This window comes from Streptomyces novaecaesareae (assembly GCF_000716875.1).
GTDB classification, from domain to species: domain Bacteria; phylum Actinomycetota; class Actinomycetes; order Streptomycetales; family Streptomycetaceae; genus Kitasatospora; species Kitasatospora novaecaesareae.
Map to the genome: position 1 here is coordinate 1 of NZ_JNWQ01000052.1, position 50,765 is coordinate 50,765.

General features: G+C 73.8%; 38 protein-coding genes and 2 pseudogenes. 14 read left to right on the forward strand and 26 right to left on the reverse strand.

Going from position 1 to position 50,765, the window contains the following annotated elements; genetic code table 11:
• A pseudogene (locus tag OP86_RS20295) lies at window positions 1-265 on the forward strand (hypothetical protein); the annotation flags it as partial.
• A gap of 186 nt (window positions 266-451) precedes the next feature.
• On the opposite strand, the gene OP86_RS20300 reads toward OP86_RS20295, so the two are convergent.
• Window positions 452-1,063: a ScbR family autoregulator-binding transcription factor gene (locus tag OP86_RS20300; RefSeq protein WP_033332678.1), complete on the reverse strand. Its 612-nt coding sequence runs from the start codon at window positions 1,061-1,063 to the stop codon at window positions 452-454.
• A 205-nt stretch (window positions 1,064-1,268) separates the two neighbouring features.
• Here OP86_RS20300 and OP86_RS20305 point away from each other — a divergent pair, with 205 nt between their 5' ends.
• A complete protein-coding gene (locus tag OP86_RS20305; RefSeq protein WP_078588748.1) occupies window positions 1,269-2,381 on the forward strand; it encodes a ScbA/BarX family gamma-butyrolactone biosynthesis protein in 1,113 nt (370 codons plus the stop codon).
• A gap of 92 nt (window positions 2,382-2,473) precedes the next feature.
• Here the strand turns inward: OP86_RS20305 and OP86_RS33710 are convergent, their stop codons facing one another.
• A complete protein-coding gene (locus tag OP86_RS33710) occupies window positions 2,474-3,034 on the reverse strand; it encodes a TetR/AcrR family transcriptional regulator (protein WP_078588750.1) in 561 nt (186 codons plus the stop codon).
• 120 nt (window positions 3,035-3,154) lie between these two features.
• On the opposite strand from OP86_RS33710, the gene OP86_RS20315 reads away from it, so the two are divergent.
• Both OP86_RS20315 and OP86_RS20320 read left to right on the forward strand, forming a co-directional pair.
• Window positions 3,155-4,357 carry an acyl-CoA dehydrogenase family protein gene (locus tag OP86_RS20315; protein WP_063832421.1) on the forward strand — a complete coding sequence of 401 codons (1,203 nt, stop codon included), beginning with the start codon at window positions 3,155-3,157 and terminating at the stop codon, window positions 4,355-4,357.
• Window positions 4,354-5,055 carry an HAD family hydrolase gene (locus tag OP86_RS20320; protein WP_030059284.1) on the forward strand — a complete coding sequence of 234 codons (702 nt, stop codon included), beginning with the start codon at window positions 4,354-4,356 and terminating at the stop codon, window positions 5,053-5,055. Before OP86_RS20315 ends, OP86_RS20320 begins: the two co-directional genes overlap by 4 nt.
• Window positions 5,056-5,188: 133 nt before the next feature.
• Here the strand turns inward: OP86_RS20320 and OP86_RS20325 are convergent, their stop codons facing one another.
• From OP86_RS20325 to OP86_RS20340, 4 genes are all read right to left on the reverse strand, one after another.
• On the reverse strand, window positions 5,189-6,481 hold the full coding sequence (locus OP86_RS20325; protein ID WP_051830320.1) for an MFS transporter: 1,293 nt from the start codon (window positions 6,479-6,481) through the stop codon (window positions 5,189-5,191).
• Window positions 6,466-7,791 (reverse strand): hypothetical protein, encoded by a 1,326-nt coding sequence (locus OP86_RS20330; protein WP_051830321.1) that lies wholly within the window; start codon window positions 7,789-7,791, stop codon window positions 6,466-6,468. Before OP86_RS20330 ends, OP86_RS20325 begins: the two co-directional genes overlap by 16 nt.
• Window positions 7,792-7,885: 94 nt before the next feature.
• The gene (locus OP86_RS20335; protein ID WP_030059280.1) at window positions 7,886-8,197 is read right to left on the reverse strand and encodes a hypothetical protein; all 312 of its coding nucleotides are present in this window, start codon (window positions 8,195-8,197) and stop codon (window positions 7,886-7,888) included.
• 28 nt (window positions 8,198-8,225) lie between these two features.
• On the reverse strand, window positions 8,226-8,441 hold the full coding sequence (locus OP86_RS20340; RefSeq protein ID WP_030257573.1) for a hypothetical protein: 216 nt from the start codon (window positions 8,439-8,441) through the stop codon (window positions 8,226-8,228).
• Window positions 8,442-8,678: 237 nt separating this feature from the next.
• Between OP86_RS20340 and OP86_RS20345 the strand changes: the two genes are divergently transcribed.
• Complete coding sequence (locus OP86_RS20345; protein WP_234434943.1) at window positions 8,679-9,686, forward strand: hypothetical protein; 1,008 nt, start codon at window positions 8,679-8,681, stop codon at window positions 9,684-9,686.
• A gap of 247 nt (window positions 9,687-9,933) precedes the next feature.
• Here OP86_RS20345 and OP86_RS20350 read toward each other — a convergent pair whose 3' ends face one another.
• The 3 genes from OP86_RS20350 to lat form a co-directional block, all read right to left on the reverse strand.
• A complete protein-coding gene (locus tag OP86_RS20350; RefSeq protein ID WP_051830322.1) occupies window positions 9,934-10,842 on the reverse strand; it encodes a phosphotransferase in 909 nt (302 codons plus the stop codon).
• A 91-nt stretch (window positions 10,843-10,933) separates the two neighbouring features.
• Window positions 10,934-12,493, reverse strand: coding sequence for an aldehyde dehydrogenase family protein (locus OP86_RS20355; protein WP_030257578.1), 1,560 nt, complete (start codon window positions 12,491-12,493; stop codon window positions 10,934-10,936).
• On the reverse strand, window positions 12,490-13,869 hold the full coding sequence (gene lat / locus OP86_RS20360; RefSeq protein ID WP_051830323.1) for an L-lysine 6-transaminase: 1,380 nt from the start codon (window positions 13,867-13,869) through the stop codon (window positions 12,490-12,492). The genes OP86_RS20355 and lat overlap by 4 nt, the downstream gene beginning before the upstream one ends.
• A 524-nt stretch (window positions 13,870-14,393) precedes the next feature.
• On the opposite strand from lat, the gene OP86_RS20365 reads away from it, so the two are divergent.
• The 6 genes from OP86_RS20365 to OP86_RS20390 all read left to right on the forward strand — a co-directional run bounded on the left by OP86_RS20365 (window position 14,394) and on the right by OP86_RS20390 (window position 31,708).
• Window positions 14,394-15,701 carry a hypothetical protein gene (locus OP86_RS20365; protein ID WP_030059274.1) on the forward strand — a complete coding sequence of 436 codons (1,308 nt, stop codon included), beginning with the start codon at window positions 14,394-14,396 and terminating at the stop codon, window positions 15,699-15,701.
• 91 nt (window positions 15,702-15,792) lie between these two features.
• Window positions 15,793-16,818 (forward strand): TauD/TfdA family dioxygenase, encoded by a 1,026-nt coding sequence (locus tag OP86_RS20370; RefSeq protein WP_051830324.1) that lies wholly within the window; start codon window positions 15,793-15,795, stop codon window positions 16,816-16,818.
• Window positions 16,815-19,784 (forward strand): AMP-binding protein, encoded by a 2,970-nt coding sequence (locus tag OP86_RS20375; RefSeq protein ID WP_030059273.1) that lies wholly within the window; start codon window positions 16,815-16,817, stop codon window positions 19,782-19,784. Before OP86_RS20370 ends, OP86_RS20375 begins: the two co-directional genes overlap by 4 nt.
• Before the next feature lie 71 nt (window positions 19,785-19,855).
• On the forward strand, window positions 19,856-20,656 hold the full coding sequence (locus OP86_RS20380) for a thioesterase domain-containing protein (protein ID WP_030059272.1): 801 nt from the start codon (window positions 19,856-19,858) through the stop codon (window positions 20,654-20,656).
• Window positions 20,657-20,705: 49 nt separating this feature from the next.
• Window positions 20,706-26,570 carry a type I polyketide synthase gene (locus OP86_RS20385; RefSeq protein ID WP_030257588.1) on the forward strand — a complete coding sequence of 1,955 codons (5,865 nt, stop codon included), beginning with the start codon at window positions 20,706-20,708 and terminating at the stop codon, window positions 26,568-26,570.
• Window positions 26,571-26,578: 8 nt separating this feature from the next.
• Entirely contained in the window at window positions 26,579-31,708 is a 5,130-nt protein-coding gene (locus OP86_RS20390) for a non-ribosomal peptide synthetase (protein ID WP_030257591.1), read from the forward strand.
• Between the two features lie 78 nt (window positions 31,709-31,786).
• Here the strand turns inward: OP86_RS20390 and OP86_RS20395 are convergent, their stop codons facing one another.
• The 15 genes from OP86_RS20395 to OP86_RS20465 all read right to left on the reverse strand — a co-directional run bounded on the left by OP86_RS20395 (window position 31,787) and on the right by OP86_RS20465 (window position 44,367).
• A complete protein-coding gene (locus OP86_RS20395) occupies window positions 31,787-32,170 on the reverse strand; it encodes a winged helix-turn-helix domain-containing protein (RefSeq protein ID WP_078588755.1) in 384 nt (127 codons plus the stop codon).
• Entirely contained in the window at window positions 32,167-32,601 is a 435-nt protein-coding gene (locus OP86_RS33715) for a hypothetical protein (protein ID WP_051830325.1), read from the reverse strand. Before OP86_RS33715 ends, OP86_RS20395 begins: the two co-directional genes overlap by 4 nt.
• Window positions 32,602-32,660: 59 nt before the next feature.
• Window positions 32,661-33,422 carry an ABC transporter permease gene (locus OP86_RS20405; protein ID WP_030059263.1) on the reverse strand — a complete coding sequence of 254 codons (762 nt, stop codon included), beginning with the start codon at window positions 33,420-33,422 and terminating at the stop codon, window positions 32,661-32,663.
• A complete protein-coding gene (locus OP86_RS20410; RefSeq protein WP_051830326.1) occupies window positions 33,419-34,396 on the reverse strand; it encodes an ABC transporter ATP-binding protein in 978 nt (325 codons plus the stop codon). The genes OP86_RS20405 and OP86_RS20410 overlap by 4 nt, the downstream gene beginning before the upstream one ends.
• A gap of 107 nt (window positions 34,397-34,503) precedes the next feature.
• Window positions 34,504-35,334, reverse strand: coding sequence for a thiopeptide-type bacteriocin biosynthesis protein (locus OP86_RS36720; RefSeq protein ID WP_030257599.1), 831 nt, complete (start codon window positions 35,332-35,334; stop codon window positions 34,504-34,506).
• 2 nt (window positions 35,335-35,336) lie between these two features.
• Window positions 35,337-37,757 (reverse strand): lantibiotic dehydratase family protein, encoded by a 2,421-nt coding sequence (locus OP86_RS36725; RefSeq protein WP_030257601.1) that lies wholly within the window; start codon window positions 37,755-37,757, stop codon window positions 35,337-35,339.
• On the reverse strand, window positions 37,754-38,857 hold the full coding sequence (locus tag OP86_RS20425; protein ID WP_157849792.1) for a zinc metalloprotease: 1,104 nt from the start codon (window positions 38,855-38,857) through the stop codon (window positions 37,754-37,756). The genes OP86_RS36725 and OP86_RS20425 overlap by 4 nt, the downstream gene beginning before the upstream one ends.
• 215 nt (window positions 38,858-39,072) lie before the next feature.
• Window positions 39,073-39,252: a thiocillin family RiPP gene (locus OP86_RS20430; protein ID WP_030059257.1), complete on the reverse strand. Its 180-nt coding sequence runs from the start codon at window positions 39,250-39,252 to the stop codon at window positions 39,073-39,075.
• Window positions 39,253-39,295: 43 nt separating this feature from the next.
• Window positions 39,296-39,475, reverse strand: coding sequence for a thiocillin family RiPP (locus OP86_RS20435; RefSeq protein ID WP_030059256.1), 180 nt, complete (start codon window positions 39,473-39,475; stop codon window positions 39,296-39,298).
• Window positions 39,476-39,633: 158 nt separating this feature from the next.
• Complete coding sequence (locus tag OP86_RS20440; RefSeq protein WP_030059255.1) at window positions 39,634-39,813, reverse strand: thiocillin family RiPP; 180 nt, start codon at window positions 39,811-39,813, stop codon at window positions 39,634-39,636.
• Between the two features lie 26 nt (window positions 39,814-39,839).
• Window positions 39,840-40,025, reverse strand: a complete 186-nt coding sequence (locus OP86_RS20445; RefSeq protein WP_030059254.1) for a thiocillin family RiPP — start codon at window positions 40,023-40,025, stop codon at window positions 39,840-39,842.
• Window positions 40,026-40,029: 4 nt separating this feature from the next.
• Window positions 40,030-40,785, reverse strand: coding sequence for a nitroreductase family protein (locus OP86_RS36730; RefSeq protein WP_051830327.1), 756 nt, complete (start codon window positions 40,783-40,785; stop codon window positions 40,030-40,032).
• Window positions 40,782-42,458: a hypothetical protein gene (locus OP86_RS36735; protein ID WP_051830328.1), complete on the reverse strand. Its 1,677-nt coding sequence runs from the start codon at window positions 42,456-42,458 to the stop codon at window positions 40,782-40,784. Before OP86_RS36735 ends, OP86_RS36730 begins: the two co-directional genes overlap by 4 nt.
• Window positions 42,455-43,069, reverse strand: coding sequence for a TOMM precursor leader peptide-binding protein (locus OP86_RS33725; protein ID WP_051830329.1), 615 nt, complete (start codon window positions 43,067-43,069; stop codon window positions 42,455-42,457). The genes OP86_RS36735 and OP86_RS33725 overlap by 4 nt, the downstream gene beginning before the upstream one ends.
• An 11-nt stretch (window positions 43,070-43,080) precedes the next feature.
• Entirely contained in the window at window positions 43,081-44,367 is a 1,287-nt protein-coding gene (locus OP86_RS20465) for a YcaO-like family protein (RefSeq protein ID WP_234434944.1), read from the reverse strand.
• 409 nt (window positions 44,368-44,776) lie between these two features.
• Between OP86_RS20465 and OP86_RS20470 the strand changes: the two genes are divergently transcribed.
• The 3 genes from OP86_RS20470 to OP86_RS20480 all read left to right on the forward strand — a co-directional run bounded on the left by OP86_RS20470 (window position 44,777) and on the right by OP86_RS20480 (window position 49,122).
• Window positions 44,777-45,298: a SigE family RNA polymerase sigma factor gene (locus OP86_RS20470; protein ID WP_051830331.1), complete on the forward strand. Its 522-nt coding sequence runs from the start codon at window positions 44,777-44,779 to the stop codon at window positions 45,296-45,298.
• A 704-nt stretch (window positions 45,299-46,002) separates the two neighbouring features.
• Window positions 46,003-47,421, forward strand: a complete 1,419-nt coding sequence (locus OP86_RS20475) for an APC family permease (protein WP_051830332.1) — start codon at window positions 46,003-46,005, stop codon at window positions 47,419-47,421.
• A 63-nt stretch (window positions 47,422-47,484) separates the two neighbouring features.
• A complete protein-coding gene (locus OP86_RS20480) occupies window positions 47,485-49,122 on the forward strand; it encodes an amidohydrolase (RefSeq protein WP_030059244.1) in 1,638 nt (545 codons plus the stop codon).
• Window positions 49,123-49,189: 67 nt separating this feature from the next.
• Here the strand turns inward: OP86_RS20480 and OP86_RS20485 are convergent, their stop codons facing one another.
• Both OP86_RS20485 and OP86_RS20490 read right to left on the reverse strand, forming a co-directional pair.
• Window positions 49,190-49,909, reverse strand: a complete 720-nt coding sequence (locus OP86_RS20485; RefSeq protein ID WP_030257615.1) for a TetR/AcrR family transcriptional regulator — start codon at window positions 49,907-49,909, stop codon at window positions 49,190-49,192.
• A gap of 203 nt (window positions 49,910-50,112) precedes the next feature.
• Window positions 50,113-50,765: pseudogene (locus OP86_RS20490) on the reverse strand (transcriptional regulator); the annotation flags it as partial.

Sequence of the window (50,765 nt, forward strand, 5' to 3'; positions counted from 1 at the left end):
TGACGCGTTCACCCTCCAGAACAGGCCGGGCCGCCACCAGATGGCCTTCGGCCGCGGCATCCACGCCTGCCTCGGCGCCTCCCTGGCCCGCCTCCAACTCCGTATCGCCATACCGCTGCTCTTCGACCGACTCCCCGGACTGCGCCTGGGGCCCGCCGACGCGCGTGTGCGCGAACGGCTGGTCATCGCCCGCGGATTCGAGGAACTCCGACTCCACTGGGACGTCGCGCAGACGCAGCCGACCGGCCCCTCCGGGGCCCTCTGAGCCACCCGGCCGCCCCACGCCCCGGTGGGGCGGCCGGGTTCACCCACCACACCGAGGAACAGCGGCACGGCGGAACGACGGCACGCGCAAGGGGAGCAGGCCCGGGACACCCGGGTCTGCTCCGTGCTGTCCGGCGGTCCGGACGGCAGTTCAGCCGGCAGTTCAGCCGGCGGTTCGGACGGCGGATCAGCCGGCCGGGGAGTGGCCGGGCAGGACGGCGTCGACGATCTCGGTGACGCGCTCCTTGAGGTCCTGGCGGTCGCTCTGCACCCAGGAGATGTGCTGGGCGCCGAAGAACGCCGAGATCAGGATGCGGGCGTAGGCCTCGGGTGACAGCCCGGACCGCAGCTCGCCGGCCTCGTCGGCCTGAGTGAGCAGGCGGGCGAGCAGGGCCTCGAAGTCGGCGTACGGCGTCGGCAGGGTGGCCCCGATGTAGGCGCGCTCGATCTGCAGCCGCGCGCCCGCCTGGATCACCCGGTCGTCCCGGAAGGCGTCGGCCGTCCGTTGCAGGGCCTCGACGACCGTCCTGAGCGGCGGGAGGCCGAGCTGGAGCGCCGGCTCGACGATGAGCGGCAGCCGGCGGTAGAACTCCTGCGCCACGGCCTCCGCCAGGGCCTCCTTGTTGGCGAAGTGGAAGTAGACGGCTCCCTTGGTCAGGCCGGCGTGCTCCGCGACGTCGAGGATCGTCACGCCGGGGAAGCCCTTGGCGGCGAAGACCGCGGCGGCGGACTCCAGCACGGACTGCTGGGTCTGGAGGGCCCTGTCCTGCTTGAGCCGTGCTCCCTTGGCATTCGTCACCGTGCGGTGCCTGTCTCTGCTTTCCTGATGTGTGGCCACTTGTGGACCTCTCCTTGCGCGTGCGGCTGAGCCCTCGGCCTGTGCCGGGCCACCTCGTGGCCGGACAGGCGTTGAGAATACCTTCCCGAAGGTTTATTCTAACTCGCGGAACAGACATCGCGTCGCAGCGGTTGCGGCGTGTGCTAGCTGACCCCGGGGGGAAGTTATGCGAGCAAGTCATGACCCGCTAGCCGGTGAGATCGACGGTTCCGCAAGCACCTCTGATGACCCCGACCTTCCGCTCAGTTACCAGCAGACGGTTCCTCGCCACCTCGTCCACCGCGCAGCCGTCTCCGAGGTCTTCCTCACCGACGCCCGACCGTTGGGCGACGGCCGGTTCCTGGTCGCCGCCCAGTGGCCCAGGGACCACGCGCTGTACTACCCGGACGGCGACGGTCACGCCGATCCGCTGCTCTTCGCCGAGACCATCCGCCAGTCGATGGTCTATCTGACGCACGCCTACTACGGCGTACCGTTCACGCACTGCTTCGTCGGCAGCGACTTCGACTTCGAGATCACCGAGCCCGAACTGCTCCGGGTCGGTGCCACGCCGCTCCAGCCGGTGCTGCACGCCCGCTGGACCGACCTGGGCAGCCAGCCGCCGCACCGGACCTCGCTGCGGGTGGACGTGGAGCTGTGGATCGCCGGGCGCGCCTGCGGCCGCGGTTCGATCTCCGTGATCGCGCTGGACGCGAAGCGCTACCGGGTGCTGCGCAACCGCGGGGCCGGAGTCGCCGTCGAGGCCGGGGCGCAGGCCCTGGCGAGGACGGGGAGCCGGCTGCCCGCCGCGCACGTGGGCCGCCTGCGGGGCAGGGACTGCGTGCTGGAGCGGGCCGAGGGCTGCGAGCGGGCCTGGCAGATGCGCGCGGCCCTGGACCACGCCGTGCTGTTCGACCACCCGACCGACCACATCCCGCTGATGGTGCTGCTGGAGGGCTTCCGCCAGCTCGGCCACCTGCTGATGCGGGAGCCGGCCGCGGGTGGCCGGCCGGAGGGGCCGGTGCCCGTCCTGACGGGCGTACAGGTCTCCTGCGTGGCCTTCGCCGAGCTGTACGCCCCGGTCGAGTTCCAGGTCCACGACGACTCCGGCCGCCCCGGGGAACTGCGGGTGGACGCCGTCCAGGCCGGTCGCCGGGTGGCGACCGCCACGATGACCTGGGCCCTTCCGGGGGCCGTGGACGCCGTGGACGCCGTGGCGGCCGTGGAAGCCGTGAAGGTGCTGGAGGCCCTGGAGGCCGTGGAGGAGCGGGTGCTGGTGCCCGGCGCCGCCACGGCCTGACCCGCCGGGTGCCCGGCGGGCGATCCGCCGGGCACCCCGGTCACGGCCCCGGGCCGGGCGCCCCGGTCAGGGCTCCGGGCCGGGCACCCCGGTCACCATTCGGGGCCGGACAGGACGGGAATCAGCTGCCGGATGTCGTCCACCCGGCGGACCAGGTGCGCCGCATCGGGCCAGCACGAGTTCACCCAGGCGCCCAGCAGCACCACCACCGCGAGATCCGCCGCAGGTTCGGGCTGGTCGGCTTGGACCGCGAGTTGCTTCGCGATCCCGCGGATGTTCTGCAGCACCTGGGGCGCCTCGCCGCTGTTCCAACCCTCCTCCAGCACCAGCCGGAGGCCGGCCCGTACGCGGGGATCGGCCTCGATCTGCTCGGCGATCGCGGTGACCAGCCCACTCAGCCGCACCGCGGTGCCGTCGGCCGTCTGGGTGGCCGCCGTCAGCACCTCGGCGAGCACCTCCTCCAGGTGCGCCACCAGTGCGTCGGCGAGCGCCTGTTTGGACCGGAAGTGTCCGTAGAGGGCGCCTTTGGTCAGGCCCGTCCGATCCGCCACCCGCTGCAGGTTGGCCAACGCGAACCCCCGCTGCAGGAATTCTGACGCGGCAGCGTCAACTATCAGGTCGTGCGTGCGCAGTGCGCGAGCCTGGCGGACCACTCTCTACCTCCGAACCGAGGAATCACGGTACAAAGATACCTCCATGAAGGAATTTTTACACCCGTTCCGGTTCTTCCTCCAGTTGCCGGCCGGGTTGTCGACCGAGAGGGGCACACGAGCATGACCGCTACCGAGGTCCAGGCGCCGCCGGCTCCGGCTCCGCCGGCCGGGCCGCCGCCCGTCCCACTGGCCCGGGTCACCGCCCTCGCCGCCACCGAGGCCGGCGCGGCGGACGAGGCCCGCCGGCTCTCCTCCGCCGTGACCGGGGCACTGACCGGCGCGGGCTTCCCGCGGCACTTCGTCCCCCGGCGCTGGGGCGGGACGGAGGGCACCTACCGCGAAGCCGTCGACCGGACGGCGGCGCTCGGCGCCGCCTGCGCCTCCGCCGCCTGGTGCGCCGGCCTGTACGCGGCCCACGGCCGCTTCGCCGCCTACCTGCCCGAGCCGGGCCAGCGCGACCTGTGGGGATCGGGCCCGGACACCCGGATCGCCGCCGGCCTCACGCCGCCCACCGGCACCGTCGTCCCCATGGACGGCGGCTGGCGGCTGGACGGCGAGTGGGCCTGCGTCAGCGGCGGCGAGCACGCCGACTGGGTGCTGCTCGCCGCCGTGGAACAGGCCCCCGATCCCGCCACCCGGCCGCGCGAGGCCGGCCGCCCCGCCCCGCCCGACGTCCGGGTGTGCGCGCTCCCCGTCCGGGACGTCACGATCCTCGACACCTGGGACTCCACCGGCCTGCGCGGAACCGGCAGCAACAGCGTGGTGGTGAACGGCGCCCGGGTGCCCGGCCACCGCACCCTCCCGCTCGCCGACCTGTTCGCGGGCCGGTCCGGACCGGGGCGCGCCCACTGCCACACCCTTCCGGCCATGCTCGGCGGCCCGCCGCTGCTCGCCGCGGCCGCCCTCGGCGCCGCCCGCCACGCCCTCGCGGCCTGGACCGACTGGGCCACCGGGCCCGCCCCGCACAGCGCGCCGCTGGAGACCGACGCCGCGGCCCGGTACGCGCTGGCCCGCTCCGCCGCCGAGACCGAAGCGGCCCGGCTGCTGCTGGAAGCCGCCGCGGACCGCGCCGACCGCACCGATCCCGCCGACGCCCCGGCCCTCGCCCTGGCCGTCGCCGCCAACCGCCGCGACTCCGCCGTGGCCGTCGACCTGCTGGTCACCGCCGTCGAGCGGCTGTTCCGCACCGGCGGGATCCACTGCCGCGAGCGCGGCGGCGAACTCCAGCGCTGCTGGCGGGACGTGCACACCATCGCCGCGCACGGCGCGCTGCGCCTCGAACCGGCGGCGGACGCCTACGCCGCCGCGGTGGCCGGACGGTGACGCCGCCCCGCCGGGGGCCGGCCGACGCCGGCTACCTGGTCTTCGCCGACGTGGACGAGACGGTGATCCGCTGCCGGAGCCCCCTGGAGTTCCTCGACCACTACTTCGCGGAACGCCACGGCCAGGCCGGCCGGCGCTACGCGGCCGCCGTCCGCGCCGACCTGGACGCCGCCGTCGCGGCCGGGAGCTCCCGGGACGAGGCGAACCGCCGCTACTACGCGGCCTGGCGCGGGGAGCGCCTCGCGGACGTCCGGCGCTCCGGACGCGACTGGTACCTGCGGCGCCGCGAGGAGCACGGGTTCTTCATCGGCGAGACGGTGGACGCGCTGCACCGCCACCGTGCGGCCTCGGCCGAAGTGGCCCTGGTCTCCGGCTCGTTCGCGGCGCTCCTGCACCCGCTCGCCGAGGAGCTCGGTGCCACCCATGTGCTGGCCGCCGAGCCCGCGACGGAGCGCGGGGTGCTGACCGGGGAACTCGTCGGGCCCCCGATGATCGGGGAGGGCAAGCGCCGGGCGGTACGCGCCCTGCTCGCCAGCCGTCCCGCCGTCGACCCGGGCGACTGCCATGCCTACGGCGACCACGTCTCCGACCTGCCGATGCTCCAGGAGGTCGGCCACCCCACGATCGTGGGCGGTTCGCCCGAACTGCTGGCGCTGCTGCCCCGGGCGAACCGGCTCGGGGTGTGGGTCGGCGTGTGACGGACGGGACGTGATGGGACGTGATGGGACGTGATGGGACGTGACGGGCGGTCAGGCGAACGGCGACGAGTGAGCGCCGCGGGTCTGTCAGGGGGGGGCAGACCTGCGGCGCTCACCCGGACCGGTCACCGCCTCACCGGGCGCTCGCCGGCAGCTGCTCCGCTCCCGACGGCGGGGCGGGCGGGTCGGCCAGGCCCGCCCGCAGGGCCCAGCTCGTGGTGGGCACCGCCGCGAGTCCGGCGGCGAGGATCAGGACGCCGAGCAGGATCCAGCCGGCGAAGCCGACGCCGAGGCAGAGCAGCGTCGCCAGGGACTGCGAGACCACCCGCCCCACTCCCGATCCCATCGAGAACACGCCCTGGTACCGGCCCTGCGACTCCGCCGGGGCCAGGGCGAAGCTCAGCTCGAAGCTCGCCGCGGAGTACCAGATCTCACCGAAGGTGTAGATCACCATGGCGAGCACCAGGACGGCCGAGGCGAGCCATCCGGGCAGGGCCGCCATGGACCCCATCAGCGCGAAGCCGATCAGCACCGCGAGGCCCGAGCGCGCCATGAACCGGGCCGCCGCCGCGGGGGAGTCGATCCCCCGGGACATCCGCACCTGGAGCAGCACCACCAGGACGGTGCTGAGTGGCACGATGACCCCCACCATCGCGTGCGGGGCCCGGGTGTGCAGGAAGATCCACAGCGGCAGCACCAGGGGGAGGACCGGAAACTGCTGCATCATCACCGCGTTGATGCCGACCAGGCACAGGAACGGCCGGCTCACGCCGGCCCGTCGCTGCCCGTCCGCACCACTGGGCGCGACCGGCGGCACGTGCGGCAGGCGGCCGACCATCACCGCGCAGACGGCGAAGGTGACGGCGTTGCCGAGGATGAGCAGCTCGTAGCCCGTTCGGGTGCCGGCGCTGATGGCCACCGCCGCCAGCGGCCCGCCCAGGGCCACACCGAGGTTGCTGCCCGAGCGCAGGCAGGAGCGCAGGTGCGTCGGCCGCTCGCCGCCGACGGCCCGGACCAGCGGACCGCGCGCGGCCGCGCTCGCCGTCGCCGCCAGGGAGATGCAGGAACACAGCAGGACGAAGGTGGTGAAGGAGCGCGCGAGGACGAGGGCCGCCATGGCCAGCGCCTCCGCGCCCAGCATCACCAGGTACACCCGGCGGGGACCGCTCCGGTCCGCGAGCCGGCCGACCGGCACGCCGGCCAGCAGGCCGATCAGCCCGGAGACGGTCAGGCCCAGTCCGACCTGGGTCTGCGACATGCCGATGACCCGGACGAAGAACAGCGCGCTGCTGGTCAGGTACATGCCGGTGCCGACGGTGTTGACCACCGTCGCCCAGAACAGCGTTCGGCCCGGACCGCGGTCCGGCAGCATGGAGAACCCGGACAGCGCCCGGCGTGCGGCCGCGGTGATCACGAGGTGCGACACGGCTGATCCGGCCCGGCCCCGGTCTGTTCCGAAGTCTGCTCCGAGGCCGTCTCCGAGGCCGTCTCCGAGGTCTGCTCCGAGGTCTGCTCCGAGGTCTTCACCGACCGGGCGAACCAGTCGCTCAGGGCCAGCATCCGGGCCTTCACCTGCTCCTCGGTGTCCCCGACCACGACCGCCGAGCCCGCCTTGAGGTTCGAGGCCGCACTCATGTCCGGAACGGTGGCGCCCTTCGTGAGGCTCACGACCGCCTGGACACAGCCCGGCTGCGCCAGGACCGTCTCCCGGTCGGGTATCTCGACCACCCGGCCCGCCGGAGCGGAGAACTGCATCCAGCCGCAGACCTCCGGGCGGCCCGCGGGCACCGGTGCCGTCGGCAGGCCGAGGGCCGCGCGGGCCCACTCGCCCCGCAGGTCCACCCCGAAGCGGTGCTCGATGGACTCCGGGATCATGCCGCCGCCCACCCGGCCGGCGCACTCGCTGAAGGTCAGCTCCCCGTCCCGCTCGAACATCTCCAGGTGGAAGATCCCCTCGTGGTGCCCGAGGGCGTCCAGCGACCGCTGGAGCAGCGACTCCGTCGACGCGTACAGCCCGGCATGCCCCGCCGGGTCCAGGACGACGGAGCCGACCGGCACGCCGGCCTTGATGTCGATGACGTTGCGCAGGTACCGGGAGACGGCGAACCACTGCACCCGGCCGGAGCGGACCACCCCGTCGACGTGGAGTTCGGTGCCCTCCACGAAGTCCTCCACGAGCCAGGGGCCGCGCGGCGGTTCGGCGGCCTCCGCCAGCAGGCGGGCCGGCGACTCCGGGTCGGCCAGCACATGGGTGTCCCGGGAACCGCCGCCGGCCAGCGGCTTGACGACCACCGGGCGGTCCCAGCCGTCCGCCGCCAGGTCGGTGAGGAGGTCGACCACCCGGCACGGGGTGACCGGCACCCCGGCGGCCCGCACCAGCTGCTTCTGGACGAACTTGTCCCGTACGGCGATCGCGGTCGGCACGTCCAGGCTCGCGCAGCCGCCGGCCGCGGCCAGCACGGCGGCCGTCACCACGGAGAGCTCGCGCATCGAGCAGACGTGCGAGAACGCGGCCAGGGTGAGCCCGTGCCGGGCGAGTCCGGAGACCACCTCCTCGGAACTGCGGGTGTCCGGCACGGTGATGAACCGGACGGCCTCGCGGGGCTCCAGCGCCCTCGCCTTGTGCAGGTCCCGGGGATCGACGACGTTCACCACGCGGGCCCCGAGCTCGGTGAGCGCCGTCAGGGCCGGCTCGTACCAGCCCAGGAGCAGGACCTCGGCAGATGACTTTTCCAACAGTGCTCCTCGAAGCTCTTCCGCAGTGCGGTGCGCACGGGGTCGTCGGGGGTGGATGGGGAGTTCGAAGACAGGCTCCGGGTGCCGCGGCCGGTCAGCCGTCGTCGAGTAAGACGGCGTCGGCGATGTCGGGCGCGAGGGTGACCCGGCCGGGGGAGACGGTCACGCCGGCGTGCGGCGGGTAGCCCGCGGCGCAGCGGGCGGCCAGGCAGGTCCCGGCGGACTCGGCGGCACCGGCCCGATCGGTGGCGATGAAGAGGACGACATCGGCGGTACGTCCGCACGCTTGCACGTAGACGTGTTCGAGGGAGTCCTCGACCGTCGAACAGTCCCGGATGCGGAGATCGAGCTCCCGGGCGTCGAACATCGATCCGTGCGCGGCGAACCGGACCTGCACCAAGTACACGACGAGCTCGCGGTGGTCCAGCGCTCGCTCAGTCGCCCCAGGTGTTGTCCGGGGCGGTCAGGATGCGCGGGGCGGCGGTGCCGATGCCGGAGACCTGGACGGTGGAGGCGTCGGCGGACGCCCGCAGCTGCTCGCCACCGGTCGAGCCGGCGGCCGATCCGGCGGTCACGACGATCACGGCGCCGACGGTCAGCGCGAGGGCCCAGCCGCCGATGGATCGGGTGGACGTGGAAATTCGGGACATGCTATTCCTCCGCTGCGTCTCAGATCGGGAAATTCGGGAATTGGTGATGAATGCCGCCGTCGCCGGCCCCGCGTTCGGATCCCAGCTTTGCCCGCTCACCGGTCCGTTGTCTGCCTTCGGAGCTGACAGCGTGTTGCGTTTGCAGCATCAGGACAGGACTCGTTGCGGTTTCACTGCGTTCTGTTACGGTGGCCGCGATTGAGAAGGCGGAACGTACGCCTGAACGGGGGCAAGAGAGTGGAATTCAGCCTGTTTGGTCTGAAGGAGGACGAGGAGCTCGTCTACCGGGAGATGCTGGCGGAACCGGGCGTGCGGAAGCAGCAGATATCCGAGCGCCTGGGCTGGCCGGTCGACCGGGTCGTCGCGGCCCTGGACGATCTGGCGCGGCGGTCGCTGGTGCGCCCCTCCGTCGAGCAGTCCGGTGAGCTTCGCATGGTCAAGCCGGAGGTCGGCCTGCGCCAGCTGCTGCTCCATCAGGAGAACGAACTGCTGGAGCTGCAGAAGCAGTTGGTCGCCTCGCGGCTTGCGGTGACCCGGCTGATCGACGACGTGGCCCGGAGCGAGCCCGACGCGGACGGCGGGGCGATCAGGGTGATGGGCGCCGACCAGATCCTCGCGCACATCGAGGAGCAGGCGATGAGCTGCGAGAACGAGATCGCCGTCTTCGCCCCGGGCGGCGCGCAGAAGCCGGAGCAGCTCGACGCCGCCCGCCCGCTGGACCTGCTGGCCCTGGAGCGCGGTGTCCGGGTCCGGTACATCTACCTCGACAGCGTCCGCAACGACCCGGCCACCGTCTCGTACGCGCGCTGGCTCGACGAGCACGGGGGAGAGGTGCGCACCGTCGCCTGCCTGCCGCCGCGGATGATCGTCTACGACCGCACGGTGGCGCTCGTCCCGGTGGACCCGAGCCGGGGCACCCGCGGTGTCCTCGTGCTCACCGGCGCCGGCGTGGTGGAGGCCCTGGCCAGCCTGTTCGAGCGGGTGTGGGCCGAGGCCGCGCCGTTCGCGTCCGGGCGTGCGCCGGCCAGGAGCGACTCGGGGCAGCCCGAGTTGGGGCCGCAGCACCAGGCGGTGGTGCAGCTGATGATGGAGGGCTTCACGGACGAGGTCGTGGCCCGCAAGATCGGCGTCTCGGTGCGGACGTGTCGTCGGATCACCGCGGAGATCATGCAGCAGTTGGGCGCGCGCAGTCGTTTCGAGGCGGGAGCCAGGGCGATGGCGTGCGGCTGGCTGGCCGCGCACTGAACGCCGTTGATTAGCAGCAAGTTGCTTGAATGGAAGCATTCCTGACGGGCCGTCATGTCGTGGCGGGAGGGAATTCCCGGGCGCGTATTCCGGTGTCGCCGGAATGCGCGCCCGATTGCGTGGGCCGGATTGCGCCAACCCGACTGCCCGGCCGGATTGCCCGAGCCGATTGCGCGGGCCCGATTGCTCGGCCGGATTGCGCTGGCCGATTGCACGAACCCGATTGTGTGAACCCGGTTGCGCGGGCCTAACGTCGGCCGGTCGGGTTCGCGAGGATCCATTCGGCGCGGGCGAGGCTCGCGGCCCGCATCCGGGGGGCGGCGTCGGAGACGGCCAGGCCCCATGCGGCCACGGCGAGGGTGCGTGCCGTGACGAGCAGGTCCAGCAGCGGGTCCCGGGGGTCGGCTCCGTAGGCGCGCACGGCGGCGTCGGCCCAGTCGGCGTCGTAGCCGCGTTCGCCGGTGCCGAGCGCGCGGGCCCGGGCGGCGAGGCAGGCGAGGTCCCACAGCGGCGGACCGGACGCCGCGTCCTCGAAGTCCGTCCACACCAGCCCGCGCGGGGTCGACATGAGATTGGCCGCGTGGGCGTCGCCGTGCAGCTGCTGGGCGGCGGGGGCAGCGTCGGCGACGGCCGCGCGGACCTCGTCGTAGCGTTCGGACAGCCGCCGGAGCTCGTCGGCCGTCAGCCCGCACCCTGGTGTCAGTCCGCGGAGCCAGTCGCGTCCCTCCTCGACCAGGCCGAGCGCCGGCAGCCGGACCGGCAGGTCGCGGAGGTTGGCGTGCAGCCTGCGCAGGGACCGGCCGACCTCGCCGGGGTCGAGCGTCGCCGCCGGGTCCGGGTGTTCGAGTGCCGAGAAGGTGAGGACGAGCCCGTCCCGGTGGTGCGGGCCGGGCGGCAGCGGTGGCGGGCAGGGGCGCGTCGCGTCGCGGCCGTCCAGGTGCGCGAGGACGGCGACGTCGCGCGCGAGCCACTCCCCGGTGCCGTCGCGCAGGCCGGCCATCAGTCCGGCGACGCGGGCGACGACGGGCAGCGGGTCGAGCCGTACGAGGACGTTGCTGGCGTCGCGCAGAACGACGGGCCGGGTGACGTCGAGGCCGTACTCGGCCGCGACGGCCACCGCCGCTCGGGCGGCCCGGTCCGCCTGCTTCTCGGTCACAGGCTGATCCCTCTCGTTCGGTGCGGGGCCGTTGCGGCGTGGAGCCGTTGCGGCGTGGGGTCGGGGCGGTGCGCCCCGACCCCACCTGTCGTCACGGCAGCCGGTAGCCCAGGTCGGGTTCGAGCACGCCGGTGTCCATCTGGGCGCGCTGCAGCCGGCCGGAGTAGTCCCAGTTCATCGACTGCCAGCGGGTGAACTGGTCCAGCACCCAGACGCCGGACTGACGCGAACCGTTGCCGGAGCGGCCGTTGCCGCCGAAGGGCAGGTGCGCCTCGGCCCCGGAGGTGGAGTTGTTGACGCTGATCATGCCCGCTCGCACGCCGCGCCGGAAGGCGAAGGCCGCCTGCGGGTCGCGGGTGTAGATGGCGGCGGACAGGCCGTAGCCCGGCGCGTTGGCCAGCTCGATCGCCTGGTCGAGGCTCCGGTAGCCGGCGACGCCGACCAGCGGGCCGAAGGTCTCCTCCTGGAAGAGCCGGTCCTCCGGGCGCACGCCGTCGACCACGGTCGGGTGGTAGTACAGGCCCGCGTCGGGGTCGCCGGCGAAGCCCGCGCGCGGCCGGGCGGCGGTGATCCGCCCGTGCGCCGTGGAGCCGTGCACCGTGTGGTGCGGGGCGATCCAGCCGAGGCACTCCTCGAACCGCTCGGCGAAGTGCGCGGCCAGCAGCGGACCGTAGAGCACCTCCCCGGTCGGGTCGCCGATCACGGCCTGCTCGACCGCCAGGGCGAACTTCGCCAGGAAGGCGTCGTGTACGGACTCGTGCACCAGGACGGTGCCGAGCGAGGTGCACCGCTGGCCCGCCGTGCCGAAGCCGGAGAACAGCGCGCCGTGCACGGCCAGGTCGAGGTCGGCGTCCTCGGTCACCACCATCGGGTTCTTGCCGCCCAGTTCGAGGCACGGGGTCTGCAGGTGCCGGCCGGCGAGCTCGCCGATGCGCCGGCCCACCTCGGTCGAACCGGTGAAGCCGATCTTGTCGACGCAGCCCTCGGCGAGCGCGGACTCCAGGCCGGCGAAGGTCTGCGCGCCGTCCGCGTGCACGATGTCGAGCACCCCGGTCGGCAGGCCGGCGTGCGCGAACAGCTCGTAGAGCGCCTGGGCGGACGCGGCCGCGTACTCGGCGGGCTTCCAGACCACGCTGTTGCCGCACAGCAGCGCCGGGACGAGGTACCAGGAGGGCACGGCCACCGGGAAGTTCCCCGCCGTGATCACCGCCACGACGCCGACCGGCTCGCGGAAGGTGAACAGCTGCTTGTCGGGCATCTCGCTGGGGACGGTCTGGCCGTAGAGCCGGCGGCCCTCGCCGGTGAAGAAGTCGCAGGTGTCGATGATCTCCTGGACCTCGCCCAGCGCCTCCGCGTACGGCTTGCCGATCTCCCGGGTGACCAGCGCGGCCAGCCGCTCCTTGTTCGCCTCGACCAGCCGGCCCGCGGCCGCGATCACCCGCCCGCGCACCGGCGCCGGCGTGTCGGCCCAGGCGCCCTGGGCCCGCCGGGCGGCCCGGCAGGCCGCGACGAACCCCGCGGCGTCGGCCAGTTCGACCTCGGCCACCACCTCGTCGCAGCGCGCCGGGCTGGTGGAGGCGTACGTCCGCAGCCGGTGGCCGTCGGGCAGCGGCTTCCCGTCGACCACGGATGCGATCAGCTGCGTGCTCATACGGCCGCTCCCTCCTTCGCCATGCCGTTCAGGGTCCGCTCGATCGCGGACAGCGCGACGTCGATCTCGTCGACCGAGACGGTCAGCGCGGGGCGGACCCGTACGGTCGCCTCGCCGCCGGACAGCAGCAGCACCTTCTCCTCCACCCGCAGCCGGTGCAGCAGCTCGTCGCGGGTGGCCGAGTCGGGCAGGTCGAAGGCGCACATGAGGCCGCGGCCGCGGGCGTTGGACACCAGCCGGGGGTGCCGGCGGGCGAGCTTGCGCAGGCCGTCGAGGAAGTAGCCGCCCATCACGGCCGCGCGCGGGATCAGCCGGTCACGCTCGATCACCTCCAGCATCCGCCGCGAGCGCACCATGTCCACCAGGCCTCCGCCCCAGGTGGAGTTGATCCGGCTGCTGACGGTGAAGACGTTGTCCGGCACCTCGTCCACCCGGCGCCCGGCCATGATCCCGCCGACCTGCACCTTCTTGGAGAAGGCGACGATGTCGGGCTCCAGGCCGAGCTGCTGGTACGCCCAGGCGCCGCCGGTCAGGCCCACGCCGGTCTGCACCTCGTCGAGGACGAACAGCGCGTCGTGGTCGCGGCACAACTGCTGCATGGCGCGCAGGAACTGCGGCCGCAGGTGGTTGTCGCCGCCCTCGCCCTGGATCGGCTCGGCGATGAAGCAGGCGATGTCGTGCGGGTGCGCCTCGAACGCGGCGGCGGCCTGTGCGAGGGCGTGTGCCTCGGCCCGCTCCAGCTCGTCGAGGTGGTCCTCCAGCGGGAAGCGGATCGCGGGCACGTCGATGCGGGGCCAGTCGAAGGCCGGGTAGCGGTCGGTCTTCGTCGGGTCGGTGTTGGTCAGCGACATGGTGTACCCGCTGCGGCCGTGGAAGGCGCGGGTCAGGTGGAGCACCTTGCGGCCCAGGTCGCGCGAGCGGCCCCGCGCCTCGTTGTGCCGGCTCTTCCAGTCGAACGCGCACTTGAGCGCGTTCTCCACCGCCAGGGCGCCGCCCTCGACGAAGAAGAGGTGCGGCAGCTCCGGATCGCCCAGCACCCGGGCGAAGGTCTCCACGAACTGCGCCAGGTGCGTGGTGTAGAGGTCGGAGTTGGCCGGCTTGTTGGCGCCGACCGCGGCCAGCACCCGCATGAACTCCTCGTCCTCGACGACGTCCGGCGGGTTGATGCCCAGCGGGCTGGAGGCGAAGAAGGTGTACATGTCCAGGTACGCCTCGTTCGTCACCGCGTCGACGAGCCAGCAGCCGCGGCTCCGTTCGAGGTCGAGCACGAACGGGTAGCCGTCGACGAGCAGGTGGCGGGCGAGCCTCGGGTGGACCTCGGCCGGGGCGATGTCCTGGGCGGGCGGCAGGCCCGCGGTCGGCGGTGAGTGCAGCATGGGCGCTCCTTGGGTTCGGTCCTGGAAACGATGCCTGACCGGTGCTCAGGTGGGGCGGACAAAGTCCACGCGCCCGCTGGGAATACGGGCCGACCGGCGTCGAAGAATGGTGACGGCAACGCTGTCTCGTAGGCATCGAGGACGCTATTCATCGAATTGCCGACTGTCAAGGAAAATCGGCCCCGGGGCCGGCGGGCGGGCCGCGTACGGCAGGGTCGGAGGCCGGAGCGGGCCCGGCGGATTCGACAAAAGCCCAGTTCAGAGCTAATTTCAGGGATGGCCGCATGCTGCAAAGGCCGGGTGGTGCCAGCGGAAGGTGTGGCGTCCGGGCCGCCCGGGATGCCACAGTGGCGATACGCGGAAGCCACTGCGGAATTCGACCGCAGAAATGTCCTCACGGATACCGCGCAAGTTTTCCCGTGAAGTATCTCCACGGCGGCCTCCGCGCATTTATCGGACCGCCGGAATTCCCCGATGCCGCCGCCCGGCCGGCGCGTCGCTCTGCATGATGTGGAGGTGCCTGTATGGCCCTGCTTGTTGCCGACCCGGAGCGGACCGCGCGGCAGTTGACCGACGACCTGCGGGACGACCCCGTCGCCCTGGAGGGCGCGGCGGTCGGCCTGCGGCCGGTGCTCCTGGACGCCGCGGTGCACGACCGGCTCGCCGAGGACGCCGTACGCTTCGTGCGCCTCGTCCAGCACGCGGCCTGGAGCCGGGCCGCCGACGCCACCCGGCTCGCCGCGGCGCTCGGCCTCGGCCCGCAGGAGTACCGCCCGTTCGGGGACCAGGCCCTCGAAGCCGCCTCGGCCGGACTCTTCGCCCGGCCGGACGCGCTGCTCAGCGGCGGCCGCGCCCGGTTCCTGGAGTGCAACTTCGGCGGCGCGCTCGGCGGCGTGATGAAGAGTCACCTGCTGCTGCGCAGCTACGCGAAGCTCTACCCCGGGCTGCTCGGGCCCGCCGGCACCGCCCGGGCCGTGGACCCGCTCGCCGCCAAGGCGGAGGTCTACCGCGACGTCTGCGCCCGGCTCGGCCTGCCGTCGAAGGTCGGCATCCTGGGCACCGCCCGGGAGGAGAACATCGCCGGCGCGCGCTACTTCGGCATCGAGGTCGACCACCTGCGCTCGATCGGGTTCGACGCGGCGTTCGTCGAGCCCGAGGACCTGGACGGCGGCCGGGAGGCGGAACACCCCGTCCTGTCCTGCCACTTCATCCCGTCCGAATGGCGCCGCATGGGCGTGCCGCTGGAGCCGGTGGAGCGGGCCGCCCGGGCCGGGGTCGCGCTGCTGCCGTCCCCCGCCTCCGCACTGCTGTCCGACAAGACCCTGCTGGCCTGGCTCTCCGACGGCTCGGTGCCGCTCGAACCGGCGGACCGCGCGTTCCTCGACGAGGTGCTGCCGTGGACCCGCCGGGTCGTCGCCGGGACGACCGAGCACGAGGGCAGCACGGTCGACCTGTTCACCCTGGCCGTGCGGCGCCGCGAGACGCTCGTCCTCAAGCCGGCCCGCGGCTTCGCCGGCCAGGGCGTGCTCATCGGCGCCCTCAGCACGCCGGAGCAGTGGCGCCGCGAGCTCGACCGGGCGGCCGCCGAGGGCGGCTGGATCCTGCAGCGCGCCACCGACGCCGACCCGGTCCCCATGGACTTCCTCGATCCGGCCACCGGATCGATGGTCAGCACCGACAGCAACGCGGTCGTCAGCCCGTTCGTGATGGGCGGCCGCCCCGCGGGCTGCATGGTCCGCCACGCCCCCGGCCGCACGGCCGGTGTGGTCAACCGCTCCGCCGGAGCCGCGACCAACGTCGCGGTCTCCGTCCCCGACTCCTCGCGGGACTGACCGCCTCCCCCGAGGCGATCGTCCCGTCCCCCCATCCAGACCTGTCCGGTACCACCCCCCGTCACCTCCACCACCGCAGGAGAGTCCAGCCATGCCCATCGCCAAGTTCGCCGGCCTGGAGTCGCGCACCCCGCGCGGCGCCGCCGATCCGGAGCTGGTGCGCCGTACCACCTACAACGAGGAGCAGCTGCCGCTCGTCCTCGAATCCGAGTCCGACGTGGACCTGCCCGCCTGGATCGCGGCGCACCGCGAGGAACTGCGCGCCGACCTGCACCGCCACGGCGCCCTGCTCTTCCGCTCGGCACAGCGGCCGGACTTCGACGCCGTGGTGCAGGCCTTCAGCGGCGAGCTCGTCGAGTACCAGGGCGGCGCGGCGATCCGCAGCCGGGTCGGCCAGAACACCTACACGGCCAGCGAGTACCCGGAGGAGCTCGACATCCGGCTGCACAGCGAGTTCTGCTACTCCAACGACTGGCCGATGCTGCTGTTCTTCCAGTGCGACATCGAGCCGCAGGACCGCGGCCAGACGCCGATCGCGGACAACCGGAAGATCCTCGCGGCCATCCCGGAGCACATCCGCGCGCAGTTCGCCGAGCGCGGCCTGCTCTACACCCGCGGCTACGGCTACAACCGCACCTGGCAGCGCTCCTACGAGACCGACAGCCGCGAGGAGGTCGAGGCCGTGTGCGCCCGCGAGGGACGCACCGTGGAGTGGATCGGCGACGACCGGCTGCGCACCTCGGAGCGCCGCGTCGCCGTCGCCGAGCACCCGGTGACCGGCGAGCCGGTGTGGTTCAACTACGCCCACGGCTTCCACATCTCCCGGATGGACAGCGGGATCCGCGACGCCCTGTCCACCTCGCCGGAGGACACCGACGAGCAGCTGTGGCCCAACAACGTCTACTGGGGCGACGGTTCGGACATCGACCCGGAGACGATCACCGTCGTCAACGACATCGTCGAGCAGCACGCGGTGCAGTTCGACTGGCGCGAGGGCGACGTGCTCGTGGTCGACAACATGCTCGCCGCGCACGGCCGCCGCCCGTTCAGCGGCCCGCGCCGCATCCTGCTGAAGATCGCCGAGTCCTACCTCGCCACCCAGGGGGTTCAGGCATGACCACCGTCCAGGACACCACCGCCACCACCGTGCTGACCGAACTCGGCCCGATCCAGCGCACGCTGCTCGGCAGCGGCGAGCGCCGGCTCTCGCTCGCCGTCCGGATCCCCACGGCCCAGGCCGGCCAGGTACGGGCAGCCCTCTCGGCCGCGCTCGCCACGGCTCCGGTGCTCGGCGCCGACCTCGTCGAGGTGCCGGGCCTGCGGATCCCCAGCCAGCGTCCGGCGGCCGTCGCGCACTGGACCGAGGGCGAGCTCGCCGTCGGCACCTTCCGGGCGCGCGTCACCGACAGCTGGGACGGCCCCGAACTCACCCTCTCCTGCGACGCGATGTTCGCGGACACCACCTCCGTCAGCCTGCTGCTGGCCGAGCTGGCGCAGCGCCTCGCCACCCCCGGCGCCGACGACCGGCACGGCGACGCCCCGGACTACCTGGCGATCGCGCCCGGCCACCTGGCCATGCTGCGCGAGGGCGAACTCGCCGAGGAGGAGCGGTTCTGGGCGGGTCGTCGGCCGCGCTCCGAGGGCCCGGCGAGGCAGCTGGCCGACGCCGTGCCCGGCCGCACCGACGGCCCCGACGCGCAGCCCGTCGCCCTCGGGCGCCCGCTGTCCGGCCCGACGCTCGCCCGGCTGAACGCCCTCGCCGCCGAGGCCGGGGCCACCCCGTCCGACGTCGCCCGCACCGCGCTGGCCACCGTGCTGCGCCGCATCGGCCTCGGCACCGGCGGCCTCGGCTGGACGGGCGACGCCCGCCAGGCCATCGGACTGCCCACCGTCGTCGGCCCGTTCACCCAGGTCGTGCCCTGCGCGACGGCACCGGACCTCACCCTGGACGGGCCGGCCGCGGTGCGCGCCCACTGCGCCGAGGACGAGCAGGCCCTGGCGATGCTCGGCGGCCCGACCCACGGCCCGGCCGACACCACTCCCGAACTGGTCTTCGACTCGGACGGCCTGCCGCAGCTGCCGGCGGGCTGGAGCCTGGAGTCCTGGTCCTTCCCGCTCGCCGGCCGAGCCGTCTTCTCGCTGCGCGTCCACGGGGATTCGGCCACGCTGCACGTCGAGAGCCACGGCCCCGAGCAGCAGGACCGCCTCGCCGCGGTGCTCGCCATGTGGAGCGCGCTGCTCACCGACCTCGTCCACCGGACCGACGCCCCGCTCGCCGCGCTGCGCCTGCTGCCGGAGCAGGACGCGACCGGCCTCGCCGAGCGCCTGCAGGCCGGCCTGGCCGCCCCGGCCGCCGACGGCCTGACCGCCCGCTTCCGCGCACACGCCGCCGCGAAGCCCGAGGCGCCCGCCTGCCGGCAGGGCGACCGGGTGTGGACGTACGCCGAACTCGACGCGCGGGCCGCCGAGATCACCCGCCGGCTGGACGGCCTGCCGGTGGGCGGGGTCGTCGCCGTCCTCGCCGACCTGGACGCCGACCTGCTCGCCGCGCTGCTGGCGGTCAACGCGCTCGGCGGGGTGTTCCTGCCGCTCTCGCCGCAGGAGCCCGCCGCCCGGATCGCGGACGCCCTCGCGCGCTCCGGGGCGCACACCGCCGTGCTCGGCGCCGGAGCCGAGCCCGCGATGCTCCCGGCCCAGTGCCGGGCCCTGGTGCTGGGCGAGCTGCCGGACGGTACGACGGGCGGCCTGGCCGAGCCCGTCGCCACCGGGCCGCAGGCCCTCGCCTACCTCCTGCGCACCTCCGGCTCCACCGGCGTGCCCAAGCTGGTCGGCGTGCGCCGGAGCAGCCTGGAGAACTACCTGCGCTGGGCGGACGAGGAGCTCCGCGTCGCCGCCACCCCGCTGCCGGTCGTCTCCAGCCCGCTGTTCGACGCCTCGCTCAAGCAGACCCTCGGCGTGCTGTACGCGGGCGGCTGCGTCCGGCTGCCGGCCGCGGACCGCCTGGACCTCGCGGCGGTGCGCGCCGAGCTGGCCGCCTCCACCGAGCCGGTCACCCTCAACTGCGTGCCCAGCTACCTCTCCGCGCTGCTCGCCGAGGAGGAGGGCACCGAGACGGCCCCCCGGATGAACCTGGCCCGGGTGCTGCTCGGCGGCGAGCCCCTGGACACCGACCTGCTCCGCCGGATCTGGACCCGGCACCCGCAGGCCGAGGTGTGGAACCTCTACGGGCCGACGGAGGCCACCGCCACCGCCACCGCGGGCCGGATGACCCCCGGCGGCGGCGTGCACGTCGGCACCGGCGTCGCCGGCGCCGGGCTCGCCGTCGTCGACGAGCACGGCTCGCCGGTGCCCGACGGCGTCCTGGGCGAGGTCGTGGTGACCGGACCCGGCCTGGCCGTCGGCTACCTCTCCGGCCACCAGGGCGCGTCGCCGTTCCGGACGCCGGAGATCGCGGGCCGCCGCGTCGACTGCTACCACACCGGCGACCTCGGCGTGCTCGGGCCGGACGGCACCCTGCGGCTCTTCGGCCGCGGCGACAGCCAGATCAAGCTCAACGGCTGGCGGATCGACCTGCACGAGATCGAGCACGCCGCCCGGCGCGGCGCCGGAGTGCGCGACGCCGTCGTCGTCCTGGACCGGCGGGCCGAGCGGCCCTGCCTGCGGGCGTTCGTCACCGGTACCGCCCAGGCGGACCAGGTGCGCGCGGAGATCGCCGCGATCCTGCCGCAGCCGATGGTGCCCGACTCCGTCACCGTCCTGGAGCGCTTCGACCTCACCGCGACCGGCAAGGTCGACCGTACGGCGCTGCTCGCCCGGGCCGTGACCGAGGCCGAGGCCGATCCGCAGGACTACGACGCCGAGCAGCTGGTCGTGGCCACCGCGTGGCGCCAGGTGATCGGGGGCGGCTGGCCGCGCCCGGACGACGAGTTCTTCGCCTGCGGCGGGCACTCGCTCCTGCTGGCCCGCCTGGTCAACCTGCTGCGCGCACAGGGGCACGAGCAGCTGTCGCTGCGTCAGGTCGTGCGCCGGCCCACCGTCGAGTCGATCGCCTCCTACCTGCGCCCGCAGTCCCGCACCTCCTGACCAGGGCAGCCGGGCAGACCCCCCAGCCCGGGGCGCACCGCGCCCCGGGCCCCGACCACGAGAGGAACACCGTGATCCGCGGCAATCTGCTCAGCCTGCGTGCCGCGGGCCCGAGCGGCGACTCGATCGCCTTCGTCCACCCCGCCGGCGGCAGCGCCGGCGGCTTCCGCAGGCTGCTGCCGCACCTGCCCCCCGGCCCGGGCGTCCTCGCGTTCGAGGCCGACGCGCAGGCCCCCGAGGACCGCTGCTCGATCGGCGCCATCGCCGCCGACTACCTGGAGGAACTGGCACTGCTGGCCGACCCGCGCCGGACGGTGCTGGTCGGCTGGTCGCTCGGCGGCGCCGTCGCGGTCGAGATGGCCCGGCTCTCGGAACAGGCCGGCGCCGCGCCGCGCACCGTGGTGCTGCTCGACAGCGCCACCCCCGCCCTCCTCGGCGTACGCCCGCGCCGGCCGGCCGCGGAGATCGCCGCACTGTTCGGCGTCGCGGAACCCGACCACCTGCCCGCCGACGCCGACGACGCGCAGATCCTCGCGGCCGTCGCCCGCGCCCTGGAGGAACGCTCCCCGGGAGCCGGGTTCACCCCCGAGGACCTGGAGCCGTACGCGGCCACCTACCGCTGGCATCTGCGCGCCGCCCGCGCCGAGTTCACCGCGCGGCCCTGCGCCGCGCCCACCGTCCTGGTCCGCGCGCTCGACGAGACCGGCTGGGGCGACGCACCGCAGGACCTCGGCTGGTCCGCGGTGTTCGGGCGCGCGATCCCGCAGCGCTGGACCCCGGGCACCCACCACACCCTGCTCGACCCCGCGCACGTGGTCGCCGCCGCGGCGCTGATCGAGGACTGCATACCGACCGAGTGCTTCGGCGGCTGAGCCCGACCGCGCCCGCCCCGACCCGGCAGAACCCAGGAGCCACCGCATCATGTCGCTGACCGTTCCCGACCACCGACCGGAACCCGAACCCGACCACGGGCCCTACCAGGACTCGGACATCGCCGTGGTCGGCATGGCCGGCCGCTTCCCCGGCTCGGCCGACCTCGCCGAGTTCTGGCGGCACTGCCTCGACGGCGAGGACCGGGTGACCCGCTGGGAGCCCGACGGCGTGCCCGGCGACGCGCCCGGCCGGCGGGTGCCGGCCGGTGGGCTGCTGGCGGACCCGGACCGGTTCGACGCCCCCTTCTTCGGCCTCACCCCGCACGAGGCGGAACTGCTCGACCCGCAGCACCGCGTCTTCCTGGAGGTGGCCTGGCACGCGTTCGAGGACGCCGCCGTCGTCCCCGGCGAGGCCGAGCGGACCGTCTCGGTGTACGCGGCGGCCGCGCCCAGCCGCTACCGGATCTCCGGGCCGGTGGACGGGCTCGACGAGAACGAACGCTACCGGCGCATGATCGCCAACAGCCCCGACTTCCTGGCGACCCGCGTCGCCTACCTGCTCGATCTGCGCGGCGAGGCGGTCAACGTGCAGACCGCCTGTTCCTCCTCGCTGGTCGCCGTGCACCTGGCCGTGCAGAGCCTGCGCGGCGGCCTGACCGACGTGGCACTGGCCGGCGGCGTCTCGCTCGACCCGGACCAGGGCCTCGGCTACGTGTACCAGGAGGGCATGATCGCCTCGCCGGACGGCCGCTGCCGCCCCTTCGGCGCCGCGGCGAACGGCACCGTGCCCGCCAACGGCGCCGGCGCCGTGGTGCTGCAGCGGCTCGGCGACGCGCTGGCGCAGGGCCGCCCCGTGCACGCCGTGATCCGGGCCACCGCGACCAACAACGACGGCCGCGCCAAGAGCAGCTTCATGGCCCCCAACGTCCAGGGACAGGCCGAACTGATCGCCACCGCGCTCGCGCTGGCCGACGTACCGGCCGAGACCATCGGGTACTTCGAAGCACACGGCACCGGCACCCGCCTCGGCGACCCGATCGAGATCGAGGCGGTGCGGCAGGCGTACGAGCTGTTCACCGAGCAGACCGGCTTCTGCGCCCTGGGCTCGCTCAAGGCCAACTTCGGACACCTCGACCGCGCGGCCGGCGTCGCCGGGCTGATCAAGGCGGTGTGCGCGGTCCGCGACGGGCTCCGGCCGCCGCTGGCCGGCCACGAGGCCCTCAACCCCGACCTGGACCTGGCCGCCACGCCGTTCCGCATCCCGCAGGCCGCCGAGGAGTGGACCGAGCCGGTGCGCCGCGCCGCGGTCAGCTCCTTCGGCGTCGGCGGCACCAACGCCCACGCCATCGTCGAGAGCTTCGTGGCGGAGCCCGCCCGCCCGGCCGCCGACCGCCCGCTCGCACTGCCGCTCTCCGCCCCCGACCCGGACGGACTCGAACGCCACGCCCGGGCGCTCGCCGAGAGCCCCGACCTCGTCGCGGCGGCCCTCGCCGACACCGCGCACACCCTGACGCAGGGACGACTCGCCCACCCCGGCGCGCGAGCCGTGATCGTCGCCGCCGACGCCGAGCAGGCCCGGAAGTCGCTGCGCGCGTTCCGGGCGCCGGCGCTTCAGCCGTCCGCGGGCCGGAGCGGCGACGCCCCGGTGGTGTTCAGCTTCCCGGGGCAGGCGGGCCGGGCCACCGGGCACGCCGCCGACCTCTACCGGGCCCACCCCGTCTTCCGCGCCGAGATCGACCGCTGCGCCGAGGCCCTGGAGCTGACCGGGACCGAACTGCTGGAGCAACTCCTCGGCCACGGCCTCGGCGACGGCCACGGCCACGGCGACGGACCGGCGACCCAGGGCAACCCGTACCAGCCGGCGCTGGTGGCCGTGGAGATCGCCTACGCCCGGCTGCTGGAGCACCTCGGCGTGCGGGCCGACACGTACATCGGCAGCAGCCTCGGCGAGTATGCCGCGGCACACCTGTCCGGAGTCTTCGAGCGCGCCGCGGTGATGCGGCTGCTGCACACCAGGGACACCCTGATGCGCGGCTGCGAGCCGGGCGCGATGCTCACCGCCAACTGCGCACCGCAGGATGTGGCCGAACTGCTGGGCGAGCGCCTGGCGTTGGCCGGCCACAACGCGGCCGACCGGCTGGTGCTCTCCGGCGGCGCCGCAGAAGTCGAGGCCGCGCACCGGGAGTTGACCGCCCGCGGAGTCAACTGCCGTGTCCTGCCCGGCGCGATCGCGTTCCACTCGCCGCTGATGGACCCGATCCTGGACGCCTACCGACGGGCCGTCCTCGCCGCCGACCCGCGGCCGGCCCGCGCCGCGATGCCCTCCACCCTGACCGGGAGTTGGGCCGAGCCGCAGGAGTGGGCGGCCCCCGACTACTGGGTGCGCCACCTGCGCGAGCCCATCCGCTTCGCCTCCGCCGCGGTGAGCCTGCTGGAGGCCGACCGGCTCCGCTTCTGCGAACTCGGCCCCGGCACCGCGCTCACGGCACTCGTCTCCCGCGCCACCGCGGAGGGCAGCGGCCGGTCGGCCGAGCTCGCCGTGGCCGTCTCGGCCGGCGCCGACGACGGCTTCGAGGCGCTCGCCACCGCGCTCGGCCGCCTCTGGGCCCACGGCACCCCCGTCGACTGGGACGCGCTGAACCAGACCGCCGACCGCGCCTTCGTCCGGCTCCCGGGCCATCCGTTCGCCGCCCGACGCTTCTGGCGGCACGAGCGCGCCACGGCCCCCGCGGCCGAGGGCCTCGGCGGATTCGAGGAGCTGAGCATGCCGGTCGCGCGGATCTCCCCGCGCGGCGCCCTCACCCCGGCGGCCGAGCCACTGCGCGTCGCGCTCATCGTGCCCGCCGCCGTGGACCGTTCGCCGTCCTCGCCCGCCGCGGACCGTTCGCCGTCCCCGCTGGCCGCCGAGCTCGCGGCCCGGATCGAGCGGGCCGGCCACCAGGTCGAGCTGCTGGCGCCCGGTGACTCCCCGCGCTCCCCGGCCCAGCACGTCGTCGACCTCACCCTCGCCGGCCTCGCCGGCGGGCTGTCGGCGGGCCCGGAGGACGCAGCCGAGCCGGCCGAGCCCGAGGCCCTCGCAGGCTGGCTCGAACGCGGCCTGCTCGCCCCGGCCCGCGCCCTCGCCGCCCACGGCACCGCCGTGCGCTCAGTGCACATCGTCACCCGGGGCCTGCTCCCGGTGGCCGCGGGCCAGCAGCCGGACGCGTCGGCCGCAGCCGTCCTCGGCCTGGTCCGCTGCGCCCCGCACGACCTGCCCGGCGTCACCGCGCACCTGGTGGACCTGGACCCGACCCCGGGCCTGCGCCCCGAAGCGGCGGACGACCTCGACGCGCTCGTGACGGAGATCCTCGCCCCGAGCCCGGAGGACGTGGCCCTGCGCGCCGGCCACCGCTACACCGTGCGCTACGAACCCGCCCCGGCCGACCGGCCCTCACCGGTCCGGCGCGGCGGCGTCTACCTGCTGCTCGGCGGCAACGGCCGGATCGGCGCCGCCGCCGCCCGGGCGCTGAGCGAGGAGGCCCCCTGCACGCTGGTGCTCGCCGGCCGTACGGCGGGCCGGACGCCCGCGCCCGAACACGCGGCGATCCTGGCCCAGGTGGCCGCGCTGGGCTCCACCGTCGAGGAACTCGTCCTGGACGTCACCGACGCGGCCGCCGTCCGGGCCGCCGTCGCCGTGCTCGTCGCACGGCACGGACGCCTGGACGGGGTGCTGCACCTCGCCGGGCACACCGACACCAGCGAGTTCCGTGAACTGACCGACACCGGCCCGGAGAACGCGCTCGCCATCACCGCCGCGAAGGTCCGCGGCGCGGCGATCCTCACCGAGGCGCTCCGCGGGACGGACTGCGACTTCGTCCTGCTGTACTCGTCGATCTCCACCGTCCTCGGCGGCTTCCGGTTCGGCGCGTACGCGGCGGGCAACGCCTACCTGGACGCCCTGGCGGCCCGCCCCCGGCCCGCCCAGGGCCCGGTGTGGCGAAGCGTGCGCTGGGACGGCTGGAGCGCCGACGGCACGGCACGGCCCGACGCGCTGGGCACCGACGCGGGTGTCCGGCTGCTGCGCCGGGCGCTGCGCACCAGCGCCCCGGTACTGGTGGCCGCCGCCGGAGACCTCGCGGCGCGCCGCCGCCGGGTCGCCGCCGGGCTGGCCGACGTGGCCGGCGCGGCCGGGACGGCCGCCGCCCTCGACGGCGGATCCGTGCTCGCCGCGGTGGCCGCGACCGTCGCCGAGGTCACCGGCCAGGCGTGCGCCGACCCGGAGCAGAGCCTCACCGGCCTCGGCGTCGACTCGCTGCAGATGATGCAGATCGCCGCACGGCTGCGCACCGCCCTGGGCACCCAGGCGTCGCTCGCCGAGATGCTGCGCGCGAGCACGCTCGGCGCGCTGGCCGAGGTCTGCGCCGACGGCGGCGGCACCGGCCCGGCCGGCCCGGCCGCGACCGGCCCCGCGACCCCCGCCTTCGAGCCCTCGGACGCGCTCTCCACGATGCAGCAACGCCTGTGGTACCTCTGGCAGTTCGACCCGGACTCGAACCACTACAACGTCCCGTTCGGCTGGCGGCTGCCGCAGCTCGACGAGGCCGCTGCCCGCGCGGCCGTGGCGGCCCTCCTGCACCGGCACACCGAACTGCGCACCCGGTACGTGCCCGGGCCGGACGGCGCACCGCTGCGCGTCACCGCCCCGGTGGACGAGGTGCCCGTCGAGACGGTCGACCTGGGCGGCGCGGACGCGGACGAGACGCAGCTCGAAGCCGCCTTCCAGAGCGCGGCACTGCCGTTCGTCCGCAGGCCGTTCGACCTCGAACGGCACGCCGCCCGGATCCTGATCGCCACCGAGCCCGGAGCCGTACGCGTCCTGCTGGTCTGCCACCACGTCACCATGGACGCCTGGTCGGTGGACATCCTGCGGCGCGACCTCCTCGCCCTGGCCGGCGGCGCGGCGCCGGAGCGGCTCGCGCTCCCGCCGGCGGACTACAGCGACTTCGTCGGCTGGGAGCGCTCGCTCGCCGCCGACGTCCGCGAACGCGACCTCGCCTACTGGCAGGACGTCATCCGCGGGCTCGACCCGTCCGCCCCCGTCGCCGACACCGCGGCCGAGGGCGTCCCCGGCGAGGCCGCCGCACTGCGCCGACTGCTGCCCACGCAGCTGACCCGGCAGCTGCGCCGGGTCGCGAGCGAACAGGGCACCACGCTGTACGCGCTGGCGCTCACCGCCGCCTCGGTGGCCCTGGCGGAGTGGTCGGGCCGCTCGGAGGTGGTCGTCGGATCGAACCTCGCCAACCGCGCGCTGCCCGAATTCGAGTCGGTCGTCGGCATGTTCGTGGACCCGGTGGTCCTGCGGCTGCGCCCGCACGCCGCGGGCGGACGGCTGCGCGACGCCGTCGGCCACGTGCGCGAGGTCTTCCTCGGCGCCCTGGAGCACGCCTCGACCCCGTACCAGGACGTGGTCAACCGCTCCGGGCTCGGCGGTCAGGAGCAGCGCAACCCGCTCTTCTCCGTCGTCGTCACGATGTTCGACGGCGAGCAGCACCCGGCCGGCGCGGACGGGGTGACGGCCCTGCGACTGCCGCCGCCCGCCGCGGTCAAGTTCGACCTCTGCATCGAGTTCCTGCCGCACCCGGACGGGCTGACCATCCACCTCCTCTACTCGCCCGCCCGGTACCTGCGCGCCACCGTCGAACGCTTCACCACGCGGCTGGCCGCGCTGCTGACCGCGCTCGCCGAGGGCCGGGACGACGAACCGCTGCCCGCGCCGCAGACCCCGCGGATCGCGGACGGCAACCGCTTCGCCCGCCGCTTCGCCCTGGCCGAGCGGGCCGCCGCCGCGCCCGTCACCGCGCCTGCCCCCGCCACCGTTCCTGCCCCCGCCACCGAGCCTGCCACCGCCCCCGCCCAGACCTCTTCCGTCTCGTGAGGCACGCCATGACCACCACACCCGACACGCTGGCCGCCGTCCTGGCCGCCCGAGCCGCCGAGGCCCCCGACCACCCGGCGCTCACCGACCGCTCGCGCCGGTGGACCTGGGCCGAGCTGGACCGCAGCGCCCGGCAACTCGCCCGGGCGCTGCGGGAGGCCGGAGTCCGGCCGCGCGACCGCGTCGCCGTGGTCGGCGGCCGGCGCGCCGAGACGGTGCTCGGACTCCTCGGCGTCCTGTACGCGGGCGCCGCCTACTGCGTCGTCGACACCGCGTTCCCGGCCGGGCGCCGGGCCGCGCTGCTCGCCCAACTGCGCCCCGCCGCCGTCGTGGAGGCCGCCCCGGGCGCGACCCCCGGCGACCTCGACTGCCCGCTCGTCCCGCTCGACGCCACGGCCGATGCCACCGTCGAGGGGCCGGCCGAGGCCGGGCCCGCCGAGGTGGACCCGCACGACCTCGCCTACGTGCTCTTCACCTCCGGCTCCACCGGCACCCCCAAGGGCGTGCAGATCGAGCACCACTCGGTGCTCAACATGGTGCGCGCGGTCGAGCAGGTGGCGCCCTGCCTGAACCGGCCGGTCGGGACGATGGTCGGCAGCCCCGGATTCGACGTGACCGTCTGGGAGGTGTTCAACACCCTCGTCAACGGCGGCACCGTCCACGTCCCCGACGACGAGGTGGTGCGCGACCCACGGCGGCTCTGGGACGAGCTGTGCGAGCGCGGGGTCAACCACGCGTACCTTCCCGCCGGGCTGCTGGCGGAGCTGGTGGACGCCGCCGAGCAGCGGGCCGCCCGCGGCGACCAGGCGTGCGTGCTGGACCGCGTGCTGGTCGGGGTCGAGCCGCTGCCCCAGCAGCTGCTCGGCCGGCTGGTGGCCGCCGTGCCCGGCCTGCGCCTGATCAACGGCTACGGCCCGACCGAGTCCACCGTCGTCGGCGCGATGCACCTGTTCGACCGGGTCGAGGACCCGTGGCGGCGCACGCCCATCGGCCGCGCGGTCGCCGGGATGGCCGTCCACCTGCTCGACGAGGACCTGCACCCGGTGCCCGTCGGCGAGGTCGGACAGATCGTGCTGACCGGCGCGGGCCTGGCCCGCGGCTACCTCGACGCGCCGGAGCTCACCGCGGCGGCCTTCGTCCGGCTGCCGGACTCCGGCGAACGCGCCTACCTGACCGGGGACTTCGGCAGGCTGCTGCCCGACGGGGCACTGGAGTTCGCCGGCCGCCGCGACAGCCAGCTCAAGATCGACGGTGTCCGGGTCGAGCTCGGCGAGACCGAGGCCGTGCTCGGCGCGCACCCCGTGGTGCGCCGCGCCCTGGCGATCGTCACCCCCACCCCCGTCGGTCCGCGACTCGCCGCGGCGCTGGAGGTCCCGGACCCGGAAGCGCCCGGCCTCGCCGAGGAGTTGGGCTCCTGGGCCGCCGAGCGGCTGCCGGCCGCCGCCCGCCCCACCCGGATCGTCCTGACCGCGGCCTTCCCGCTCACCGCGAACGGCAAGGTCGACACCGTCGCCCTGCTCGCCGACCGCTCGCGGCCCGCCGCCCTCGGGACGGCCACGGCCGCCGAGGGCGAGCGCGAGCAGCTGATCCTCGACGTCTGGCGGGAGATCCTCGACGCCCCTTGGCTGGGCGTGACGGACCGGTTCCCGGCCGTCGGCGGGAGCTCGCTGGCGGCCATGCACATCGCCTCCCGGCTGCGCCGGCACGGCCTGGACGTGGGCGCGGCGGACCCCCTGGCGGCCGGGACGGTGCGCGAGCTCGCCCGGCGGATCGCCACCGCCCGGCCGAGCGGCGAGCCCGCCCCGGCGACCGGCGAGCCCGCCCCGGCGACCGGCGAGCCTGCGCGGTCGACCGGCGAGCCGGTCCGGCCGACGCGGGCCGCCCGGCCGACGGGGGCCGCGCGCCTCGGCCGCAGACCGGCCGCCCGCACCCAGGAGGGCCTGTGGGCCTGGCGCGAGCTGCACCCGGAGAGCTCCGACACCACCGTGGTGCACGCCGTCCGGCTCGACGGCGAGTGCGACCCCGACCGCCTGCGGCGGGCCGTGGCGCAGGTCGCCGCCCGGCACGAGGCGCTGCGCACCGTCTTCGCCGTCGACGAGGACGGCCGCCCGGTCCAGCTCGTCCAGCCGGCGCCCGGCGCGGACCAAACCCCGTTCGGCGTCCACGCGGCGGCCGACCGGGCCGGGGTCCAGGCCCGGATCGACCACTGGCTGCGCCACCGGTTCGACGTCTCCCGGCACTGCTGGCACGCCGAGCTGGTGACCGCGCCCGGGACCGCGGCGCTCGTACTGGCCGCCGACCACCTGGTGTTCGACGGCTGGTCGGCGGAGCTCTTCGAGGCCCACCTGGCCGAGGCGTACCAGGACCCGGACGCGCAGCCCCGCCTCGCCCCCGGCGCCCACCCCGCCGACGCCGCCGAGGCGCAGCGGAGCCTGCTCGCCGGGCCGCAGGGCGCGACGCTGCGCCGGTACTGGTCCCGGGCGCTGGACGGGTTCACCGACACGATGCTGCTGCCGGAGCCCTTCACCGCCGGGCCCGCGCCGGCCCGCCGCACCAGCGTGCTGGAGCAGACCCTGGACGCCGCCGCCACCGCGGCGCTGGGCACGCTCGCGGCCGCGGCGGGCACCACCCGCTTCACCGCCGTCACCGCCGCCTTCAAGGCGTACCTGCACCTGCGCGGCCTGGGCCCGGACAACACGGTGAGCATCGCCGCGTCCACCCGGGACACCTTCGACGCGCACAGCGCCATCGGCTACTTCGTCAACCTCGTGCCGCTGCGCGACCGCGTCCGCGAGGACCAGCCGTTCCCCGGGTACCTGCGCGAGGTGGCCGCACTGGCCGGTGAGGCGCTCGACCACGCGGCGCTGCCGTTCGAGGACATCATCCAGTCCCTCGACTTCACCGGCGGCACCCCCGGCCCGGCCCGGGTCGTCGTCGCGCAGCACATCGCGCCCGCCGGACCGCGCACCGCCGCGGGCCTCACCTTCGGCCGCTGGCCGTCGATCCCGAGCAACGCCGTGTACGACCTCGCGCTGTTCGTCGAGGACGGCTTCGGCACGGACGGCTCCGTGGACACCGGTGGGCGGATCCGGCTGCGTTGGCTGTGCGACCCGGCGCAGTTCCTCGACGGCACCCGCGAGCGGCTCGCCGACGGCTTCGCGGCCTTCCTCGCGGCGCTCGCCGAGCAGCCCGAACTGCCCCTCGGCGAACTGCCCGCGATGGGCCCGGCCGAGCAGCGGACCGCCCTCGGCGGACCGGGCCGGCCACTGCCGCCGCCGGCCCCGCGCGAGACCCTCACCGCACTCGTCGACGGCCACGCCGCGCGTGACCCGCAGGCCACCGCGGTCATCGACGGGGACCACCACCTCGGCTACGCGGAACTGGTGAGCCGGGCCGAGGCGATCGCGGCCGAACTCGGCGCCGAGGCGGACCAGCAGCACCCGGTCGTGGTGGTGCTGGAGAAGTCGGCGGACCTGGTGGCGGGCCTGCTGGCCGTCCTCAAGGCGGGCTCCTGCTACCTCCCGCTGGCACCCGAGCACGCGGCCACCCGGCTGGCCGACCTCGCCGGCCGGTCCGGCGCCCGGGTCGTACTGACCCGCGGGGGCCTGATCGACACCGCCGAACTGCCCGCCGGCATGTCGGCCGTCCTGGTCGACCGCGTCGCCGGCCGTACCGGCGACCGTGCTGCCGACGGCGGATCCCGCCCCGGCCGGCAGCCCGCGCACGACTCGCTGGCCTATGTGATGCCGACCTCCGGCACCAGCGGCGTCCCCAAGCTCGTCGGCATCCCGCACCACGCCGTCGTCCGGCTCGTGCGCGACAGCACCACGCTGCCGCTGGGCCCGCAGGACCGCACCCTGCTGGTGGCCAACTCGTCCTTCGACGCGGCCACCCTCGAAGTGTGGGGCGCGCTCGCCAACGGCGGGGCGGTCGTGGTGCCGACGGCGCGGGAGCTCAAGGACCCGCTGCTGCTGTGCCGGGCCATCGAACGCCACCGGATCACCGCGGGCTTCTTCACCGTCACCCTGTTCGCGCGGATGGTGGAGGCCGCACCGGAAGCCCTGGCCGGCATGCGCCACCTGCTGGTCGGCGGCGAGGCGGTACCGCCCGAGCTGTTCGCCGAGGCCGCCCGTTCCGTGCCGCGCGCCGTCCTGATGAACGGCTACGGCCCGACCGAGAACACGACGTTCTCCTGCTGCCACCGGCTGGACCGGGATCCCGCCGCCGGCCGGTCGGTGCCGATCGGCCGTGCGATCCACGGGTCCACGGCGCACGTCATGGACGAACGGCTCCGGCCGCTGCCGGTCGGAGCCGTCGGCGAGATCGTCGTCGGCGGCCCGGGCCTGGCCGTCGGCTACCTCAACGACCCGGAGCTGACCGAGCAGCGCTTCCCCGCCCACCCCTGGGCACCCGGCGAGCGCGTGTACCGCACCGGCGACTACGGGCGCGTGCTGCCGGACGGCACCCTGGAGTACCTCGGCCGCCGGGACAAGCAGTTGAAGATCCGCGGCTTCCGGATCGAGGCCGGCGAGGTCGAGACCGCCCTCGCCGCCCATCCCGCCGTGCGGCACGCCGTCGTCTTCGCCGTGGACTCGCCCACCGGCCGCCAACTCGCGGCCGCCGTCGAGACGGTGGCCGCCTCCGGCACGACGCCCGAAGACCTGCGCGACTGGCTCGGGGGCCGGCTGCCCGGGTACCTGGTGCCCGCCCGGGTGGGCGTCTACCGGGACCTGCCGCTCACGCTCAACGGCAAGGTCGACACCGGCGCGCTGGCCCGGGACCTGCAGGGCCCCGCACCGGCCGCGACGGGCCTCCGGCCCACCGCCGAACGTGCCGGGACGCCCGTCGAGGCGGTGGTCCTGGAAGTCCTCGGGGACGTACTGGCGGTGCGACTGGGCCCCGACGACAACGTCTTCCACCACGGGGCCGACTCGATGGCCGTACTCGCCCTGTGCGCCCGGCTCGCCAAGCGCCTGGACCGGCAGGTGCCGTCGAACGTCGTCTTCGAGTACCCCACCGCCCGCTCCCTGGCCGCCCGCCTCACCCCGGCCACCCCGACCGCCCAGGCCGCCGACCCGCAACGCCGCGCCCTGCTCCGCCGGGTGGCCGCCGCCCGGGCGGCCCGCCCGCCCCGCTGACGCGGACGCGGCCCGGCGCCGGTCTCGGTCCAGTCCCGAGGCCGGCGCCGGGCCGTCGGCCGGTGCGGTCCGCGGCCGCTACGGCGTGCCGCGCGCGGCGCCGCCCTGCGGGCCGTTCGGGCCGTGGGTTCCGTCGGATGCGTCGGATGCGTCCGGGTGTTCCCGGGGATCCCAGTCCGCGATCTCCCGGAGGGCGGTCAGGTGCCGGTTCAGCGCGATGCGTCCGGCTTTGGTGAGGGAGAGCCAGGTGCGGGCGCGTTTCCCGACGAAGGTCTTGCGCACCTTGACGTATCCGGCGTCCTCCAGCAGCGCGATCTGCTTGGACAGCGCCGAGTCCGTGATCTCGATGGCCTCACGGATGGACTTGAAGTCGGCCTCGTCGACCGCGGCCAGCGCGGCCGTGATGGAGAACCGGATCGGCGCGTGGATGACGGTGTCGAGGGACCACCGTGGATGGTTCATGGCTTTCTCGTTCCGCTGTGCCCGGCCCTGCGGTCCAGCAGGGCCACCAGGAAGAACGGCACGGCGCACAGGACCGCTCCCGGCAGCCACCACAGCGGCTCGCCGGAGAACTCCACGGTGCCGAGGAGCACGGTGAGGGTGTAGATGCCCGCTCCGGCGGACGTGATGACGGCGTACAGCGCCCGGTGGTGTCGCGGGACCACCGGACGCGTCGCCGTGTAGACGCCCAGGAGGAGCAGGGGGATCAGGAGCCCGACCGGAATCGCGTACGGCACGGACGGCTGGACCAGCAACCCGTACGTCGCGGTCAGGACCATCATGGCGATGCCGAGGAGGAAGACGCCGGCAGCGTGCCACCGAGCCCCCTCGTGCAGCCGCGAAGCCGCTGTTTCGGCCGCAGCGAGCGCCTTCTGCGCTTCCTGCCTGTCCACCCTGTCGCCTTCTTCCATAACTTGTCACAGTAGGAGGTGGTTGCCGGAGCGGCAAGGAACTACCCGGCTTCGCCCTGGTCCCAGCGGAACGTCCGGACGGCGGCGTACACGGCGGCCGCCGCGCTGGCGGACACGACCAGGACGGAGAGCCAGGCCGGGTGGTACGGCTGTGCGCCGGACATCTGGGTCGTCATCAGGTCCGCGAAGAACGTGGTGGGCAGGAGGGCGAGGACGTCGGCGACGGCCGTGGGCATCAGGTGCAGCGGGAAGGTCAGGCCGCTCAGGAACAGCGACAGGAGCTGGATGAGGGTGCCCACGTTGGTGGCGGCGTCGGGGGAGGACAGCCGCCCGCCGATGAGGTAGCCGATCCCCCCGAACAGGGCGAGGCCGAGCAGGGTGATGCCGAAGAGGACGGGGAGCCGGCCCGCGTCCACCTTCCCCAGGGCGAATGCCAGGGCGAGCAGTGCGAGGGCCTGGCAGGCGGCCATGACGAGCCGGGCGAACATGTGCGTGAACACCAGCCGCGCACGCCCGACGGGGGTGGTCCCGAGCAGCCGGAGCGTGCCCTTGGTGCGCAGGTTCGCCAGCGGCCCGGTCGTGACGGTCAGCGCGGTGCTGGTGACGGCAAGGAAGAGCGCCATCGGAATCACCAGCTGCATGAAGTCCGGGGCGCCGGAATTCTTGGGGGCCAGCGCGCCGATCGTCAGAAAGATCCCCATCATTCCGAAAGGGAAGAACAGCGCGAAATAGAAGTACCGGCGGTCCCGCAGGAGTTCCCGCGCGTGCAGCAGTGCCAGTTCACGCGTGGCGGAGGAGATCACGATGCCACCCTTTCCGCGTCGACGCGTTCCGCGTCGGCGACGTCGTCGAAAGCCGTTCCGGTGAGCCGGCGGAAGACCGCTTCCAGGCCGGCTTCCCTGATCTGGATCCTCCTCGCGCCGATCGGGCCGGTGAGCAGCCTGACCACGGCGTCGGAATCCGTCGTCCGCACCGTCACCCGGGTGTGCCCGTCGCCGTCGTGCGTGCTGAGGTACGACACCTCGGCCCGGTGGCGCAGGGGCCCGAGATCGCTGTCCGCGGCGACGGTGAAGTGCAGTTCGCGTTCGGGGGCGTGCTCGGCGATCAGGTCCTCCGGGGCTCCGCAGGCCACCAGCGAGCCCTTGTGCAGGATGGCCACCCGGTCGCACAGCGCCTCGGCCTCCTCCATGGAGTGGGTGGAGAGCAGGGTCGTCCCGCCCGCCTCGCGGTAGTCGCGGATCGCGGTCCACAACTCCTGTCGGGCGTTGGGGTCCAGGCCGGTCGACGGTTCGTCGAGCACCAGCACGCGGGGGCGGGAGATCAGTGCCGTGCCGACGAGCAGTCGCTGCCGCTGGCCGCCCGAGAGCTTGGCCACCCGGACGTCGCGCGAGTCCTGGAGCCCCATCCGGGTGATGATCGTGTCAGGGGTGTCCGGCTCGGGATAGAATGAGGCCCAGGCCCGCAGCAGCTCGGCCACCGTCTGCTGTTCGAACAGGGCGGCCTGCTGCGGCTGGATCGCCACGTGCTTGCGGATCTCGTCGCGCTGCGCGACGGGATCGAACCCCAGGACCCGGATCCTTCCCGAGGTGGGGCGGCGCAGGCCCACCAGTGTTTCGATGCTCGTGGTCTTTCCCGCACCGTTGGGGCCGAGCAGTCCGAATATCTCCCCGCGGCCCACCGCCAGATCGATTCCCGCGATGGCGGGGGTTTCTCCGTGTGGTCCCGGATAGCACTTGGTGACGTTCTCGAACAGGATCGTCGGATCATGTGCCGGCATTCCGCGTCAGCCTCTCATCGTGTGCCGCTGAGTCGAGCTGGAACTACGTGCGGATTCCAGATTCGCATCAAGATGCCAACTTGGCAAGTGCTTGCATGGGAGGAATCTCAGCCGTGCGCGGCGACGATGCCGAGCAGACTCTCCTCGGCCGGCACGAAACCCCAGCGGTTGAGGTCCATGTGCAGGTAGTGCAGCAGGAGCACCGCCCGCTCGACCGGGACTCCCGCCGCCGCCGCCCGGTCGAGGGTCCGCACGACCTGGTCGACGTGCTCGTCGACGCTGCGCCGAAGGCGCTCGTGGAGGCCCGCGGCGGTGGCCGCCGCAGCCGCCCTGCGGGTGATGAGGGCGCGCAGCTCGTCCTGCCCCGGAACGGCCATCCGCAGGTGCCGTCCCCACTGCCGGCGGTGCGCGGCCCAGAACTCCGGGCGGAGCCCCTCCGGCAGCGCCGTGCGCACCAGGGAGCCCATGTACGCGACCGCGAGGGCCGCGCGGTCGCGGAGCGGGTCCAGCGCGGCCACGTCGTTCTCGGCGTACCAGGAGGAGGCGGCGGTGAACAGCTCCTCGGCCAGCGAAACCCCTTTCCTCCCGCCGTACTTGGCCAGCTCGGGGGCGTACAGGCAGCACCTGGCCCGCCGGACGGCGGGCAGCCCCTGCGGGAGCGAGCCCGGGACGAGCCGCTCGGTCGCGGTGGGCCTGCCGAACGAGCCCAGCAGTGCGACGAGTTCGGGCAGGCGCTCGTGCGCGCGGTCGGCGCCGTCCCCGGAGCACTGGACGCGCAGCCGGAGGTGATGGCCGGTCATGTCCCAGTAGCGGGTGAAGAACCACTTCGGCGCGCGCTCCTCGGCCGCCAGACCGGCGACCCAGGGCACCAGGACCCGGGTGGCCTCGTCCATCAGGTCCGGGTGTCCGGGGTATGCGCGGACGTACCACCAGTCCATGATCACGCCTCCTTGGGCCAGGACAGCAGGGCCGCGTGCTCGGTGACCCGCAGCCGGCCGACGGTGTCGGTCTGGGGGTGCAGGTGCCGTTCCGGCAGGGCTTCGACCAGGCGGACGTGGCCGGTCTCCGGGCTCAGCCACTGCCACAGGACCCCGACCGAGAGCGGGGACGCCAGCGAGACCCACATCGGCTTGCGGTCGCCGGCCATGCCGAAGGCGGAGCTGCCGAGTTGATGGACGAAGACCTCCTCCGGAATGCCGTGGGCACGACGGAACGCGTCCAGTCGTACGGCCTGCCCGGCCTCGTCCCGGTCGCCGGGCCCGGGCCGGGGAATCGCGTCGACCGGGACGATCCACGACGCCCTGCGGGTGACCACGCGGCCGTCCACCAGCCGGGGCAGCGCCACCACGTCCGCACCACAGTGCGCGCGCAGCTCGTAGGCCTTCGTCATCGTGTAGTCGGAGTGCGGCGAGCCGTTGACCCACGGGTCCGCCAGCACGGCGAGCAGCCGGAGGTACGACTGCAGCAGGTGCTGCGGGATGAGCCCCAGATAGGCCAGGCCGACCGGATCCCCGAGCCGGTCGAACAGGGACAGGGTGTTGCCCGCCCGGTCGTGCACGAGCACGGTCTCGTCCAGGGTGATCCCGTCGCCCGAGCCGAGCTCCCCGGGCAGGAGCAGTGGCGGCAACAGGCCGCTGCATTCGGCCTGCACGGTGTTGCAGTCCGTCCACACCACGAGCTCCCGGCACCGGGCACCCGTCCAGCAGCGCCGGACGTGCGCGGCGAGCCGGCCCCGGAAGTCGTCGCCGAGCAGCCGGCCGAAGCGGGTGAACAGCCCGCCGCTGCCGGCACCGAAGTGATTGACGACCAGTCGGTACCGCCCCTGGGCGACGTCGGCCCGGCCGGCCGCCTCCAACTGGAAGAGCACCCCGGCCGTCGGGGGAGCGCTGGTCGGTCCGACCGGCAGCCAGGCCCGTTCGCCGGGATCGTTGCGGCTCATCATGTCCGCGGCCATGGCGCGGTCGAGCGGGGGGTTCGCGTCGCCGTCGACGGTCAGCCGCATGAGGAAGCCGAGGGGATCCCGGCAGACACCGCCCGGACCGAACTCCGCGAGGAACCGTTCCAGCAGGAAGTCGTAGACGTGGGAACGGAAGACGTGCGGGCGCATCCTCGTGCCCAGGGCCTCCAGGTCCGCGCGGACGTGCGGTACGGCGAGCGGGTCCGGGAGGAGGAGATCGGTCTCCCGGTCCTCGTAGACGAGCCCGCTGGGCCGTCGTTCGCCCCGGTCGGCGTGCTCCGTCCAGTCGGCCGTGATCGTCTGGATTTCGGCCGCGGCGTCGATCCGGCCCTGCACGCCCTCCTGGTGCGCCCGGGCGCCGAGCTCGTGCACCCGGGCGAGATCGGCACGGGGGATCGGGGAAGGGCCGCCCACGAGCGCGGCCAGCGCCACCAGCGGATCGTCACCCCGTTGCCACGGCGGCACCGGGTGCAGGAGGCCGGCGTCCAGCAGCCGACGGAAGCGGGCGAACGGGCGCTCCCCGCCGAGGGCGTCGAGCAGTTCGTCGAGCCTCGCGTGCGCCGGCAGCCGGTTCAGCCACGGGAGGGCGTAATCGCCTTCGACCGCCCGGTCCTGGCGCCAGATGACGCCCTCGGTGATCATCACCTCGCTGTGCAGCAGCAGCCCGTCGGGTTCGGTGGGGCCGCCCGGGCGGACCGGGGCCGCCCGGTAGCCGAACAGACCGGCCGTCCGCTCGTCGCGCGCCAGGCGCTGCAGGGCCAGCTGGGCGACGGCCGCGGACGTACGGCTGCGCGCCCGCCCCGCCCCGGCCACGCCGGCCACCCCGACCGTGGTCAGCCCCGAGAACGGGCTGGTCTTCACCGCGGCCCGCACGACGTAGGAGTACAAGGTCTTCAGGTCCCTGGCCGACTCGGCACGGAGCCGGCCGTGCCGGATCCAGTCGGGTGCCGCGAGGGCGAGCGAATCGGCGAACCCGGTCGACTCCAGTGCGCGGCGCAGGCTCCGGACGGCCTGCTCCCGGTCCTCGGCGAGCTGCGCGCCGAGCCGCACCATCAACTCCTGCCGGGCGCCGGTGAGTCGGATCCAGGCCTCGACGAGCGCCGACCCGTCGGCCGGGATCCGCTTCTCCAGGCTCCGCAGCACGTCCGCGTCCCACGGCAGGGCATCGAGCCGGTTGACCGCCCGTTTGCCGGCCAGGACGCTGCGGCGCAACGGCACGTCGTCGTCCAGCCGCGGCACCAGGGCGAAGAACAGGTCGGTGAGCTCGGCGGCCATGGCTTCGAGCCGTTGTGAGACGTCCGCGAGCTCGGCCAACAGCGTCCGCGTGGCGGGACGGACCAGATCAAGGGCCTGGGCGGGCAGCCCCGCCACCCGGGTCAGCAGTACGGACGAGACGGCGGTCACCGGCCCACCGCCGCGAGCGCCAGGTGCACGGTGAAGGGGATCGTCCGGAACATCGAGAAGGCCAGGAAACAGACATAGGCGATCGAGAACAGTCCGTACGCCAGGTAGGCCAGGCGGGCGCGGGCGGCCAGGTTCTCCAGGTGCGGGGGGAGCGGCTGACGCCTGACGGTGCTGCGAAGGAGCGCGAACGCCCGGCCGCGCGCGTTGGTCCGGCCGGTCGCGGCCTCCAGGGCGGTGTAGCCGTCGCTCGGCATCAGCGGGTTGAGGTTGACGACCAGCATGAGCAGTTGCATGCCCAGGACGAGGGCGGCGGTGTGCTGGACGAGTCCTTCGGAGCGCAGGGCCGCGATCCCGGTGAGCCCGCAGAACACACCGTCGCTCAGGATCCCGGCGAGGGCCAGCACGACCCTCCCGCCGCGTTCGCGCACCCGGTAGGCGTCGGTGCGGTCGACGTAGGCCACCGGCATGAAGTAGAAGAGCAGGGCGACGCCGAGTCCGCGGATCGGGACCTTGAGCACCTGGGCGACCAGGGCGTGCGCGGTCTCGTGCACCAGGACGAAGAGCAGCATCACGCCGGTGGCCGTCAGGAAGGCGGGGCCGCCGGCCGACTGCTTGAGCGGCGGCGTCTCGGTGAAGAAGGTGTGGAACCCGAACCCGTACCCGGCGAGCGCCGCGAGCGCGGCGACCGCGACCAGGAGCCACGCGGGCAGCGCGCGCAGGAGCCGCGCCACGGGTTCCAGGACGACCGGCAGGGACTTGGTGAGCACGATCCGCGGCATGAACATCGAGGTGCGCACCCGCCCGCCACCGGCCTTCTCCGGCAGGTCCGAGCCCTCCAGCAGACCGCTCCGCTCCAGGCTCGCCAGGAAGGAGTCCAACTGCCGGGAGAACGTCGCCTCGGAGCCGGTCCGACCGCGGCTCGCGAAGTACTCGACGAGGTCGTCCCTGGAGCGCGTTCCGTCCAGGAAGGTGAGCACCACCTCGCTGGCGCGGGTGATGCGGTGGTAGTTCCCGGTGACCGGATCGAAGATCAACGGGATGTCGTCCATCCCCCGGATGACCTCCAGCCCCTCCCGAAGCTTCGGTGGCGAACTGATCACTGCTCTCTGCCTCTCCCTGGACCACCTGGACGTCCGGGGTCACCGAGCCGCTCCTCGGTGACCCCGGACCTGATGTTGCGAAGGATGCTGCGGGATCGTGCGACGGCCCCGGCCGGCCCACGGCGCCCGTCTCGGCGCCGTGGGCCGGCCGGCCCGAACCCGGCGGGACGGCGTCAGGTGGCGTCAGTCCGCGCGACGCCGCCCGCCGGGTCCGGTCAGCCGATGGTGGAGGCCGACGTCAGGCTGGAGGCGGAGGTCGCCGGGCAGGACGCGGTCGACGCGGACGTCGCGCTGGAGAACGAGCCCAGCGCGTTGCCCTGCGGCAGCTCCTCCAGGGCGAGTTCGCCCTCCAGCACGTAGAGGTCGAACTGGCCGTCGGTGGTGTTCTCGGTCATCTGGTGTCATGTCCTTTCGGAGAGCTGGAAGGTGCGGGTCAGGTCAGCCGAAGGTGGAGGCGGAGCCCACGGTCGCGGCCGAGCTGCCGGGGCAGGACGCGGTCGACGCGGAGGCCGCGGAGAACCAGGAGCCCAGGGCGTTGCCCTGCGGCAGCTCTTCGAGGGCGAGTTCGCCCTCCAGCACGTAGAGGTCGAACTGGCTGTCGGTCGTGTTCTCGACCATGGATGGATTCCCTTCACTGGGTTGGCCGGCTGCCGGTCAGCCGGCGGTCACGACGCCGGCGGCGCCGCCGCTCGGGCGGGGCGCCGCCGACGCGGTTCGAGGCGGTGCCGAAGGTGCCCGGCGCAGTCGCACCGCTGCCGGGCACCTCCGGCAACGGATCAGGTGTACGAGGAGAACGACGTGAACGAGGACGCCGAGGTGGCCGGGCAGGAGGCGCTGCCCACCGAACCCGCGGTGGAGACGGACGCGAGGGCGTTGCCCTCCGCGAGGGTCTCCAGTTCGAGGGAGTCCTCGAGGTCGCCGAGCACGTAGAGTTCCAGGTCGGTCAGGTCGGTCATGGGGATTTCCCCTCTCTCTGCCCGGGCTAGCCGGTGCAGTTGGCGGTCATCACGCTGCCGGCGCTGCTGATGGGGCAGGACGCCGTCCCCGCGGTCGAGGTGGTGCTGAAGGTGCCCAGCGCCACTCCCTCGGGGACCTGCTCCAGGAACAGGCCGTCCTCCGGCAGCTCCACGATGTGCAGGTCGAACTCCAGCGGAGTCGCATCGTTCATGGGATTACTCCTCTCGTTTCCCGTGCGTCACCCGGTGACCGGTCGGCCCCGGGGGTGTGTGGGGTGGCTGCTCCGGTGCGCCACCGAGGGCGAGAGCGAAGAGCTGGTGGCGACTCGCGCCGTCACTGCGCAGCGGCCCGCGCACCGAGGCGGGGATGAATCCCGCGAAGACGGTGCCGACCAGGCCGGCGGCCACGGCGTCGAGCCACATCGTGTACGCGGCGGCGGACGCCCGGCCCATGAGCCTGCGGTATCCGCGCGCCCCGTACAGCTCGCTCACCCGGTCGAGGTCCGCCGCGACCGAGACGATCGCGGCGGATTCACAGAACTCCCATTGGAGAGTCAGGTCATGGCGCGCCTCCGGCGTCGGCAGGGGCGCCACGGGGGTGTACTCGCGCCTTCCGGCGTCGAGGCCGAACATTCCGGGAGCGAGCCCCTCCAGCCGGAACGCCACGACGTCGACCTGCAACGCGGACTCCATCTGCTCGTCCGGCCAGGAGGCGACGTCCGTCTCGATCCCGCGGGCGACCACGTCGGCCAGCAGGGCGGCCGGAACGGCCCCGGAATCGAAGAACCGTTGCGACCTGCGCGTGCGCAGCGCGGTCAACAGGTCCGTCCGCGGCCGCTCCTCCGGTTCGAACCGAACGCCCGGCCCGAGCGGGCTGGCCGTCGACCGCTTCCGGGCGGCGGCGGGAACGGCGGGGCCGGGCGCCCTGAAGGCGCGGATGAGTTCCCCTGCCAGGTCGTGCGGGCTGCTCACCGGCCGCCTCCCAGATCGATGACTGCGGTGATCGGTTCCACGTCGGGGTCGACCCCGAGCCCTGCCGCGACGGCGTCGTCGTCCCAGTCCGGGCGCAACGCGAGGCCGAGGCCGAGCACGCGGGCCGCTTCGCGGGCCGTCGCCTGTGCGCACCCGCTGTCCAGCAGGACGATGCGCAGCGCGAAGGCCGAGTACTTCCGAGCCACCTTGGGGAAGTCGCCGCTCAGGACGACGGTCGCCGGCGAGTCGCCGTCCACCGCGCCGGTCCCGGACGACAGCCTGGCGAGGCGGTGTTCCGTCGCCACGTAGCCGTAGATCCCCGGGGCGATGCCCGGCACGTCGCGCACCACCGCGTACGCGGTCACCGAACCGATGTTGCCCCCGCTGGCGGTCCACCGGGCCACCCGTTCGTCGCTGATCGACGCGATCCCGGCGGTGACGGACAGCACCAGCGAGAGCGCGGCGGCGTCCAACTCCGAGGCGGGCCACTGCCGTGACAACCGGTCGTGCAGCGGCGCGGGCAGCTCGACCGCCGGCGCGACCGGCCAGGTCCGCGACACCCGCTGCAGTGCGAGGTTGGAGGGCTTGTAGTGCATCTGATGGGACTTCAGATCCGCGAACTCCTTCGGCGGCATGGCCACCGAGGCTTCGAAGCGGGTCGCCAGAGAGGCGCGCTGCGCCGTCGGCCCCTCGGCGATCGAACAGCGCGGACAGCCCGGCCGCGTCGCGGAGGAGGTGTCCCGGTGGGCCAGGGTTTCGAGGTCCACCGACCGCCACCGCATCGGCAGCGGCGAGGGTGTCGTCCGGGAGACCGCCGCGAACAGGTCGCGGGCGAACAGTGCGACGGCGAGGGCGTGGTCGCCGTCGACCGCCGTACGGTCGTCGGTCTCGTCGTCCACGACGAGGCAGTCCAGGCACGGCGTCGTCCGAGGATCGACGAAGGGGCCCAGTGCTGCCCGCCGACCGCTCAGCCGCAGGCGCAGCAGGGGGATGCCCTCGTCCCAGCAGTGGGCGGCGAGGACCCGGCGGCGTTCGCTGAGCGCTTCGCCCGGTGCGGCGTCGTCCGGTGCGGCTTCGTCCGGTGCGGAGCCGTCCGGTGAGGAGTCGATCCAGACCGCGAGGGTGGTCCCCGCGGAGGGGAGGGCGTGGTCGCTGGTCGTGGCCGGGACCGAGCCGGCGAGCTCCGCCCGGAGGAGCTCGGACACCGCGTGCGGGCCGAAGATCTCGACCCGTGCGGTCCGCAGCCGTACGGCCGCCTGCTCCCAGGCCGCGTTGGCCTCGGTGGCGCTTCCGATCCGGGACAGGTAGTCGGCGAGATCGTCGTCGATCTCCCCGGCCGGGGCGCCGTCGGGCGGGCCCTCCTCGACCACGCCGCAGGTCCAGAGCAGCGAGAGCGCCTTGAAGACCACTTCTTCGGTCCGCCCGAGCTCAGCGGCCAGTTCGCCGTGGCTCCGGGTGCCGTCGAGCCGTTCGAGGAGGCCGGGGAGCAGATCGGTGGCCGACCTGCCGCGGAACAGCTGCTTCTTCGGCGGGCCCTGGACCACCACCTGGTCGGACTCGCAGCTGACCACCAGCCCGCGGCGCAGCCGCGGTTTCTGCGGAACGCGCAGCTGCGGGTCGAACCGTGCGGCCGTGCCGATGGACTCCGCGGTGATCACGGACTGGTCGCTCACCGGAGCCGCCCTTCGCCGATCGTGGCGAGCTCGCGCCAGAGCCCGTCGCTCGTGGAGCGGGTGCGGCAGCGCGGGCAGCGGTCCACCGCGACCACCGTGGCCCTGCTCGTCGCCCCGCTGACCTGGTCGAAGCGCCGTACGGTGCCGCCGATCCCGGCGCCCTCCGGCTCGCCGAACACCTCGTGGACGGCCTGGCGGGCGAAGCCGGCGGCGATCCCCACGTGGTGCTCCGGGTAGCCCGACGGGTACCTGTCACCGGTGGCCGCGGTGGGGTGCTCCGGGCGCCTGTGCTGGCTCCGGCGGCGGGCGAAGCACTGGTGGCACGCGGTGCGACCGGGGATCACCACCGGTCCGCACTGGACCTCCGTGGCGCTGCTGTGCACGGCGAACCAGGGGCGGCGCCAGGCGAAGCACGACCGGTCCAGGGCTTCGGCGATCCTGGGGCGTTCGTGGGAGGTCGCGAGCACGATCGCGTCGGAGGCCGGCCACAGGCTCGGATGCGTCCCGTCGTCGATCTCCTGCAGCACCACCCGGTACGTCCGGTCCAGACGGCGTGCGACGCTCTTGCCGAACGACCCCGAGGCGAGGACCAGCAGTCGATGATTCGTCATGTGTCGTGACCTCACGCGAAGGGCTGCGGACAGGGGTTGATGTCTTCCTCGCCGTGCACCGGATGGCCCATGGCCCGGGGGGCCCGGTAGAGGCGCGGGTGGGCGAGGTAGCGGGCCCGGTGGGCGAAGGAGAGCGGCATCAGCTGGGGTACCAGGACCCGGACGACGGTCGCCCCGACCTGCCTGGCCTCGTCGGTGGTGATGTCCACGACCACGACCTCGCAGCCGGCCCGGCCCAACCGCTGCAGCAGCCAGGGCAGCGCGGGGGCTCCCGTGGCCGGACGGGAGAGCTCGGCCAGGTTCCGGACCGGGCGCTCGCCCTCCAGTAGGAAGTCGAACCGGTGCCGCTGATCGCGGGGCCCCGCCAGCAGCGCTCCACCGATCACGCTCAGGGTGTCCTCGGGAGCCTCGGCGGGTGCTCCCCGGCCCGACATCGAGCGGAGCGCGATGCGCAGCGAGGCGGCCTCCCGGTACAGCTTCGCGATCGCCTTGCCCGGATCGACGTCGCAGGTGGCGACCACCAGTTGGGCCAGAGCCGGGTCGTGGTCGGCCAACTGGACCCCGTAGACGACGGGGACTCCCAGATCCGTCGTGGCGTCGAAGAGCAGCGTCCGGATGTTCTCCGAGGACGCGCGCGTCACGAACTCCCGTTGCTCGGGCAGCAACTGATCGACGCTGAACTCCAGTCGGGGCAGCCTCAGGCGCTGCAGCCAGGTCAGGGCGATCGAGTCCCGCTCGATGACTTCGAGCAGCCCGTTGGCGACGGCCGCGAGCGGGTCCGAGTGCGTGGCGCACCCGGTGGAGACGGGGTGCAGGTAGCGCTCGGCCGTCGATTCCGGCGAGCACTTGAGATACACCTGGACCGCGGGAACGTACACCTTGCGGCCGCGCGCGAAGGACCAGCCCTCGACCCAGCGCAGCGGCACGCGCGGGTCGACCGGCACCAGACCGCTGCGGGGGTCGGCGAGCTCGCTCGTCGAGCAGTTCGGCCACTCCCAGGGCGGCATGGCGTCGTCGCCGAGCTCGGCCGCGGTGGCCCAGATCATGTCCGCCGAGTCCCAGGCGCAGGAGGAGTACCGTTCGAGGGACTCCGCCGCGGCCAGGTGCGCCGCCGTCTCGCGGTCCAGGGCCCCGCCGGCTCCGTCGAAGTTGCCGGAGGACGGATCGTGTGTCCACTCCGCCTGGGCGGAGAGGACGGCGCCCGGATTTCCGAGCGAACCGGAGAAGATCGGAAAGTCGGGCTCCCCCTCGGTGACGGGCAGCCAGGTCAGCCGGGAGACCAGGCCATAGGGCGACACCAGCCTCCCCATGGCGCGCAGGGATTCAGGAACTTCCCTACTCGGAGGCGTTTCCTCGAACGCTCTCATCCCTTACCCCTTTGGCCCGTGAAGACTGTGAGTGAATCCCGCCTGATGAGTACGGAGGTCGGTACCTCGCGGCGGTGGGGAAGTCGCTGCATGTCGACGGCGGAATTCCGTTTCGTGTCGGAACTCGCAGCAGCCGAAGTCCAACTCGGTTTGTGAATCGCTGGCGGGTCAGCGGTCGGCCTGGTTGACTGCTCGGCAGTGGCGCCCAATTGGCAGATCTCCTACGTCGTGGTGAGCGGCTCCACTTTCTACACGCGTCGGACCGGCGGGGGCGCTGCTCGGGAGCCGGGAGATTTTTTTTCTGGACGGGGGAACGGCGGGGATGGCGGGGGAACGACTAGTGGACGAGGCGTTCGACGACGGGTTCACGCAGTACGTCAAGGAGTCCAGGCCGGCACTTCGGCGCGCGGCGTTCGTGCTGGTGGGGGACTGGTTCGAAGCCGACGATCTGGTGCAGCGGACCCTGATCGCCGTCTACCGGCGCTGGGCCGGGCTGGATCGGCGCGACGGCCTGTACGGCTACACGCGCACGGTGATGGTGCGGCAGTTCATCAGCGAGCGCAGGGGGCACCGCTGGTCCCGCGAACTGATCCAGGACCCGCTCCCGGAGCCGGATCCGGCCCCGGAGGACGCCGCCCGCGTCGGAGACAGGCTCCTGCTGCTCGCCGCGCTCGCCGGCCTCGCGCCCAGACAGCGGAGTCTGGTCTTCCTGCGCTACTGGGAGGACCTGAGCATCGAGGAGACGGCCCGGACCCTGGGCTGTTCGCAGGCCACGGTCCGCAGTTCCACCTCGCGGACCTTACGGATCCTGCGGGACCGGCTGGGAGAGCTCTATGCGGATCGCGGGCGTGAATTGCGCTGACCAGCGTCATTCCTGAATGCGGGTGCTGCCCTTGTCTGTCCTGGTCCGCTCTTGTCCGCCCGGTGGACGTGGTTATTCGGGGTCGGATACCGCGGCAGCCCTGCGAACCTCGGCAACGAGCTCGTCGTCGCTGAGAACCGGTGTCGGGGCGGGATCGGAAGCGAGCAGGGAGCTCATGAGATGACGCAGCGTCTGCGCGTCGTCCTGAGCGTCCTGGGCGTCGTCCGAACGAGAGTCTGGTTGGCTATTTCTCATGATTCAATCCGACCGGGGATAACGGCACGACCATATGACGGTGGAATCGTACTCTCCGATTGACGGAATGAAAGCACGATCGACCGAACTGGCATGCAGTCCACCCGAGGGTGCCACCCACTATTCCCCTCCCGTGGGCTCGCACCGGACGCCACCAGACTGCCCGCCCCGCCCCACTCCAGCAAGTGCCACCGGACGTCGTGGGGCCGCTCGCGGCGGTGGTCCTGCTGGCTGCTCTCTTATGACAACGGCATTGACGTGTTTCGGTGCCGCCGGTTTCATGGCTCGCACTTCCCGCACCGCGCCTCCCCTCCGGCGCGCGGGTCCCCCCACACGTGCACCCCACGACCCACGTGCACCCCCACGACCAAGGCGGTGATCCGTTGGCATCGACGGTGAAGGACACGGGCGACGCTCCGAGAACGGACGCGAGCGGCTCCCACGTCGTGATGCGACAGTCCCTCGGCCTGCTGGACGGCGCGGTGATCGCCGCCTCCAGCACGGCCGCCACCAGCAGTATCGGCATCGGCCTGGGCCTGATGGCCGGCGTGGTCGGCCTGCACCTCCCGGCGATCATGCTGCTGGCCTTCCTGCCCGTACTCGCCATCGCGGGCGGGTACGGGCGGCTGAACGCCGTGGAGCCGGACGCCGGCAGCAGCTACCGGTGGGTCGGGCGCACCCTCAGCCCCTGGCTGGGATTCCTCACCGGCTGGGTGAACACCGTGGGGACCGTGGTCTTCATGGCGTACACCACGACCGTCACCGGCTCGTCGGTCATCCAACTGCTCGACCAGGCCCACCTGCGCAGCATCGCCGGCCTGCGCCTCGACGCGGACTCGACCGTCCAGTGCACCCTGCTCGGCCTGGTGGTCCTGGTCGGCGCCGCACTGATCGCGGTGCGCGGGCTGGACATGGCGGCCCGACTGCAGAAGGCACTGCTGGTGTTCGAGTACGCCGTGCTGCTCGGCTTCTGCGGGTACGGGCTGTTCGCGGGCGACCAGCCGTTCTCGCTCCAGTGGTACAACCCCTTCGACATCCCCTCCTTCGACGCCGTCGCGCAGGGCATGGTGCTCGCGGTGTTCTGCTACTGGGGCTTCGAGTCGGTGTTCAGCATCGGCGAGGAGGTACGCGACCCGCGGGACGCCTCCCGGGGCGGCACACTCGCCCTGGTGGTGATGCTGCTGCTCTTCCTCCTCGCCGGCACCGCCTTCCAACGGGTGCTGCCGATGGGCGAGTTGGCCGACAACGGCGCGCACGGGCTGACCTACTTCGGCACCACGCTCGCCCACCAACCGCTCGCCGCACTGCCGTTGGTCGCCCTGATGTTCTCCGCGGTGGCCTCACTGCAGTCCTCGGTGATCCCGACCGCCCGCGGGATGTACGCGATGGGGCGCGACCAGGTGCTCGGCCCGATCTGGACCAGGCTGCACCCCCGGCACGCCACGCCCGCCGTCGGCACCCTGCTGATCACCGGCGTCGCCGTCCTGCTGGCCCTCGCCTCACTGGCCATCCCGACCGTCAACGACCTGATCTCGGCCGCCGTCAACGCGATCGGCATCATCGTCGCCCTCTACTACGCGCTGACCGCCGTCGCGGCCGCCGTCCGGTTCCGCGGGCTGCTGCGCACCGACCCGGTGCAGGGCCTGCGCGCGGTGGTCGGCCCGCTGCTGGGCGCGGCGGCGCTGCTCGTCGTCGGCGGCTACCTGGCCTGGAGCTTCTACGATTCCACCGACCACTTCGAACTGGCCGCCGACAACGGGTGGTTCGAACTGTCCGTGGTGGCGCTGATGGTCGTCAGCGGGCTGCCGGCGGCGGCCTGGGCCCGCTGGCGGAGGCGCTCGCCGTACTTCCTGGAGCGGGCGAGCTGAGCAATTCCGCCGACTCCCTGACAGAACACCGGATTCACCGTACGCAGGAACGGAGCACCACCCATGACCGAGGCCGATCTGGTCTTCACCCGCGGACCCGTGCACACCGGCGACGCCGCCCGCACCCGGGCGAGCGCCCTGGCGGTGATCGGCGAGCGGATCGCCGCAGTCGGACACGACGAGGTCCGGGAACTGATCGGGCCGAGGACCGAGGTCGTGGACCTCACCGGCAAGCTGCTGCTGCCCGGCTTCCAGGACGCGCACATCCACGCGGTGTTCGGCGGCGCCGAGTTGGCCGTCTGCGACCTCACCGGGACGGTCGGCGTCGCCGACTACCTGGAGCGGATCCGGGCGTACGCCGAGGCCGACCCCGGGAGGGAGTGGATCACCGGCAGCGGCTGGTCGATGGAGAGCTTCGACGGCGGCCTGCCGACCCGGCAGCTGCTCGACTCCGTCGTCCCCGACCGGCCGGTGTACCTCACCAACCGGGACCACCACGGCGCCTGGGCCAACACCCGGGCGCTGGAACTCGCCGGCCTCACCCGGGACACCCCCGACCCGGCCGACGGGCGGATCGAGCGCGAACCCGACGGCACCCCGAGCGGCATGCTCCAGGAGGGCGCCACCGCACTGGTCGCCCGGCTGCTGCCGCCGTCCACCGCCGCCGACCGGCTGGAGGGCCTGCTGCGCGCGCAGCGGCTGCTGCACTCGCTCGGCATCACCGGCTGGCAGGACGCGCTGCTCGGCGAGTTCAACGGCCAGCCGGACCCGTCCGACGCCTACCTGGCCGCGGCGCGCTCCGGCACGCTGACCGCCCGGGTGACCGGCGCGCTCTGGTGGCAGCGCGACCGCGGCGCCGAGCAGATCCCCGAACTCGTGCAGCGGCGCGAGGAGTTGGGCCACGGACGGTTCCGGGCCGGCTCGGTGAAGATCATGCAGGACGGCATCGCGGAGAACTTCACCGCCGCGATGACCAGCCCGTACCTGGACGGCTGCGGCTGCGCCACCGCCAACTCCGGCCTCAGCTTCGTGGATCCGGTCGCGCTGCGCGGACACGTCACCGAGCTGGACGCGCTCGGCTTCCAGGTGCACTTCCACGCACTCGGCGACCGCGCCGTCCGCGAGGCGCTGGACGCCGTCGAGGCCGCCCGCGCCGCCAACGGGTGGCGTGGGGCCCGGCACCACCTCGCCCACCTCCAGGTCGTCCACCCGGACGACCTGACCCGCTTCGCGCGGCTGGGGGCCGTCGCCAACATCCAGCCGCTGTGGGCCGCCCACGAACCGCAGATGGACGAGCTGACCATCCCCTTCCTCGGGCCGGAACGCGCCGCCTGGCAGTACCCGTTCGGGGACCTGCAGCGCGCGGGCGCCACCCTGGCGGCGGGCAGCGACTGGCCGGTGAGCAGCCCGGACCCGCTGGCGGGCCTGCACGTGGCCGTCAACCGGATGGAGCCGGGGGCCACCGACGGCCGGATCTTCCTGCCCGAGCAGCGGCTCGACCTGGGCTCCGCGATCGCCGCGTACACGGCCGGGTCCGCGTACGTCAACGGGCACGACGGCGCGGGGGTGCTGGCGGCCGGGCGGCTCGCGGACCTGGTCGTGCTCGACCGGGACATCCTCACCGGGCCGGCGGAGGGGATCGCCGAGGCCCGGGTGCTGCGGACGTACGTGGGTGGGGAGTTGGTGCACGCGGTGGACTGAGCGTGGTCGGCGGCGGTCGGGGGTGGACTGAGCGCGGCCACCGGCCGCCGGGCCCGGCGTGGCGTCGTCAGCCGTCGTGGCCGGCGCCCGCCGACCGGAGGCGGGCCCCGGCCGCGTCGAGGAGCAGGTCCAGGGCGTACGGGTAGCCGCTGCGGCGCATGTCCGCGGTGAGGAGGTGCGCGGTGGCGGCGATGTGCGGGTGGGTGGCGGCGTCGAGGCGGGCGTAGGAGGCCTGCCAGACCTGGAGGTCGGCCGCTGCGGCGGGGGCGGGCAGGGCGAGAGCCGCGGCGTCCAGGGCGGCGAAGGCGAGGCTCTGGTCGACGAAGGCGTGGTAGACGCGGACCGCCTCCGCGTCCGGGAAGCCGGCGGTGCGCAGGATGCCGAGGATGGCCTCGACGGCGGCGATCTCGTGGGTGCGGCCGGTGGTGCGGTGGGCGGCGAGCAGCGCGGCCTGCGGGTGGGCCTGGTAACTGGCGTGGATGCGCAGGCCGATGGCGCGCAGGTCGGTCCGCCAGTCCCCGGTGGGTTGCCAGCCGTGCTGGGCCCGGCCGATGAGCTCGTCGGCGATGGCGAGCAGCAGGTCGTCGGTGCTGTGGAAGTAGCGGTAGACCGCGCTCGGGTCGGCGCCGAGCGCGGCGCCGAGCCGCCGTACGGTGAGCGCCTCGGCGCCGTGCTGCCCGATCAGCCGGATCGCGGTGTCGACGATCAGTTCGGCGGAGAGGACGACGCCCTGCTTGGTGGGGCGCCGCCGCCTCCGCTGCGGTTCCGGGACTACGCGATCGCTCATCCCGGCAGGCTATGTCAAGCGAGTTGACGTAGAGAAGACCTCGGACCGGCGCGGATCGGACCACCCGCCGCAGCCAGCCGTGCCGGTCCTGCGCGCGCCCGTACCGGACGTCCGGCACGGGCGCGCGGATGTCGAGGGTGTACGTGCCGGGCGCGCCGCCGCCGACGGTGAACTCGTGGCCGGCCCGGCTCGACGGCCGGTGCTCAGTCCTCGACGGGGGACGGGGCCCAGGCCTTGCCGTTGTAGAAGTAGCTAGGCGCGCCACGCAGGCCCACCGTGCGGAAGGGACGGCCGTTGTCGTTCACGGTCAGCGTGCCGTGGCTGATGCCGTTGTTCCACACCAGTTCGAGGTACCAGCTGACGTCCTGGGAGAGCGTGGTGGCGTCCACGTCGATCACCTGCGGGTCGGTGTCCGAGACCCGGTAGGGGAAGTCGGTGATCGGGGTCTTCTTGGTGCCCTCCCGGCCCGGGACGGGAACGGCATGCGGCGCGGGCGAGTCGAGGTCCACCGCGAAGGACGCCGGGGCGAGGTCCCCGCCGCAGCCCGCGCCGGGCGTGTAGGCGTTCCACTTCGGCGCGGGCTGGGTGCTGACGATGCGCACGTACACGTTGTTCAGGACGACGGGGGTGGGGTTCGTGCCCTGGGCGGTCAGCTGCAGGCGCAGGTGCCCGGCCGGGACGGCGTGCTGTGCGGCCGCCCAGCTCCCGGTGCGGGCGGCGGAGTCCGGGGGCGGGGCCACCTGGGAGGGGGTGCGGGAGGAGAGGAACCACTGGCGGCAGGGGCTGCCCCAGTTGTCGGCGAGGACGTTGACCCGGAAGGGGGCGGCGTTGTCCTCGGGGGTGGAGGAGGGGGCGG

Bases quoted from the DNA above. Each gene is read 5' to 3' on its own strand.
- OP86_RS20305 (WP_078588748.1), top strand. From the start codon at position 1,269: ATGCGAGCAAGTCATGACCCGCTAGCCGGTGAGATCGACGGTTCCGCA.
- OP86_RS20315 (WP_063832421.1), top strand. From the start codon at position 3,155: ATGACCGCTACCGAGGTCCAGGCGCCGCCGGCTCCGGCTCCGCCGGCC.
- OP86_RS20340 (WP_030257573.1), bottom strand. From the start codon at position 8,441: ATGTCCCGAATTTCCACGTCCACCCGATCCATCGGCGGCTGGGCCCTC.
- OP86_RS20355 (WP_030257578.1), bottom strand. From the start codon at position 12,493: ATGAGCACGCAGCTGATCGCATCCGTGGTCGACGGGAAGCCGCTGCCC.
- lat (WP_051830323.1), bottom strand. From the start codon at position 13,869: ATGCTGCACTCACCGCCGACCGCGGGCCTGCCGCCCGCCCAGGACATC.
- OP86_RS20365 (WP_030059274.1), top strand. From the start codon at position 14,394: ATGGCCCTGCTTGTTGCCGACCCGGAGCGGACCGCGCGGCAGTTGACC.
- OP86_RS20370 (WP_051830324.1), top strand. From the start codon at position 15,793: ATGCCCATCGCCAAGTTCGCCGGCCTGGAGTCGCGCACCCCGCGCGGC.
- OP86_RS20375 (WP_030059273.1), top strand. From the start codon at position 16,815: ATGACCACCGTCCAGGACACCACCGCCACCACCGTGCTGACCGAACTC.
- OP86_RS20385 (WP_030257588.1), top strand. From the start codon at position 20,706: ATGTCGCTGACCGTTCCCGACCACCGACCGGAACCCGAACCCGACCAC.
- OP86_RS20390 (WP_030257591.1), top strand. From the start codon at position 26,579: ATGACCACCACACCCGACACGCTGGCCGCCGTCCTGGCCGCCCGAGCC.
- OP86_RS20395 (WP_078588755.1), bottom strand. From the start codon at position 32,170: ATGAACCATCCACGGTGGTCCCTCGACACCGTCATCCACGCGCCGATC.
- OP86_RS20410 (WP_051830326.1), bottom strand. From the start codon at position 34,396: ATGCCGGCACATGATCCGACGATCCTGTTCGAGAACGTCACCAAGTGC.
- OP86_RS36720 (WP_030257599.1), bottom strand. From the start codon at position 35,334: ATGGACTGGTGGTACGTCCGCGCATACCCCGGACACCCGGACCTGATG.
- OP86_RS20430 (WP_030059257.1), bottom strand. From the start codon at position 39,252: ATGACCGAGAACACCACCGACGGCCAGTTCGACCTCTACGTGCTGGAG.
- OP86_RS20435 (WP_030059256.1), bottom strand. From the start codon at position 39,475: ATGGTCGAGAACACGACCGACAGCCAGTTCGACCTCTACGTGCTGGAG.
- OP86_RS20440 (WP_030059255.1), bottom strand. From the start codon at position 39,813: ATGACCGACCTGACCGACCTGGAACTCTACGTGCTCGGCGACCTCGAG.
- OP86_RS20445 (WP_030059254.1), bottom strand. From the start codon at position 40,025: ATGAACGATGCGACTCCGCTGGAGTTCGACCTGCACATCGTGGAGCTG.
- OP86_RS33725 (WP_051830329.1), bottom strand. From the start codon at position 43,069: ATGACGAATCATCGACTGCTGGTCCTCGCCTCGGGGTCGTTCGGCAAG.
- OP86_RS20475 (WP_051830332.1), top strand. From the start codon at position 46,003: ATGCGACAGTCCCTCGGCCTGCTGGACGGCGCGGTGATCGCCGCCTCC.
- OP86_RS20480 (WP_030059244.1), top strand. From the start codon at position 47,485: ATGACCGAGGCCGATCTGGTCTTCACCCGCGGACCCGTGCACACCGGC.
- OP86_RS20485 (WP_030257615.1), bottom strand. From the start codon at position 49,909: ATGAGCGATCGCGTAGTCCCGGAACCGCAGCGGAGGCGGCGGCGCCCC.